Raw genomic sequence first — 55755 nt, 5'->3', positions numbered from 1 at the left:
ATCTGCATGGAACCTCGGAGATGAAAGTAAGGGAAAAAAGCCGTCTCAAATGGCCGACGTTCCCAACCTTACCATTTGTGATCCGTTGCCGATTAAGTGGCGCATCCGCCAACGTTGCATTCGAGACGCCTCATAGGGTTTGCACCGGCTGCCTCGGCTTCATATCATCGCTGCGGGTGCGGTGTCGCGTGTTGCGCATTGCAGGTTAAATTCAAGCGTTGGTCGGGCCGCCATCGGAGTGCACCCGTGCCTGAAAAAAAACCGCTATCGCCCACCATTCCCCGTCCGCAAGTCTTGGCCGAGCGTGCCCTGTCTGCTCTGGAGCGGTTTTCCCATATCGAAGCGGTCAGCGGTATCGCGCTACTGGTGGCGGCCCTTGTGGCCCTGACCTGGGCCAACAGTCCTTATGCCGCCAGCTATGAACACCTTTGGCATACCCAGATAACCCTGGGTTTTGGCGAGTGGAGTGTTTCCAGGTCGCTGCACTTTCTAGTGAACGACGGTCTGATGACGATTTTCTTCCTGGTGGTTGGGGCTGAGATACGCCAGGAAATCCACGAAGGTGCCTTGGCCAGTTTCAAGATGGCCGTCTTGCCGCTGGGTGCAGCCTTGGGGGGCGTGGTGGTACCGGCCCTCATTTACCTGGCGATCAACCACGGCACTGAGGCCAGCCATGGCTGGGCCGTGCCGACCGCGACGGACATCGCCTTTGCGGTGGGCGTGCTGGCGTTGTTGGGCAAGTCAATTCCCGGCGGCGTGCGCATTCTGTTGCTGGCCTTGGCGATTATCGATGACATCGTCGCCATCCTGATCATCGCGCTGTTCTACACCGCCAGCCTCGATTTGAGCGGCGTCGTGATTGCCTTGGGCGGGGTGCTGATGGTCCTGTTGTTCCAGCGCATGGGGATCAGCAAGATGGTGCTGTACATCCTGCCAGGTGCGATCGTCTGGTACGGTCTGCTCAAGACCGGCGTACATCCCACGCTGGCCGGCGTGCTGCTCGGCCTGATGAGCCCGGTGCGCTCGATGCCGATGCGCGAGCGACCACTGGAAAGCCTGCAGCGCAACTTCCACGAATTGGTCGACAAGTTTTCTGCAAAGGGCCAGGACCCGCAGGCGGTGCATCAACCCCTCAAGCAGATACGCCAGGCGCAGCGCGAAATGCTCTCGCCCGTGCAGCGTATCCAGACCGCGCTGCATCCCTGGGTCGCGTTCGGCATCATGCCGTTGTTTGCCCTGGCCAACGCCGGGGTGAACCTGGCCGGCGCAAACCTCGACGAGGTGATGTCCCAGCACGTCTTCATCGCGGTGATCCTGGCATTGGTGGTGGGCAAGCCGGTCGGTGTCATCCTGGCCTGCGGGCTGCTGGTCAAATCGCGGTTGTGCCAGTTGCCGCAGGGTGTGACGTGGTCCGGCGTGGTGCTGGTGGGTTTGCTCGCGGGTATCGGCTTTACCATGTCGATCTTTATCGCCTCATTGGCGTTCAACGATGCCAGCCTGCTCTCCGCCGCCAAACTGAGCGTGCTGTGCGCTTCCGGCCTGGCGGCCGTGCTGGGATTGAGTTGGGGTTGGGCCCAGCGCAAGCGCGCCTGACAATCTGCGCAGGGAGAGCCCGGTGGGTGGGCTCTCGGATTTTCCCAGCAGGATTTTGCGCTGTGCATGAACTTGTCGCGTGCTGTCAGCGCGCCGGCTCTTCGTACCCGTCATCGCAAAAAACGATGACACGGAATTACAAGTCCGACGGAACTGTTTAGGCGTACAAACGCCCAGCCAACCAACGGGCGTTTTTTGTGCTCGCTGCTTTATGGCGGCTGCGCGCAGGAGGTCTTCGGACCTGCTGGGTGTCGAGTTGGGGCAGTTGTTGGTGGATCGGGCGCTGGAGCAGATCAGCCCTTCACTGGGCTCGGCTTAGCGTTTGCTGATGCTCCATTACTCCAGCCGTAATGATCCGTCGCCCAGCTTGATTGATGGCCCCCTGAATCACTCCTAAGGTACAGCCCACGACAGCAAACCTCGTGGAGCGACCATGACAACAACAATAAACCCCGACTCGCGCTGGACGCGGCGGCGCGACGAGAAGCAGCGGCGGCTCGGGCGGGTCAAGCAGTACGCCGACGGGGCCGTGTTACCCAGCGACAGGATCGTCGAGGCACTTGAGGCGCTGATCCTTCCCGGCGACCGTGTGGTGCTGGAGGGCAACAACCAGAAGCAAGCCGACTTCCTCTCGCGCTCCCTGGCCAAGGCCGACCCGGCCAAGCTCCACGATTTGCACATGATCATGCCCAGCGTCGGGCGGTCCGAGCACTTGGACCTGTTTGAAAAGGGCATCGCGCGCAAGCTGGACTTTTCCTTCGCCGGCACGCAATCCCTGCGCATCAGCCAGTTGCTCGAAGACGGCCTGCTGGAAATCGGCGCGATCCATACCTACATCGAACTCTATGCACGGCTGGTGGTGGACCTGATCCCCAACGTCGTACTTTCCGCCGGTTTCATGGCCGACCGTGCCGGCAATATCTACACCGGTGCCAGCACCGAAGACACTCCCGCGCTGATCGAACCCGCCGCCTTCAGCGATGGCATCGTGATCGTGCAGGTCAATCAGTTGGTGGATGACGTCACCGACTTGCCGCGCGTCGACATCCCCGCCAGTTGGGTGGATTTTGTGGTGGTGGCCGACAAGCCGTTCTACATCGAGCCGCTGTTCACCCGCGACCCGCGCCATATCAAACCCGTGCATGTGTTGATGGCGATGATGGCGATCCGTGGCATCTACGAAAAACACAATGTGCAATCGCTCAACCACGGCATCGGGTTCAACACCGCCGCCATCGAATTGATCCTGCCCACCTACGGCGAATCCCTGGGCCTGAAGGGCAAGATCTGCCGCAACTGGACCCTCAACCCGCACCCCACGCTAATCCCCGCCATCGAAAGCGGTTGGGTGGAAAGCGTGCATTGCTTCGGCACCGAACTGGGCATGGAGAACTACATCGCCGCCCGCCCGGATGTGTTCTTCACCGGCCGCGACGGTTCGATGCGCTCCAACCGGATGTTCTGCCAATTGGCCGGCCAGTACGCGGTGGACCTGTTTATCGGCGCCACCCTGCAAGTCGACGGCGACGGCCATTCCAGCACCGTGACCCGTGGCCGCCTCGCCGGTTTCGGTGGGGCGCCGAACATGGGCCACGACCCGCGCGGTCGCCGCCATGGCACGCCGGCGTGGCTGGATATGCGTCACGACGATGCGCCGGTTGCGCTGCTGGAGCGCGGCAAAAAGCTCGTGGTGCAGATGGTCGAGACCTTCCAGGAAGGCGGCAAGCCCACCTTCGTCGACACCCTCGACGCCGTGGAAGTGGCGCGTAAAAGCGGCATGCCCCTGGCGCCGATCATGATCTATGGCGACGACGTCACCCACCTGCTCACCGAAGAAGGCATCGCCTACCTGTACAAGGCGCGGTCCCTGGAAGAGCGCCAGGCGATGATCGCCGCCGTCGCCGGGGTGACCGCCATCGGCATGCGCCATAACCCCAAGGACACCGCGCGCATGCGCCGCGAAGGCCTGATCGCCTTGCCCGAAGACTTGGGTATCCGCCGCACCGACGCCACCCGCGAGTTGTTGGCCGCCAAGAGCGTGGCCGACCTGGTGGAGTGGTCTGGTGGCCTGTACAACCCGCCCGCCAAATTCAGGAGCTGGTAAATGCGCGCCCTTAAACTGCACGAACTCAGCCTCGCGGATCGCCTGGCGGATATGGCCGTCGATGCGCTGATCGATGAAGCCGACCTGTCGCCCAAGCCTGCCCTGGTGGACCGTCGCGGCAACGGCGCCCACAGTGATTTGCACCTGGGGCTGATGCACGCGTCGGCGCTGTCGCTGTGGCCGATGTTCAAGGAAATGGCGGAGGCCGCGCTTGAGTTCGGCGAAGTCGGCTTGCCCCTGCGCGAAGCCCTCGGCCGTATCGGGCGCGAAGGTGAACAAGCGATGCTCGCCACCACCCATGGCGTGAACACCCATCGTGGCGCGATCTGGGCCCTTGGCCTACTGACCGCAGCGGCGGCGCTGGAACCCCGCGCCATACCGCTGAATGCCGCCAGACTCGCGCTGCTTAACGACCGCTACGCGCCGCAAACCGCGAGCCACGGCGCCCAGGTTGCCCAGCGCTACGGCGCACGTGGTGCTCGTGAAGAAGCGCAACTGGGCTTCCCGTCGGTGCTGCAGCGCGGCCTGCCGCAACTGCACAAAAGCCGCCAACAAAACGCTGGTGAACAGAACGCGCGCCTGGACGCTTTGCTCGCGATCATGACCGACCTGGCCGACACCTGCGTGCTCTATCGCGCCGGCCTGGAAGGCCTGCATGCCATGCAGCGCGGTGCCCAGGCCGTGCTCGACGCCGGCGGCAGTGCAAGCCTCGCCGGGCGCCGCCAATTGCATGAGCTGGACCACCAACTGCTGGCCCTGAATGCCTCCCCCGGCGGCGCCGCCGACCTGTTGGCCGCCTGCCTGTTTATCGACCGCCTCGACGGAGCGTTGTGATGGAAACCTTATCCTTTGAATTTCCCGCCGGGCAGCCGCCAAAAGGCCGTGCGCTGGTGGGTTGCGTCGGCTCGGGCGACCTGGAAGTGCTGCTGGAACCAGGCACGGCCGGCACGTTGACCATCCAGGTACAGACCTCGGTGAATGGCGCCGAACAACGCTGGCAACACCTGTTCGAACGCATCTTCCAAGAGCAGACACCGCCGGCCCTGAACATTGATATTCACGATTTCGGCGCCACCCCCGGCGTGGTGCGCCTGCGCCTGGAGCAGGGTTTCGAGGAGATCGGCCATGACTGACTTGCTCGCTAAACACAGCTTCGTGGAACTGGGTGCGCGGCAGCGGGCCAAGGCCTTGTTGGATGCCGGCACCTTTCGCGAACTGATCGACCCGTTCCAGCGCGTCATGTCGCCCTGGCTCAGCCGCCAAGGTGTGGTGCCCCAGGCCGATGACGGGGTGGTGATCGCCAAGGGCAGCATCGGCGACTTGCCTGTGGTGATTGCAGCCATTGAAGGCAACTTCCAGGGCGGCAGCCTCGGTGAAGTGGGCGGCGCGAAAATCGCCGGCGCCCTGGAACTGGCCGCCGAAGACAACCGCAAGGGCATCCCGACCCGCGCGGTGCTGCTGCTGGAAACCGGCGGCGTGCGCTTGCAGGAAGCCAACCTCGGCCTGGCCGCGATTGCCGATATACACGCGGCGATTGTCGACCTGCGCCAGTACCAGCCGGTGATCGGCGTGGTGGCGGGCAGCGTTGGCTGTTTCGGCGGCATGTCCATCGCGGCCGGGCTGTGCAGTTACCTCGTCGTGACCCGCGAAGCGCGTCTGGGGCTCAATGGTCCGCAGGTGATCGAACAGGAAGCCGGGTTGGAAGAATACGACTCCCGCGACCGTCCTTTTATCTGGAGCCTCACGGGCGGCGAACAGCGTTTCAACAGCGGCCTGGCCGACCGTTACGTGGCCGACGATGCGGCGCAGATCCAGCAGACTGTCAGCGCGTTGTTGCAGCAAGGCGTGCCCGCACAACAACGCAGTCGCCAGGCTGATTATTACCTCACACGCTTGGCCGAGTTGGACGCCGTACCGCAAATCGACCCGGCGACGGTGCGCGAGCTGTATCAAGGAGAACGCTCATGAGAGGCTTGCAGTGGTTCAACGCATTGAGCGCCGGCGCTCCACCTGTAGAAGGTTTGCCGGCGTCGCTGAGGGTTGCCGACGGTGTATTGGGTGAGCAAAAGGTGCGCTTTGTCGCCGTGGTTACCGACGCGCAAAACCGCTTCCCTCGGGCGCGCAATGGCGAAGTCGGCCTGCTCGAAGGCTGGGGCCTGGCCAAGGCCGTCGATGAGGCCATCGCACGCGGCGACAAGCGCCCGATCATCGCCATCGTCGATGTGCCCAGCCAAGCCTACGGCCGTCGCGAAGAGGCCCTCGGCATCCATCAGGCCCTGGCCGCTGCCGCCGACAGCTATGCCCGCGCTCGCCTCGCCGGCCACCCGGTGATTGCGCTGCTAGTGGGCAAGGCCATGTCCGGTGCGTTCCTGGCCCACGGTTATCAGGCCAACCGCCTGATCGCCCTGCGCGATCCCGGTGTGATGGTGCACGCCATGGGCAAGGCGTCGGCCGCGCGGGTGACCTTGCGCAGCGTCGAAGAGCTGGAAGCCCTGGCCGCCAGTGTGCCGCCCATGGCCTATGACATCGACAGCTATGCCAGCCTCGGTTTGCTGTGGGAGACCTTGTCGGTCAGCCAGATTGAACAGCCCACCGCGGATGATGTAGCGCGGGTCACTGATTGCCTGGTGCATGCGATCAAGGATGTCGGCAGCACCGATTTGGGCGGGCGCCTCGGCGCGACAAATCGCGCAGCCTCCAGCCACGTTCGCCAACTGCTGCGGGAACAATGGTGAACGCCCACGACTTGCTCTGGGGCATGACCCCGGCGCATGTGCCCGCCGATGCACCGGCCTGGGTGCTGGAGGCGCTTGGCGCCGGCCACCCGGTGGTAGTGCGCCGCGCCATTGCCGAACCGGGTTATGTGGCGGTCGGCGTGCGCGGGCGTTTGCGTGAGCAACGTTTTGCTGCGCGGATGCCGCTGGCGGCAGTGCAGCGGCGAGTGATACCGGAAGCGTTGCGCGGGGTGATCTCTCCGAGGGATTTACCCGCGTTGCGCGCGCTCGACCAACTGCGGCCGGTGCTGGCGCAGGAGACGTGGGGCGTCACAGGCAGCGCGGGTTTCGAGTTGGCCTGTGGGGTTGAAGCGCTGCATGCCCAGAGTGATCTGGATTTGATGCTGCGCACGCCCGAGCCTTTGGCCCGAGGTGATGCCGAAGATCTCCTAGCGATGCTTGATAGGGCTGAGTGCGCCGTCGACCTGCAACTGCAAACCCCGTTCGGCGCCGTCGCCTTGCGCGAATGGGCCAGCGGCTCACGCCGTGTGCTGCTGAAAACCGCCAGCGGGGCGCATCTTGTGCTCGACCCTTGGCAGGCCGTGGCATGAGCAGCCTTCTGGTGTTTCCGGGGCAGGGTGCCCAGCGACCAGGCATGCTCCAGTCGCTGCCCGAACCTGTGCTGGAAGAAGCCAGCGATGCCCTGGGCGAAGACGTGCGCCTGCTCGATTCCGCGCAAGCCCTGGCCAGTACCCGCGCCGTGCAACTGTGCCTGTTGATTGCCGGTGTGGCCCACGCCCGTCTGTTGGATCGCACCCCGGATTACGTGGCGGGCCTGTCCATCGGTGCCTACCCGGCTGCGGTCATCGCCGGTGCCCTGGCGTTTGCCGAGGCGGTAAAACTGGTGAGCCTGCGCGGCCAACTGATGCAAAACGCTTATCCACACGGCTACGGCATGACCGCGATCATCGGCGTGGAGTTATCCACCGTCGAAAAAATCCTCGCCGACATCCATAGCCCCGAAACCCCGGTGTACCTGGCCAATATCAACGCCGATAACCAGAGCGTGATCGCCGGCAGCGACGAGGCCATGAAGCGTGTTGCCGCGCGCATCAAGGGCAACGGCATTGCCAAACGCCTGGCCGTCAGTGTGCCGTCCCATTGCGCGCTGCTGGCGCAACCGGCCGAGGCCCTGGCCCAGGCATTTGTCCCGCTCAAGGCGCCGCGCATCACCTACCTGAGCAGCACCCGCGCGCGTCCGATCCACAACCCCGAACAACTTCGCGACGACCTGGCCTTCAACATGTGCCGCGTCGTTGACTGGCGCGGCACCGTGCAAAGCGCCTACGAGCGCGGTGTGCGCCTGCAAATCGAACTGCCCCCGGGCGCGGTGCTCACCGGCCTGTCACGCCGCGTGTTTGAACAAGGCACGGTGATCGCCTGCGAAGGCGCACGCCTGGATACCTTGCAGGCCCTGCTGGAAGAGGAGGAGCGCCGCCACCGATAAAGCACTACCCAAGGCTGTCGAAGCACAAAAACAACAATTTCGATCGAGCACTTCGAGGACAACAACAATGATTATTTACGGTGTGGCGTTTTTGGCGCTCTGCACGTTGGCCGGCCTGTTTGTCGGTGAGCTGCTGGGTAAATGGATGGGTATCCCGGCCAACGTAGGCGGGGTGGGTATCGCCATGCTGCTGTTGATCGGCCTGGGCAGTTATCTCAGCAAACGTGGCTGGTTTACCAGCAAATCGGAGCCGGGCGTGAGCTTTTGGGCGGCGATTTATATCCCGATCGTGGTGGCCATGGCTGCCCAGCAGAACGTGTATGGCGCCATCAGTGGCGGGCCCATGGCGATATTGGCCGGGACGGTTGCCGTGGTATTGGGATTTGCCCTGGTGCCCGTACTGACGCGTATCGGCAACCATGAGCCGAGCGCAGTTGTTCCCACCAAAGAAGCCGGGTGATCGCCATGTACGAATCCATGATGAAAGTGATCACCGGTTACGGACTGATCAGCGGTTTCGCGGTGATCGGCCTGACCATGTGGGTGTCCTACTGGATTTCCGACACGTTTACCAAAGGCCGCCTGCACGGCTCGGCCATCGCCATTTTGCTGGGGCTGGTGCTGTCGTATGTGGGCGGTGCCTTCACCGGTGGCTCCAAAGGGGTAGTGGATATTCCATTGTTGTCGGGCATCGGCCTGTTGGGTGGGGCGATGCTGCGCGACTTCGCCATCGTTGCCACCGCTTTTGGCGTGAGTGTCGATGAGTTGAAGCGCGCCGGATACGTCGGCGTGTTGGCGCTGTTTGTCGGCGTGGGGTCTTCATTCGTGGCGGGGGTCGGGGTGGCCATGGCGTTCGGCTATACCGATGCGGTGAGCCTTACCACCATTGGCGCGGGTGCCGTGACCTACATCGTCGGCCCGGTCACCGGCGCGGCGATTGGTGCCAGTTCCGAGGTGATGGCGTTATCCATTGCCGCAGGGTTGATCAAAGCCATTCTGGTGATGGTGATGACACCGTTTGTGGCGCCCCTGATCGGCTTGAACAACCCGCGCAGCGCGGTGATTTTTGGCGGGTTGATGGGCACCTCCAGCGGCGTGGCGGGCGGGTTGGCGGCGACTGATCCCAAGCTGGTGCCTTATGGCTGTCTGACGGCGGCATTCTATACGGCGCTGGGATGCTTGCTGGGGCCGTCGCTGTTGTTTTTGATGATGCGCGGATTGGTGGGCTGACCTGCCCCCAATCGCGGAGTGTCAGGCTGTCCCCTGCCGATTGGCATACATCCGACACTCCGCCAACAACGCCAGTAAGTTCGGATCACGCTCCTTGGCCTTCAGAAACACCACCCCGATATGCTGCTGCAACCGATACCGGGGTTGCAGCGGTATCAGCTTCACGCGGTTTTCATACACCGCCGCAATCCGCCCCGGCAGCAACGCATAACCCACCCCCGAACTGACCATGCTCAGCAGTGTGAAGATGTCATTCACCTGCATCGCCACCTTCGGCTCGAACCCCGCCTGCTTGAACACGCGGTTGCCGTCCTGGTGGGTGGCGAAGCCTTGGGTGAGGGTGATGAAGGTGGCATCGCGCACGTCGGCGAGGTCGATTTCCTGGTCGCGGTCGAAGGGCGAGTCGGCCGGGGTGGCGAGGAAAATGTCGTCGGAGAACAGCGCAATCTGTTCGCAGTCGGGGTCGTTGGCGTGTTCGTCGAGGGAGATGAGGATCGCGTCGACTTCCATGTTCTTGAGCTTGTACAGCAGGTCGAAATTGGAGCCGAGGATCAGGTCGATATTGAGTTCGCTGCGCCTGATTTTCAGGCCCATGATCAGTTGCGGCACGGTCTTGACCGTCAGCGAATACAGCGAGCCGAGCTTGAAGCGTTCGGCAGAGAAACCGGCGGCTTCGCGGGTCAGGCGTACGCTGTCGACCACATCGGCGATCAGTTTCTGCGCGCGTTCTTCTAACACGTAGGCGCTTTCCAGCGGGGTGAGGTTGCGGCCCTCGTGTTTGAACAGCGGGCAGCGCAGGGCATTTTCCAGGGAGTGGATGGCGCGGTGCACGCTGACATTGCTGGTTTGCAGTTCGGCGGCGGCGCGGGCCAGGTTGCCGGTGCGCATGAATGCCAGGAAGATTTCCAGCTTTTTGAGGGTGAATTCTTCGTCGATCAGCATGGCCGTGGGCTCTTGTTCGAATGCGTCCGATTGTGCCCGCAAAACCGTGCGGCGTCCTCGGAACGTCACAAGACGCTTGCACTCTTATGCGCAAGGCTGGACGCTTGCCAGCCAGTCCCAGCGGCTACAGGAGGTCAGTGACAGATGTATCACGGGGAACGATTCAACGCCTGGAGCCATTTGCTCGGTGCGGTCGCGGCGTGTATTGGTGCCGTGTGGATGTTGGTGGTGGCGAGCCTGGACGGCAGCCCCTGGAAGATCGTCAGCGTGGCGATTTATGGCTTTACGCTGATGGTGCTGTACAGCGCGTCGACCGTGTACCACAGCGTCCAGGGGCGGCGAAAAGAGATCATGCAGAAGGTCGATCACTTTTCGATCTACCTGTTGATCGCCGGCAGCTACACACCGTTTTGCCTGGTGACGCTGAGAGGCCCGTGGGGGTGGACGTTGTTCGGCATCGTGTGGGGGCTGGCGGTGATCGGCATCCTGCAAGAGATCAAGCCGCGCTCCGAGGCGCGCATCCTGTCCATCGTGATTTATGCGGTAATGGGCTGGATCGTGCTGGTGGCGGTCAAGCCGCTGATTGCCGCGCTGGGGACGGCGGGGTTTACCTGGCTGGCGGCGGGCGGGGTGCTGTACACCGTCGGCATCATCTTCTTCGCCCTGGAGGATCGCCTGCGGCATTCCCATGGGATCTGGCATTTGTTTGTGATCGGCGGGAGCCTGCTGCACTTTGTGGCGATCATGCATTACGTGCTTTGAATGCGGGAGGGGCGGTGTCCTTAGAGGCGCCCCAATAACTCGCCTGCGCGCTTGCTCAGGATCTCCAACAGGTTTGCCAGCATATGCGGCGGTGGTTCATCGGCGCGGGTCAGGGCGTAGAGGGTGATCGGCAGCGGCGGTGTGAGCGTGCGGATGCAGGTGGTGGCCGTTGAGGCGCCCAACGCCGTGAACGGATCGATGACCGTCAAGCCGGCGCCGGATTCCACCATCGCCCGGGCCAGGGAATAGGTTTGCACTGAAATCGTCACTCGAGGCGGTGGGTCGACATGTTCCAGGTAGCTGTCGAGTTTCGCCGCCAGCGGGTCGGCGCTGGACAGGCCAATCAACGGCGCACCCGCCAGCTCAGCCAGTGGCAGCGCCTGATGCAGTGCTGCGTCTGGCCAGTAGTTTTTCGACGCCAGGGCCACCAACACGCCATTGGCCAGCACCTGTGTGGTCAACCCAGGATGGCCGGAGAAGTTGAGGGTCAACGCCAGGTCGATTTCACGCATCAGCAGTTTTTGCACCAGCTCGCGGCTATGGTCGCTGGACAGCTCGCACGCGATGTCCGGGTAGTCGCGCTTCCATTCCAGAATCGCCGGTGGCAACAGCGACAGCGCCAACGCCGGGATTGCGCCAACCCGCACGCTTTGCCCTGGGGCGCGGCGCAAGCTCTTGGCCAGGCGTCGCACACCTTGCAGGCTCTCGGTGACTTTCTCGACCTCGCTTTCCAGCGCCAGGGCTTCCGGCGTGGGCTGCAATTTACCGCGCACCCGCAGGAACAGCGGAAAGCCTAGCTGCAACTCGGCATGCTGCAACACCTTGGTCACCGCCGGTTGCGACACATGCAGCAACTGCGCAGCCGCACTGACGGAGCCGGTCTGGCGGATGGCCTGGAAGATTTCGATATGACGCAAGCGCATGGCAAGTCCATAACCTTTGTTTATAGGTGGTCCATCTTTATTCATTGTCGCTGGCCTGTCACCTGCGCCTACGCTTGAGTCTACTTATTCAAGGGCTGGAGGTCGGGATGGCCAGGCAGGTTTGCATCATTGGCGGTGGGGTTATCGGCCTGGCGAGTGCTTATGCGCTGGTGCGTGCCGGCCATGAAGTGACGGTGATCGATGCGCGCGACACCTTGGGCAGCGAAACCAGTTTCGCCAATGGCGGGCAATTGTCCTACCGCTATGTCGCACCGCTGGCTGATGCGGGAGTGCCGCTGCAGGCGATTGGCTGGTTACTGCGCGGTGACTCGCCGCTGAAGCTGCGCCCCCGCCTGGACCCTCAGCAATGGCGCTGGATGGCCGCCTTTATCGGCGCCTGCCGGGGCTCGGTGAACAAGCGTAATGCCGCCCATTTGCTACGCCTGGCAAGCCTGAGTCAAAACACCCTGCAGCAATGGCGCGTCGACGATCGCTTGGACGCTTTCAACTGGCGGCGTAATGGCAAGCTGGTGACCTTTCGTAATGCCGACACCTTTGAGCGCGCGCGCAGCAAGGTCACCGATATCCTGCAACAACAGGTACTGTCGACGCTGGATTGTGCGCGCCTGGAGCCGGCGCTGGCGCAGGCGGCGGAGGAGTTTGTCGGGGGGATCTACACGCCGAATGAGGAAGTGGCGGACTGTCATGCCTTCTGCCAACAGCTGGCGGCACGCCTTGAAGCGTCGGGGCGCTGCACCTTTTTGCTGGGGCGCAAGGTCACCGGGATTCGCCATGCGGGTGGCGCGGTGCAGGCCATCGAGTTGGGTGGCGAAGTGATGCCAGTGGAACACCTGGTGCTCGCGGCCGGTCATCGCAGCGCCGAGTTGGCGTTGCCGGGGTTGTCATTGCCACTGTATCCGCTCAAGGGCTACAGCCTCAGCGTGCCGATTGGCGCGCAGCACCAAGCGCCGAATGTGAGCATTACCGACTACGACCGCAAGATTGTCTACGCGCGTATTGGCGAACAACTGCGGGTGGCGGCTATGGTGGATATCGTCGGCTTTGACGCCAGCCTTGAGCCCAAGCGCCTGGCGCTGATGAAACGTCAGGCGATCGAGACATTTCCTACAGCTGGCGACTATGCCCATGCCGTGGAATGGGCCGGTATGCGCCCGGCCACCCCGACCGGTGTGCCGCTGATTGGCCCCAGTGTCTATCGCAACCTGTGGCTGAACCTGGGCCACGGCGCCCTCGGCTTTACCCTGGCGTGTGGCAGCGGCCAATTACTGGCCGAACTGATCGACCACCACCTACCTTCCATTGATATGCAGGGCCTGGCGCCCCGCGCTGCATAAGGATGCTTCCATGACCATCAACCGAATCAGCAGCAACGACCGACTGTCCGGCGCCGTCACGTTCAAGGATCTGGTATTCCTTTCGGGCCAGGTGCCCGGCGAAGGCCAGGATGTGGCGACGCAAACCCGCGAAGTGCTGGCCAAGGTCGATGCGCTGCTGGCCCAGGCCGGCAGTGACAAGGATCATTTGCTGAACGCGACCATTTACTTGAAAGACATCGGCAGCGGTTTCGCGCCGATGAATGACGTATGGGCCGCCTGGCTATCGCCGGGGATGGCGCCGACGCGCACCACCTTGCAGGCGGAACTGGCACGGCCGAGTGTGCTGGTGGAAATCAGCGTGATAGCTGTACGTAAATAACGTTAAAGACCAACGGAGAATAACAATGAAAAAAATCCTGTTGACCGGCTGCACCCTGGGCCTTTTGCTGGGGGCACACGCCCATGCCAATCAGGCGCCGCTGGACGGTACGCTGGGCAAGATCGCCAACGCCAAGTCCATCACCCTGGGTTATCGCGACGCGTCGGTGCCGTTTTCCTACGTGGGCGATCACAGCGGCAAGCCGATGGGCTATTCGGTGGACCTGGCCAGCAAGATCGTCGAGCGTATCCAGCAGAAAACCGGGGTGGCCGACCTTAAGGTGAAGTACAACCTGGTGACCTCTCAGACGCGCATTCCGCTGGTGCAGAACGGCACTGTCGACCTGGAGTGCGGTTCCACCGGGGTGACCGCCGAGCGGCAGAAACAGGTGGCGTTTTCCTACGGGTTTATTTACGTGAAAGGCCAGTTGCTGACGGCTAAAGACAGCGGCATCAAGGGCTTCGCCGACCTGGGGGGCAAGAACGTGGTGACCACCGCCGGCACCACCAACGAGCGTTTTCTCAAGCGTTACAACGCCGAGCACAAGAGCAATATGTTCGTCATCAGCGCCAAGGACCACGGCGAGGCATTCAAGATGCTCGAGACGGGCCGCGCGGCCGCGTTCTATATGGACGATGCATTGCTCTACGGCGAACGCGCCAAAGCCCGCGACCCGCATAACTGGGTGGTGGTGGGCGAGGAACAGTCGCGGGAGATCTACAGCTGCATGGTGCGCAAGGATGACCCGCAGTTTCTCGCGGTGGTCAACGAGACCCTCGGCGACCTGTACCGCTCGGGGGAGATCAACGGGATTTACCAGCGCTGGTTTGAACAGCCGATTCCGCCCAAGGGCTTGAACCTGGAATTCCCGATGACCAGTGAGTTGAAGGCGATCATTGCCAAGCCGATCAGCGATCCGGTGGACTGATCACCTCCCACAGTTAGAAGTCGCCCCAGAGTTGTTGGGCGACGGTCAACGCGACGACGGGCGCAGTCTCGGTGCGCAACACGCGGGGGCCGAGGCGGGCGGCGTGGAAGCCGGCGCCTTGGGCGGTGTCGACTTCGTTGTCGGTCAGCCCACCCTCGGGCCCGATCAGAAACGCCAGGCTCGCAGGCTTGGCATGGCTGACCATTGGCTCGGCCACCGGGTGCAGCACCAGCTTCAGATCCGCCTCGACCTGCTTCAACCAGTCTGCCAGCAGCAACGGCGGATGAATCACCGGCACCGTCGAACGCCCGCATTGCTCACACGCGCTGATCGCTACCTGGCGCCAGTGCAGCAGGCGTTTGTCGGCGCGTTCGTCCTTGAGGCGCACTTCGCAGCGGTCGCTGAAGATCGGCGTGATGGCGTTGACGCCCAGCTCGGTGGCTTTCTGGATCGCCCAATCCATGCGCTCGCCCCGGGACAGGCCCTGGCCGAGGTGGATGTGCAGCGGCGATTCGGCCTGGCCGGCGAAGCTTTCCGTCAGTTGCACGGTGACGCGTTTTTTACCGACTTCCAGCAGACTGCCCAGGAACTCCTGGCCGGAACCGTCGAACAATTGCACGGCGTCACCTTCGCCCATGCGCAGTACGCGGCTGATGTAGTGCGCCTGGGCTTCGGGCAGTTCGTGATCGCCGAGGCTCAGCGGGGTGTCGGTGAAAAAGCGGGACAGTCTCATTTCTGTTCTCTGGAAAAAGGTGTAGGTGTGCCGGCAATCAACCCGGATCGCGGAAGCCGGGGTGGAAGTCCTTCGGCACCGCCACGCTGACTTTGCTGTTGGTGGCGATGTCGATGCCCTCGCTGGCAACTTCGGCGAGGAAGTCGATTTGCTCCGGCGTAATCACGTAGGGCGGCAGGAAATACACCACGCTGCCCAGCGGCCGCAACAGCGCGCCGCGTTCCAGGGCGTGTTCGAATACCTTCAGGCCACGGCGTTCCTGCCACGGGTAAGCGGTCTTGGTGGCCTTGTCCTGGACCATTTCGATGGCCAGCACCATGCCGGTCTGGCGTACTTCCGAGACATGCGGATGGTCGACCAGGTGCGCCGTTGCGGTGGCCATGCGCTGGGCCAGGGCCTTGTTGTTTTCGATGACGTTGTCTTCTTCGAAAATATCCAGGGTTGCCAGGGCCGCCGCGCACGCCAGCGGGTTGCCGGTGTAGCTGTGGGAGTGCAGGAAGGCGCGCAGGGTCGGGTAGTCGTCGTAGAACGCGTCGTAGACGTCATCGGTGGTGACCACGGCGGCCAACGGCAGGTAGCCGCCCGTCAGTGCCTTGGACAAACACAGGAAGTCCGGACGGATGCCGGCCTGTTCACAGGCGAACATGGTTCCGGTGCGGCCGAAGCCCACGGCGATTTCATCGTGGATCAGGTGCACGCCATAGCGGTCGCAGGCCTCGCGCAGCAGCTTGAGGTACACCGGGTGGTACATGCGCATGCCGCCAGCGCCCTGGATCAGCGGCTCGACGATCACGGCGGCGACGGTGTCGTGGTGCTCGGCCAGGGTCTGCTCCATGGCCATGAACAGGTTGCGCGAGTGTTCTTCCCAGCTCATGCCCTCGGGGCGCAGGTAGCAATCGGGGCTCGGCACCTTGATGGTGTCCAGCAGCAGCGCCTTGTAGGTCTCGGTAAACAGCGGCACGTCGCCCACCGACATCGCGGCGATGGTTTCGCCGTGGTAGCTGTTGGTGAGGGTGACGAAACGTTTTTTGTCCGGCAGGCCACGGTTGAGCCAATAGTGAAAGCTCATCTTCAGCGCGACTTCGATGCACGACGAACCGTTATCGGCGTAGAAGCAGCGGGTCAGGCCCTCGGGGGTCATCTTTACCAGGCGCTCGGACAACTCGATCACCGGCTGGTGGCTGAAACCGGCGAGGATCACGTGTTCCAGTTGGTCGACCTGGTCCTTGATGCGCTGGTTGATGCGCGGGTTGGCGTGGCCGAAGACGTTGACCCACCAGGAGCTGACGGCGTCGAGGTAGCGCTTGCCTTCGAAGTCTTCCAGCCAGACGCCTTCCCCGCGCTTGATCGGGATCAGCGGCAGTTGCTGGTGGTCTTTCATCTGGGTGCAGGGATGCCACAGCACCGCGAGGTCGCGTTGCATCCACTGGTTGTTCAAGCCCATCGGTGATCTCCTCGAAGCGGTCCTGCGAGCGGCGCAGGCGAAACAATCGCGCAAGCCTATGCAATGGTGGCCCGGGTCACAAGCCATTGTGGGGAATTCGGAGTAAACGTAGGACGGACTGTCACGTTTCTTAGGAATAGTCCTTAATCCTTGGTTAACTTACTGTGCATACGCTCCAGATCGTATTTCTCGATATTTCAAAGCAAAATTTTCCGCTTTAATTCGATAGGTAAATCGCTAGTCTTGGGCGCAGCTCTTACGGGATTAAGTACATGCAGCTACGTAACTCTCCGGCCCGTTATGGCTGGGTCAGTATGGTTTTGCACTGGGGCGTGGCCCTGGTGGTGTTCGGGCTGTTCGCCCTGGGCTTGTGGATGGTCGGTCTCGACTATTACAGCGCCTGGCGCAAAGAAGCACCGGACCTGCACAAGAGCATTGGCATCACGCTGTTCGCCATCATGCTGGTACGAATCGTCTGGCGCCTGATCAGCCCGCCGCCTCCGCCGCTGGCCAGTTACAGCCGCTTGACCCGCATCGGTGCCGCGTTCGGCCACGCGTTCCTTTATCTCGGGCTGTTTGCCGTGATGATCGCCGGTTACCTGATTTCCACCGCAGACGGTGTCGGTATCCCGGTGTTTGGCCTGTTTGAAATTCCTGCCGTGGTTTCCGGTCTACCGGACCAGGCAGACACCGCTGGCGTGGTGCACCTGTACCTCGCTTGGGTGTTGGTAGTCTTCGCCGGCTTGCACGGCGTGGCTGCGTTGAAACACCACTTTATCGATCGTGATGCGACCCTCACGCGAATGCTGGGGCGCAAAGCCTGATGTTCAACCTCGACTCACAAGGAATAGAAAGCATGTTGAAGAAGACCCTCGCCGCTCTGGCAATCGGTACAGCGCTGCTGTCTGCAGGTCAGGTGATGGCCGCTGACTACAAAATCGACAAGGAAGGCCAACACGCCTTCATCGACTGGAAAATCAGCCACCTGGGCTACAGCTACATCCACGGTACCTTCAAGGACTGGGATGGTACGTTCAGCTGGGATGCCGCCAAGCCTGAAGCCAGCAAAATCGCAGTCGACGTGAAAACCGCCAGCCTGTGGTCCAACCACGCTGAACGTGACAAGCACATCGCCAGCAAGGATTTCCTGGACGTTGCCAAGTTCGCGGACGCCAAGTTCGTGTCCACCGCGGTTAAATCCACCGGCGAAAAAACTGCTGACGTGACGGGCGACCTGACCTTCCACGGCGTGACCAAGCCTGTGACCTTCAAGGCTACGTTCAACGGTGAAGGCAAGGATCCATGGGGCGGCGAACGTGCTGGCTTCAACGCCAAGACCACGCTGGACCTGAACGACTTCGGCATCAAAGGCCCAGGCCCGACTTCCCAGACTGTCGACCTGGACATCTCGCTGGAAGGCGTGAAAGCGAAGTAATGCTTCGCAGGTAGGAGCGAGCAAGCTCGCTCCTACAGGCAAAAAAAACCCGTATCTCGCGATACGGGTTTTTTTTATGCCTCGCGGTTGCGGGTCAGCAATGCCGGTTTTTCACCACGAGGACGGCCTGGCAGTTGATCCAACTGCTCAGGTGTCGGGAAGCGATCAGCCTTCGACTCCTTGTGGATGATCTTTGGCGCCGGACCACCGCGCGGGTTCTGCACGGCTGGCTCGGACAGCCGCGGCTGGTCATCACGGGCCGGGCGGCGGTTGTTGCTGCGTGAGTCTTCGCGACGCGCCTGGCCATCACGCGGTGCACCGTTACGCGGGCCGCTGCGCTTGGCCGGCGGGGTGCCGGTCGTGCCGCCGCTGCTGTTGCGCGGGCCGTTCTGACGACCGCCCTGAGGCTGGCCGCCACGTGGAGCGCCAGTCCCGGCAGCTGCGCCCGGCGCCGGAGCACCTGGACGACGGCCACGGCCCTGGGCCGGTTTGGCCTGGGGTACGTAGTCAACGCGGTTACCAAAGTTATCCACGTCGTCGTCGAGGAACTCGTCGGGGGCGCGGTCGGCTGTGGCACGTGGCGGCTGGCTCGGCTGGCGCTGTTCGCGGGCCGGGGTGCCTTCACGGGGCTTCTGCTCGCGGGCTGGGCGTTCGCCACGGCCGTTGGTGGGCGCTTTTTCCTTGCCGCCTTTGTCTTTGCCCTTGTCGCGACGACCACCGCCACCACCGCCGCCATTCGGGCCATCGCCCTTTGGACCGCGTGGGTTACGTGGGTTGCGCACGTCCGGACGTTCACGCACTTCAGGCTTCTCGGCCTCAACGGCGCTGGCATCGAAGCCCATCAGGTCACCATCGGCGATTTTCTGCTTGGTCATGCGTTCGATGCTTTTCAGCAGTTTCTCTTCGTCCGGAGCAACCAGGGAAATGGCTTCACCCGAACGACCGGCACGGCCGGTACGGCCGATACGGTGCACGTAGTCTTCGTCGACGTTTGGCAGCTCGAAGTTGACCACGTGTGGCAACTGGTCGATGTCCAGGCCGCGTGCGGCGATATCGGTGGCGACCAGGATGCGCACTTCACCGGCCTTGAAGTCGGCCAGGGCTTTGGTGCGCGCGTTCTGGCTCTTGTTGCCGTGGATGGCAACGGCGGTGAGGCCGTGCTTGTCCAGGTACTCGGCCAGGCGGTTGGCGCCGTGCTTGGTGCGGGTGAACACCAGCACCTGTTCCCAGGCGCCGGCAGTGATCAGGTGCGCCAGCAATGAACGCTTGTGGCTGGCAGCCAGGCGGAATACGCGTTGCTCGATACGCTCGACCGTGGTGTTCGGCGGCGTGACTTCGATACGTTCCGGGTTGTGCAGCAGCTTGCCGGCCAGGGCAGTGATGTCTTGGGAGAACGTTGCCGAGAACAGCAGGTTCTGACGTTTGGCCGGCAGGCGGGCGAGGACCTTCTTCACGTCATGGACAAAGCCCATGTCGAGCATGCGGTCGGCTTCGTCCAGCACGAGGATTTCCACGTGGGACAAATCGACGCTGCCTTGGCCGCACAGGTCGAGCAAACGACCGGGGCACGCCACCAGCACGTCAACACCGCGGGACATGGCCTGAACCTGTGGGTTCATGCCGACGCCGCCGAAGATGCAGGCGCTGACGAACTTCAGGTCGCGGGCGTACAGCTTGAAGCTGTCGTGCACCTGGGCGGCGAGTTCGCGGGTAGGGGTCAGGACCAGTACGCGCGGTTGACGCGGGCCGTGACGCTGGGATTTGTCCGGGTGACCGTTGGGGAACAACCGCTCCAGAATCGGGAGGGCGAAGCCGCCGGTTTTACCAGTACCTGTCTGAGCCGCAACCATCAGGTCGCGACCTTGCAACACGGCGGGAATAGCCCGCTGTTGCACCGGAGTAGGCTCGGTATAGCCCGCTGCCTCGATGGCGCGGACTAAAGCCTCGGAGAGACCGAGGGAAGCAAAGGACATGAGTAATCCTGTTTTAGTTAGGGCTTGGCCCAAAGGGATAATCTTGCCGGGCGTGAATGGCGCTTAGGGGAGCGCAATCCCGTCCGGTCCTGCTGCGTCTGGCGGGCACTCCACCGGCTCGCGCGGGCTGAAAGCTGCGCAGTAGCGGGGTTGGGTGCCTTTTTCAGGACCTCAGCGGCCGGGCGTGAGCCTGGCGGAAAGGCCGGAGTATAACAGAGCAATCACGGCGCGCTGCTTTCCTGCTGCTCAACGGTGCCTCCGGGCGCTGTTTTGGCTTGGATTCCACCATATTTGGCGCTCAAGGCGGCATAGGCCGGCTCCTGTTTGAAACGCTTGAGTTCGGCGGCAAAGCGTTGCACCAGCAGGTCCATCCCCGCGCCACGGCGAACGGCAAGGTATTGCTGCTGGCGGCTGACCACAACGGGAGCCTGGCTGACCTTGTCCTCCAGGCCCAGCGTCTTGATCACATGCTGGCCGACCCTGCGGTCGGTGATCGCCAGGTCGATGCGCCCCAGCAGCAATTTGCCGAAGTTGGCCTCATGGCTGGGGGCCGGCTCGCGGTTGAACGCGGCAGAGTCGCTGAAGGGGGCGCTGTACAGGTAGCCTGGGGACGTGCCGACAGTCAGGCCGCCAAGGTCGTCAAGGCTTTGGACCGGGTAAGGGCGCTCGTTGGCGTAGAACATCACGAACTCCACTTCCGACAACGGTTCGCTGGGGTACAGCAGCAGCGCGTCGCGGTCGTGACTGTGGAAAATATCCAGTGCGCCATCGGCATTGCCCTGGTCAAGCATGGCCAGACAGCGCTTCCAGGGCAGGAACTGCCATTGCACATCGACCCCCAGGCGCTGGAACACGATCACCGTGGTTTCGTAGTCCAGCCCGCGCATGGCGCCGTGTTCTTCATACACGTAAGGCGCCCAGGGCTCGGTGACAATGCGCAATTTCTCGCCATAAGCGGCCAGGCTCAAGCAAGTAAAAAGCGCAGCGGTCAACAGCTTCAGAATGACGGGCATGCCCCGAGGTTACGACGCCCGCGCGCTAAAGAGAAGCTCTGGCACAAGCATCTGCGGGCAGCGCTATTTTGTCGGTGAAGTCATCAGGTGTGCGTAGATGGCTGCACGTCGCTCGCCCAGAATCAGGCGCACCACAGGGTTGGCGAACCAATGTTCGAGCTGGTGCGCGTCGACCGGGCATTTTTGCCGCTCTTCCTGATTCTGCAGGGCCTTGTCCCACCAGACCGGGCCACAGGCCTGGTCGAATTCATTTTCGTGCTCGTAGCAGCCGTAGAGGATTTCGCGGATGAACTGCTGCTTGCGTTTGGGCAAGGCCAAGGTGATCAGCTTGTACATCAAGCGCTGCAGGCGCGGCGGACGAGGCAGGTGGGCAGACACATTGCGGGTGTCGGCCAGGGCCTTGGCGCAGATGGGGTCTGCGGCGTGCTTGGTGATCCAAGCCTTTACCTTGGCGCGGAACAGCTGCTTGCGGCTCCAGTAATGGTGGATCAGGTCGGGACACTGGCGCACGTTGAGCGTGCGGTACACGGCCACTGACAGGCAGAATTCTTCCAGGGTGTAGGCGCCCCGGGCCATCGGGAACAGTTCGTCCATCAACTCGATCGAGCGATCAAGGATGTGCGCGTCTTGCCGGGCCAGGCCCATGACGCCGGAGTTGAGCAGCCACATGTCGTCGTCGGCCAGGCCTTTGTCTGCGAGGTGCTTGGCCATGGTTTCATACAGCACGCTTTCGCGGTTGTCGCCGTACTTGGCCTGGAAGGCATTGCACAGCACGGTACCGGGCGCGACGCGTTCGAACAGCGCCATGGGCGAGTCGTGGAAAAAAGTGTCGGTGTCGATCAACAGCGCGCGCTCCGCTGTTTCCAGCACCTGGCGCAACAGCACATGTTTGGTGCGGAAGTGGTAGCCGTGGGGCTCGCTCCAGCGTCTGCGCGTGGCGTCGTCCAGCGTGTGAACCTGTACCGGCAAGCCGCGATAGGGGGCCGGGTTGTCGCTGAACACCTGGATGTCCAATGGCATGTCCTGGGGGCCGCCCAGTTGGGCCAGGGCACTGGCGATGCTGAATACGGCTTCCTGATGATAGGTCTCGGCGCCGAATACCAAGTACACCAGTTGCGGGCGGAGAGTCGGGGACGCTGTATTCATGTACTGCAGGCTTCCTTTCCGGAGATATATAGACGAAAAAAACCCCCGTAATAACGAGGGCCGGGTACAGCGATTAAAACAGCCTAGCGTGGCAGTTTAAGGTTGTTCCAGATCGCGAGGCTTGGTTCAGCCTGGTTCAGGGTATAGAAGTGCAGGCCTGGCGCGCCACCTTGTAACAATTTTTCACACATATTGCTGATCACCTGCTCGCCGAACGCCTGGATGCTCTTAACGTCATCGCCATAGGCTTCCAGTTGCTTGCGCACCCAGCGTGGGATCTCTGCACCGCAGGCGTCAGAGAAGCGCGCCAGCTTGCTGTAGTTGGTGATCGGCATGATGCCCGGCACGATCGGGATGTTCACGCCCATGGCCTGTACACGCTCGACGAAGTAGAAATAGCTGTCGGCGTTGAAGAAGTACTGGGTGATCGCGCTGTCGGCGCCGGCGTTGGCCTTGCGTACGAAATTCTGCAGATCGTCTTCGAAATTGCGCGCCTGGGGGTGCATCTCCGGGTAAGCGGCCACTTCGATATGGAAGTGATCGCCGCTTTCTTCGCGAATGAAGCTCACCAGGTCATTGGCGTGGCGCAGCTCACCGCTGGCCATGCCCATGCCGGACGGCAAGTCGCCACGCAGGGCAACGATGCGCTTGATGCCGGCGGCCTTGTATTGGGTGAGTAGGCCGCGCAGATCGGCCTTGCTGTCGCCCACGCAGGACAAATGCGGAGCGGCGGGAATTTTGACTTCGCTTTCAAGTTGCAACACGGTGTTGATCGTACGATCACGCGTCGAACCGCCCGCGCCGTAGGTGCAGGAGAAGAAGTCGGGGTTGTAAGTGGCCAACTGCTTGGCAGTCGCCATCAGTTTTTCATGCCCAGCATCGGTCTTGGTGGGGAAGAACTCGAAGCTGTAGCGACGGTCTTGGGACATGGTCATACCCTTTGAAACTCAGAAGCCGACTGTGCAACCCATCTGCACTGTAGGCGCGAGCTTGCTCGCGAAGAACGTCAACGATAACGCGTAGAAACAGGATGTACGCGGTGTCCTTGAGTTTTTCGCGAGCAGGCTCGCTCCTACAGGTAGAGCAGGTTGGGCTGATTACTTAGTAGCGATAAGCGTGCGGCTTGAACGGACCTTCGACGGTCACGCCGATGTAGTCGGCCTGGGTCTTGGTCAGCTGAGTCACCACGCCGCCGAAGCCGCGGACCATTTCCAGGGCCACTTCTTCGTCGAGTTTCTTCGGTAGTACTTCCACGGTCAGGCGCTCGGCTTTCTGGGCTGGCGACAGGTCGGCGTATTTCTGGCCGAACAGGAAGATCTGGGCCAGTACCTGGTTGGCGAACGAGCCGTCCATGATGCGGCTTGGGTGGCCGGTGGCGTTGCCCAGGTTAACCAGGCGGCCTTCAGCCAGCAGGATCAGGTAGTCGTCGTTCTGCGGGTCGAAAGCGCCAGCGCCGGTACGGTGAACCTTGTGTACCTGCGGCTTCACTTCTTCCCATGCCCAGTTCTTGCGCATGAAAGCGGTGTCGATCTCGTTGTCGAAGTGACCGATGTTACACACCACGGCACGCTTTTTCAGGGCCTTGAGCATATTGGCATCGCAGACGTTGACGTTACCGGTGGTGGTCACGATCAGGTCGATCTTGCCCAGCAGGGCCTTGTCGATGCTTGCTTCGGTGCCGTCATTGACGCCATCGATGAACGGCGAAACCACTTCGAAACCGTCCATGCAGGCTTGCATGGCGCAGATCGGGTCGACTTCGGAGACTTTAACGATCATGCCTTCCTGGCGCAGGGACTGGGACGAACCCTTGCCCACGTCGCCGTAGCCGATCACCAGGGCTTGCTTGCCCGACAGCAGGTGGTCGGTGCCGCGCTTGATGGCATCGTTCAGGCTGTGACGGCAGCCGTACTTGTTGTCGTTCTTGCTCTTGGTCACGGAGTCGTTGACGTTGATGGCCGGGATTTTCAGCTCGCCCTTGGCCAGCATGTCCAGCAGGCGGTGCACGCCGGTGGTGGTCTCTTCGGTCACGCCGTGGACGCGGTCGAGGATCTGCGGGTACTTCTTGTGCAGCAGCTCGGTCAGGTCGCCGCCGTCGTCGAGGATCATGTTGGCATCCCAAGGCGCGCCATCTTTCAGGATGGTTTGCTCCAGGCACCACTCGTACTCTTCTTCGGTCTCGCCTTTCCAGGCGAATACCGGGATACCGGCAGCGGCGATGGCGGCAGCGGCCTGGTCTTGAGTCGAGAAGATGTTGCAGGACGACCAACGCACTTCGGCGCCCAGGGCCACCAGGGTTTCGATCAGTACGGCAGTCTGGATGGTCATGTGGATGCAGCCGAGGATCTTCGCGCCCTTGAGCGGTTGCTCGGCGGCGTACTTGCGACGCAGGCCCATCAAGGCTGGCATTTCGGATTCGGCGATAAAGGTTTCGCGACGGCCCCAGGCGGCGAGGGACATGTCGGCGACTTTGTAGTCGTTGAAATCTGCAGGCGTAATTACAGCGCTCATGAAGAGCCTCCATTCGTAGTGTGCGAATGGGCGCCGTTGTGCGTTTAGTATCAGGCCAGGGCAACCAGGCCGGACAACGCCCCATCCGAGCCTGACAGGTTGAACCTGCTGCAGCGCCCCTCGGACAGGTGGCGGGAGAAACGGTATCAACTGAAGATGACCGTTTTGAAGCGGTGGCGATTATAGCCGTGTACGCGATACTTCCCAAGCCTTTCTGTCGGCGGCATGCAGATCGCGCATGGGGTTGATAGGCATTGGCGCATAGAGCTTGGGGGCAGGCTCTGCCATGATGTTGCCCATCATTTGGCAAGACGCTTTGGAGTGACCATGAACTTCCACACCCGCAAATGGGTAAAACCTGAAGACCTCAACCCCAACGGCACCCTGTTCGGCGGCAGCCTGCTGCGCTGGATCGACGAAGAAGCGGCCATCTACGCCATCGTCCAACTGGGCAACCAGCGCGTGGTGACCAAATACATTTCCGAAATCAACTTTGTCAGCGCCTCGCGCCAGGGCGACATCATCGAACTCGGGATCACTGCCACCGAATTTGGCCGCACCTCCATCACCCTCACCTGTGAAGTGCGCAACAAGATCACCCGTAAAAGCATCCTGACTGTAGAGAAGATGGTCTTCGTCAACCTCGGCGAAGACGGCTTGCCCGCGCCCCACGGCCGTACCGAGATCAAGTATGTAAAGGACCAGTTCCAGGAAGATGACATTCGCGAATAATTACATGCCACCGGTTTGATTTCTGTTGCCAGGTTGTTCCGGGTGGATCTTTTCCAGGCTCTCTCGTCACTCAGGATTACACCCCCGCAGAGAGAGTCAGTGCATGAAAGTGCTCAATCCGGTCACTCCTGTTCAGTCTCATTTGCATGGAAATGCCGGAGTCAGCGCCGATCACACGGCGAAGACGTTGTTGGTGGACAGTGGCGGCGAGCGCAATCTGACCCTCCTTCGCGATCCTCAAGGGCGGGTGGAGGTGGTGTTATCGCCGCCGCCCGTCACGCATTTGGTGCTCAGTGGTGGTGGGGCCAAGGGCGTCGCTTTCTCGGGAGGCGTGCAGGCACTTGAAGACGCAGGGACACTGGAAGGCATTCGGGTGATCTCCGGTTCCTCCGCCGGCGCGATTTCCGCAGCTTTGGTTGCCAGTGGCATGGGGGCGGCAGCATTCGATGGGCTGTCGGACAACATCAATCTGCCCAGTCTGCTGAACAGCAAAGACCCTGTGACGGCCTGGTTGCAGGAAGCCAGTTCGACGCTTGGCAAGCATGTGGGGCGCTTGCCGGGCCTGGCCGGCAACATTTCCCAGTTGCTGATGACCCTGCTGCCACGTCTGAAAACCGCTGCCGTTCCGCTGGAGGAAATGATCCGCGACGAGTCGCGCAAGGCGCTTCTTGGTCATATTGCCGACACTCCCAGAGAAACCCGTCCCGCCGAAGTCATGTGCATTGCTGACAAGCTCAGTGCAGGTGGCGCGCCCACGTTTGCCGACCTTGAGGTGTTAAGTCGCAATATTCCAGCGGTCAAGCAACTCAATATCACGGGTACTGGCATGTTTGGTGGGCGCCCACAGTTGGTAGTGTTCAACAGCAGTTTGACTCCGGACATGGATATCGCCCGCGCCGCGCGTATTTCGGGTTCGTTGCCCGTACTGTTCAAAAGCCCTGTGGAACAAGGGCATGGCTTCCAGATGGCATCTGAAACCACGTCCTTTCAGGACGGTGGCCTGCTGCTCAATACACCAGCGTCAGGCGTGGTGGACCGTTTGTTTTCCGAGAGCCCCCTGAGCAAGTCTGAGTCGCTGATCATCAAGTTCGAGTCAGACCCCGTCGGGGCGCCAGCCCAACGTGGCGGTTTTTTCAGCAGCCTGGTCGACTGCATCACGGGAACACCCCACTCGGCCGCCGAGGCTTACCAGGATAAAAGGCTCGAAGCATTTGCCGACCAGACGCTGGCGTTGCCACTTAATACCGAAAAAGGCGATTTTCGCGGCCTGCTCAACGGTACGGTCAACTTCACCATGAAGGATGAGTACAAGCAGCACCTGCAGGAGAGGGCGCGTGAAGCGGTGGAGGGGCATCTGCAGCGTCGTGCCACGACGCGTGAGTCTCACTCGTTCGGTACGCTGGATGAAGCGGTGCTGGCGATGGATGATAAAACACTGGCCAGTGTGCAGCCGGCATTGCAGAAAGACACGGCCGCTACCAGTGTGCTGATGTTTCGAGAAGAAGCGAAGCAGGTGTTGCACGCCCTGGACCGTGCGATTGCTGCGGTCGAGAAGTCCCATGATGGCTTGCTGTTCACACCGAAGCTGTCGTCGGCAGTTCGTAATCTGGATGCACTTGCCCGCAGTCCCGAGAAGATCGAATGGTTGGGACGGCGCTTGAATGACCCTGACCAGCATAATTTCCAGGCGTTGCTGCAAGTGGCTGCCAAACGGGGGGCCGGCGAAGCTTCACCCTCTTCCAGGGTCATGACCTGCGCTGTCGCTGAAATGAAGCGGCGCGATATCGCGGTGAGTGCCGAGAGCTTTACGCGGGAGGTCATCTACCCATCGTTGTTCCGACCAGGCCAGCCGGCGTCGAATGTTGAACTGTTACAGCGCGCAGCCCGAGACTTGGCCGAGGCCACTTCGCCACTCGCGTTCAACCGTGTGCTCGATGACCTCAGCGAAAAATACCAGGCGCGCAACAAACCCTGGAGCACGCCTTCCAGTTCCACCACTGTGGAGATGGCCAAGGCTTGGCGCATGCCGGTTTAGTTGTCTGGTCACTGAACAGCTACCGCGCCAGCATGTCGTAGCTACAGGCACCCCTCGGACTCTGGAACATCATGGCTACCCACGAAGACGGCAAGACCCCCAACCTGTCGCAGGAAGAGCAACAGGACGTGGACAAGAACCAGCCACCCCGCGCCGCGGTGCTCCACGAAATCATCCGTACCCAGGGCGACCAGGAGTTGGAGCGCAGCGTCGCCGCCTTGTGGTGGTCGGCCCTGGCCGCAGGCTTGACCATGGGCCTGTCGTTGATGGCCATGGGGCTGCTCAATTCACGCCTGCCGGACGGCGAAGCGTTCAAGGTGATCGCCAGCTTCGGCTACTGCGCAGGCTTCCTCGCGGTGATCCTGGCGCGTCAGCAACTGTTCACCGAAAACACCCTGACCGCCGTGTTGCCGGTGATGAGCAAGCCTACACTGGCCAATGCCGGGCGGCTGATAAGGCTCTGGAGCGTGGTACTGGTGGGCAACCTGTGCGGCACGCTGTTGGTGGCGTATGTGATGCTGCACCTGCCGATCTTCGACACCAAGACCGACATGGCCTTCCTGGACATCGGGCGCAAGATCATGGAAAACGACGCCGGCCAGATGTTCGCCAAGGGCATCGTCTCCGGCTGGATGATCGCCACCATGGTGTGGATGATCCCTTCGATGGAAAGCGCCAAGATGTGGATCATCATTCTGATCACCTACCTGATGGCCCTGGGGGATTTCACCCATATCGTGGTGGGTTCGGCGGAAGTGTCATACCTGGTGTTTGCCGGTGAGCTGCCGTGGAAAGACTTCTGGCTCGTGTTTGCCGGCCCCACACTGGCCGGCAACATCATCGGTGGCAGCTTCATCTTTGCGCTGATCAGCCATGCGCAGATTCGTAGCGAAACCAAGGCACCTTCTGCAACTCACTCCGGCGCACGGGGGCAGCTTTCTCAGAGTAAGAAAAAGGCTTGATATTGCCCCGCAAAGACTCAAACGCGTTCTTTGCGGGGCACCTGGATCAGGACTTTCAGGCTTTGAGCGACGTGCTGGCAGAATCGGCGGCAATTGTGCGGTCAGGTGCCTTGAGTTGACCCTCCCACCGGGCAATCACCAATGGCGCCAGCGCGTTGCCCAGCACATTCAACGCTGTGACCGGCATATCCATCAGGCGATACACGCCTGCAATGATCGCCACTCCTTCCACGGGCAGACCCGCCGCAGTCAAGGTCGCGGTAAGGATGATAAACATGAAACCCGGCACGCCCGCCGCGCCCTTTGACGTCAACACCATGATCAATACCAGCATCCCCTGATCCGCCAGACTCAGGTCGATGCCATATGCCTGGGCGATGAACAACGTGCCCAACGCAGCAAAAAGCGATGCGCCATCCAGGTTGAACGAGTAGCCCAGCGGGATAACCATGCTGGTAATAGGGCGCGGAGCACCGTAGCGCTCCATTTTTTCGATCAATTGAGGCATTACTGTTGCTGACGCGGCGCTGCTGTAGGCCAGCAACAATTCACTGCGTATCTCCCGCACCAAGTGGAAAAAGCCGACCCCCGCCAATCGTGCAACTGCGCCCAATACGCACAATGCAAATAACAGCACTGCGACATAAGTTGTGCCGATCAGTTTGGCCAGCGGCAGCAAGGCACTGAGGCCAAAGCTGGCGACGGTAACTGCGATCAGCCCGAAAATGCCGATCGGCGAGTAATGCATGACCAGATGGGTGACTTTGAACATGGTGTCGGAGATGCCCTGCATCACACTGATCAGGGGGGCCTTGCGCTGCTCGGGCAGCATAGACAAGGCGCAGCCGAACAGGATGGCGAAAAACAGCACGGAGAGCAGCTTGCCCTGCGACATGGCCAAGACGATGTTATCCGGCACGATCGCCAATAGCGTTTGCCCCAGATTCTGCGTTTTGCCGTTGGCGGCCAGTTCTGTTACTGGCGTCTGCAACGTACTGCCAAATTCGGCACCTGAGCCGGGCTCGACGACGTTTCCAACGATCAGACCAAAGACGATTGCAATACTGGTGATCGTGAAGAAGTAAACGAAGGTCTTCACGCCAACGCGTCCCAAGGCGGCAGGATTTCCCATCCCGGCAATGCCGACGGTCATGCAAGCAAAGACCAAAGGTACGACGATCATCTTCATCAGCTTGATAAACAAGTCGCCTGCCGGTTGCAGCAGATTGTCAATGAACCACGTCTTGTGTTCGGGAAACTGGTTGAGAAGGATGCCGACGATTATCCCGGCGGCCAGACCGATCATGATGCGAGTCACAAGGCTGGTTGGTTTTTTGGTGGTCATGTAGGTGCCCCTTATTGTTGTAGATTTCAGGGATTTATTGAGCGAACAGCGCGGCGAAGTCCTTGAACCCTTTCACCTCGATGGGGTTGCCGCTGGGGTCAAGAAAAAACATCGTGCGTTGCTCGCCTGGCTCGCCAGCGAATCGGATCACTGGCGGAATCTCGAAACATGTACCCAGGTGGGTAAGGCGTTCGGCAAGCGTCAGCCATTCCTCAAGCGGTAACACCACGCCGAGATGCGGCATCAGGACACGATGCTCACCGACCAGCCCGGTACGTGTGGTGGGAAACGGCGTGCCCAAGTGCAGTGAAAGCTGGTTCCCGAAAAAATCGAAGTCGATCCAGGTCTCGCTGCTACGGCCTTCCGTGCAGCCCAAAACATCTCGATAAAAAATGCGCGCCTGATTTAGGTCATAAACATGATATGCAGCGTGGAAAGGTCTGTTCATGGGGGGCATCTCTGTGTGGGAGAACCCTCAAATTAAACAGGTCGTGTACCCGGGTAAAACGGGTTCGCCTTGGTCTGAGCGAAAGGAAAACTTATGGATGTTCGATTCCTGAGAAGTCTGGTCGCCGTCATTGAAACCGGCTCCATTGCTGCGGCCGCGCGACGTGAAAACCGTACCGCAGCGGCGATCAGCCAACGGGTCAAGACGCTTGAGCGAACACTGGGGTGCACGCTGCTTATGCGCACTGCGCATGCCGCATGGCCCTCAGACCAGTGCCTGCTGTTGCTGCCAAAAATTCATGCGGTCATTGAACAGGCGCGCGAGTTGCAGGAGGACCTGAGCCAAGATGGCTTATCGGGAGAGATCAAGATCGGTGCCATTTCGACGGCATTGACCGGGGTCTTGCCGGGGGCGATTGAGCGACTGGCGCTTTCGGCACCAGGGCTGAGACTGAAGATCACACCGGGTGACTCCAGAAGCCTCTATGAGAGATTGCTGGCCCAGGAGCTGGACGCGGCGATTCTTGTCAGGCCACCCTTTCAGCCACCCAAGGCTTTGGCGACGACCTTGTTGCGGGCTGAACCTCTGATACTGATTGCCCCCGCTGGGTTTGGCACGCAAACGTTAGAAGCATTGCTGCGCGAGCGGCCATTCATCCGCTATGACGCTCGTTCGTGGGGTGGGCAGATTGCCCAGCGTTTTCTCGATGAACAGTCCTTTGATCCGCAGGTGTTGTGTGAGCTGGATGCCTTGGAAACCATCGTCATACTGGTCGCCCAAGGCATGGGTGTATCACTGGTGCCGCAGTGGGCAGGGATGTCTCGCAATGGCCTGTGTGTCTTGCCGGTCGACGACGCGCCGCGCTATGCGCGGGATCTGGTCGTCATGCATAGCTCGACGCCGCGGCGCCCACTGGCGATGCGGCACTTGCTTGAACACCTGGGCAATCGCAGTGCGCCCTTAGGCAAACGTGTGATGTAGCGACGTAATTGCTCACAGCTTCACTGAGGCTCGGCTATGCGCTTTACGACTCGGCCAATGGTCAAGCCCTGCACCAGGATCGACGACAGCACCACGATGTAGGTGATGCTCAGCAGCAGATCGCGCTCCGGACCCAGTGGCAGGGCCAGCGCCAGTGCCACTGAAACCCCGCCGCGCAAACCGCCCCAGGTCAGGATACGGATGGTGCCGCGCGGCACCGTGCGCCAGCGGCGCAGCAACAGGATCGCCGGGGCCACGGTCAGCAGGCGAGACAGCAGGATCGCCACCGCCAGCAAACTGGCCGCGAACACGTGCAGCCAGTTGAACGGCAACAGCAGCAGCTCCATGCCGATCAGCGCAAAGAGCAGCGCGTTGAGCATGTCATCGAGCAGTTCCCAGAAGCCGTCCAGGTAGCGCCGGGTCATGTCGTTCATCGCCAGCTTGCGCCCCAGGTTGCCGATGATCAGCCCCGCCACCACCATCGCGATCGGTGCGGAGACGTGCAGTTCGGTGGCCATCGCCGAGCCGCCGATCACAAGGGCGAGGGTCAGCATCACTTCGATCTGGTGCTGTTCGATGCTCTTGATCATCAGGTACACCAAGTAGCCGATCAGCCCGCCGAAGACCACGCCGCCAATTGCCTCATGGGCGAACAGCATGGCCGTGGCGCCCACGGTCGGCGTCTCGCCCAACTGCGCGATACCCAGCAATACGGTAAACACCACCACCGCCGTGCCGTCGTTGAACAGGCTCTCGCCCACAATCGTGGTCTTCAGCGGTTTCGACGCATTGGCGGTTCGCAGCACGCCCAGCACCGCAATGGGGTCGGTGGGCGAGATCAGTGCGCCGAACAGCAGGCAGTAAAGGAAGCTCACGTGCCAGCCAAACAGGGCGAAGATGTAATAGGCCAGGCTGCCGATCACCACGGTGGCGATCAACACGCCGAAGGTTGCCAGCAGGCCGATGGGCCAGCGGTAGCTGCGCAGGTCGTTCAAGTTGACGTGCAAGGCGCCCGCGAACAGCAGGAATGACAGCATCCAGTTCATCAGCAGGTCGCCGAAGTCGATCTGGCCGATCAGTTGCTGGATGCGTTCCTCCAGGCCTGGGTAGCCGAGCAGGCTCAGGCCTTGCAGGATCAGGGAAAACAGCAGGGCCGTGACCATGACACCGATGGTGGGCGGCAAGCCGATAAAACGGAAGTTCACGTAGGTGAGCAGGGTGGTGAGGCAAATGAAGGCGGCGACAAGTTCAAGCATCCGGGGTCCTTGGACGGTGGGTGGTGGAGTGTTAGTGGGGGGATGGACCGCAGTGGCGGCTTGAGGTTGCAAGGTCTTGGGCGAAAGTGCGGTAGAACCTTTCGGTGTCGCGCGGCTCATAGCGGTTAGGTGCGATATTAGGTTTTTAGTGCTAGAACTCTAATCGCTTTATAAAACTACAAAAGGAATGAGTGATGACGGCTGCTTTCTGGTGTGTGTTGATCGCGATTTTTCTGCCTTACCTGTGTACGGGGGTGGCCAAGTTCAGTGGCGGCAAGTTCGGGCTACGACAGAACCACGACCCGCGTGCTTTCCTGGATACACTCGACGGGTTTGCCAAGCGGGCCCACAGTGCGCAGCTCAACAGCTTTGAAGTGACGCCAGCGTTTGCGGCGGCGGTGATTATCGCCCATTTGGCCGGCACGGCCGAACTGGTGACCATCAATGTGCTGGCCGTGCTGTTTATCACCAGCCGCCTGCTGTACATCATTTGCTACCTGGCCGACTGGGCGATCTTGCGCTCGCTGGTGTGGGCGGTGGGCATGGCGTTGATTGCGAGTTTCTTCTTCGTCTCGATCTGACCCGATTTATGTAGGAGCGAGCTTGCTCGCGAAGAATGAACAGACGACGCGGGCTGCCAGAAAGCGCTGCGTTATCGTTGACGTTTTTCGCGAGCAAGCTCGCTCCTACGGGGTGTTTTCGGCGAGTGTCAGGTTCCGGTAGGTGCATCCGGCACCTGCGGCAATGCCGCGCCCTTGGGCCACAGCATCCAGATCTGCCCTTGCTGCTTCATGTTTCCCGCCAACTCTCCGGCAGCATCACCCGTGCCCCAGAACAAATCCGCGCGCACTTCACCGGTGATTGCACCGCCGGTGTCCTGCGCGGCGACGGGGCGTGCCAATGGCGAGCCGTCGGGCTTGGTAGTCGACAGCCACAACAGGCTGCCCAGCGGAATCACCTTGCGATCCACCGCCACGCTGTAACCGGCCGTCAACGGCACATTCAGCGAACCGCGTGGACCTTCATTACTGTCGGGGCGTGCGCTGAAAAACACGTAGCTGGGGTTGCTCGCCAGCAGTTCCGGGATGCGCTCCGGGTGCGCCTTGGCCCAAGCGCTGATGGCGCCCATGGTCACGTCTTCTTTCTTCAACTCGCCTTGCTCCACCAGCCAACGGCCGATAGGGCGATAGGGGTAGCCGTTCTGGTCGCCGTAACCGACGCGCAGCTGGCGCCCGTCCTTGAGTTGAATGCGGCCCGAGCCCTGGATCTGCAGAAATTGCAGGTCCATCGGGTTGGTCAGCCAGGCAATCGGCTTGGCGGTGGAGCCTTGGCCGTTGATCGCGCTGGCATCGTCATAGGGCTTGAGCACGCGGCCTTCGAGGCGGCCGCGTAGGCGCTTGCCCTTGAGTTCCGGGTAGATGCTTTCCAGATTGACGATGATCAGGTCATCCGGCACGCCATACACGGGCACATGAGCGGCGGCGGTCTTGGTCAGGCTACCGGGGTATACCGGTTCGTAGTAGCCGGTGATCAAGCCGTTGGGGGTGTTATCAGCCGAACGCAGGCCGAACACATCCAGGCGCTCTTTGAGAAACCCGCGCACCGCTACGGCATCGCCGGGCACGCTGGCTGCTGCGGCACAGGTCGCGCCCCATACCGGGTCTGCCTTGAGGCGTTGACAGGCGCTGCGCCAGGATTCAAAACCGGCCAGCAAGTCGGAGTCGGACACGCTCGGCAAAGCCTCCCAAGGGGCATTCACGTAGGTGGCCACGGCGTGGGGTTTAACAGTTTCATCTTTGCCGGCGTCTTTACCCGCGTCACAGCCTGCCAGCAGTGCAATTATCGGCAGAGCCCACGCCAGGCGGCGGCTCCAGTGTTTCAATGTGAAATTCATGCAAACAGTTCCTGAAGCGATTGCCTGCGCCGCAGCGCCTGTGGGCAATCCTTATTATTAATAGGGCTATTGGTCTTTACGGGCGGGGCGAGGATACTGGCCGCCGTTTCCCGTGACCCTGAGCCACCATGACTTTTAAAAAAATTACACTTGTGCTGTTGGCCTGCCTGACGCTGTCCGCCTGCGGCGGTGTCGACCCGAATTCGCCCCTGGGCCAGCGTAAGGCGATCTTCAAGCAGATGCTCAAGACCGGCGAAGACCTGGGCGGCATGCTGCGTGGGCGCATCCCCTTCGATGGCGCGAAATTCGCCGAAGGCGCGGTCAAGCTCGATGCGCTGTCCCATGAACCGTGGAAACACTTTCCGAGCGTACGCGAAGAGGATCACACCAGTGCCAAGGACGACGTGTGGCAAAAGCAGGCGCAGTTTCAGCAACTGGCTCGCGACCTGGAAGCGGCCACCGGTGAGTTGGTGATCGCCAGCCAGGTGCAGCCCTACAAGGCCAGCAACCTTACGCCTGCCGTACAGAAAGTCGAAGATGCCTGCAGTGCCTGCCATAAACAATTTCGGGATCACTGACCGGTTTTACTGGTCGAGTTCTTCCACGGCGTCCTGCAGTTCCTTGCGTGACTCGGCGAGTTTGTCCTTACGCTTGTTGATCTTGTCCGCGTCGCCTTTTTTCATCGCCTTGTCGAGGTCGGCCTGACGGCGGCTGACCTCGTGCTTGGCGTCGAGTACCTTGTTTTCGCGCTCCTTCCTCAAGGAGGCATCCGTGCAGTTGGCGGTGACTTCGCTCAGGGCTTTTTCCAGGCCGGCTTGCTGGTCGCTGTTGCCGTGGGCCTTGGCCTGTTCGATCTGGGTGCTGATGGCCTGGCGTTTGGCGGCACAGCCGGTGAGTGGGGTGGCTTCTTCGGCGGCCAGCAGTGGCGTGGCCATGAAGCTTGCGACGGTCAACAGGGCGAAAGGGGCGAGGAATTTCATGTGGAGCTCCAGGTGCGCAAATAGCAGGGTGAATTCTGCTGTGATTCAAAGGTGGCTGGGTTGGGTTCAAAAACCGTCTATTCCGGCCACGCGTAATGTTTCAGCCAGGGTCTGTACGTGTGGGTCGCGAAAAAAAGCGCTCAGTTGCGCCGCGCGGCCCGGGCCGATGCCATCAATGGCCAGCCAGGCCTGGGTGTCTCTGGCGACCAGCGTCTGCCAGTCGCCTTCCAGGTTGTTACGTGCCGCAGGCGGTACACCCAAGGCCTTGAGCCATTGTGCAAAGGGGCGTTGCCGAGCGCTGTGAAGGCTGTGGAGCAGCCGCGTGCGGCTGCGCTCACCGAAGCCATCAATGTTAGCAAGCTCTGCCGCATCCAGGGTTAACCAATCGAGAAAGCCTGCGATTAGACCGGCCTGGATCAATATGTTCCACGTCTCGCGGCCTATGTGCGGCAATGCCAGGCCCTGGTTGCCGCTCAGCCAGGTAAGGCGTGCGAGCAGCTGTTCTTCGCAGCCGGGGTCCAGCTGCCAGCAACTCAACGCGTGAAAGTCCCGAGGATCGGGCACTGGCAGCTCGACCCTGGTGGTATTGCGCAGGATCACTTGGTCCAGCCGAGGGATCACTTGGCCCGCCAGGCTCACGGACACTTGGTCGCCCGGGCGAATATCCAAGGCCTGCCAGCGCTTCAAGGAGCCAGCGTTGACCCGGCTGATCCGGCGGTCGTCCAGGCGCACAGGCTCCAGTTCCAGAATGGGGGTGATGCGTCCGGTGCGGCCGATCTTGAACTGCACCTGGCGCACCAGAGCCAGGGCTTTGGAGGCGGGGTACTTCCAGGCGACCGCCCAATAAGGCGCGCTGACCTGCCAGCGCTCGGCAGGTGCGCGTAATGCCTGGTGCAGCACCACCCCGTCGCTGGCGAAGGGCAGTGGGTGGTTGTACCAATAAGTGCGCCAGTGCCCGGCTTCGGCGATGTTCTGGACTGGCTGGCTATAGCGCTGGCTGTCGGTGAACCCCCAGCGTGCCAGGGTGGCCAGGCGTTCGGCAAAGGCAGCGGGGCCGTTCGGCCAGGCCCAGACAAACAGGCCGATGCCGGCGGCGTCGGTGTCGCTCAACTGCCGGCGGTTCATCATTCCAGCCACCTTGCTGCGCGTGTTGAGCCCGCCACGAGCCGATTGCACATGCTCGTCAAGGCGCCAGTAGAGCTCGCCTTGCAGCACCAGATCGATGGGTTCCGGCAGTTGCTGGACAATGGCGGGGATTTTGCGCGCGGAGGCTGACCAGTCCTGGCCGAGTGCGCCATCGCCTCGGCTGATCAACTGCTTCAACTGGCCCTGGCGATACACCAGGGTCACCGCCACGCCGTCGACCTTGGGTTGAATCCACACGTCTTGTCGTGTGTTCAGCCAGGCGCCGACGGCTTGTTCATCCAGCAGTTTTTTCAGGCCTGTATGGGCGACCGGATGCGGCAAGGTGCCCCGGGCGCTGGCCAGTGGGTTGTCAGGTTGGGTGGTGGCTTGTGAGAAACACTGGCGCCAGTGGGCCAGACGCTGGCGGGCCTGGTCGTAGAGTTCATCGCTGACGGCGGATTGGCCGAGGCGGTGGTAACTGTCGTCCCACAGGCGGATTTGTTCGGCCAGGGTGTCGACCTGGGTCCGGGCCTCATCGGGGCAGTTTTCAGCCCAGGCCGAAAAGGGTAGGGCGCTGAGTAGAAGAGCAATCAATAAACGCATCATGAGCATCCTTGCTCGAAAGGGGCGCCCAGCCTAAATGATCCCTTCACCCACAAAAAAGCCCCGACGATGCGGGGCTTTTTACCAGGTGTTTCGGCTTACTTGAACAGACCGCCCAGTGCTTTCACGGCATCAGGCTTATCAGCCTTGGCTTCCTGGGTTTGCTGCTTGGCGTCGGCTTTGGCTTGGGCTTCAGAGAGTTTGTCACAACCTTTGTTGATCTGGTCTTGCGCCGCTTTGAAGGCCTTCACTTTCAAGCTGTCGTTGCTGGCTTCGGCCGCATCGATCTTGGTTTGCAGGTCTGCGGATTGCTTTTGGCAGTCGCCAGCGTTGCTGACACCCAACTGGGAGCCCAGGGCGCCGCTCAGTGCGCTCAGGTCGGCGGCGTGGGCCGACAGGGCGAACAGGCTGATCAAAAGGGCGGCAGGGGCGAGCGGGGAGATGCGCATGAAAAACCTCAATGTTCGATTGCCTGCGCACTTATGAATCCCGGGCTGGCGCAGGGCAATATCCAAATAAGGTAGAGGCCCGAGAGGGCGCGGATTCTAGAGGGCCATTATTTCGCCTGCAAGCATTGGATCCAAAAAATGTGAAGAGAGTCCCGCAATAAAAAAGCCCCGCCGGGCAAACCCGGCGAGGCTTTATGTACCGTGGGCGATTACAGGCCGGCGGCAGTGCGCAGGTCGTTGGCGCGGTCGGTTTTTTCCCAGGTGAAGGTGGTGAAGGTGTCGTCACCGACGGTCTTCTGCGCAGGGGTACGACCGAAGTGGCCGTAGGCTGCGGTTTCCTGGTACATCGGGTGCAGCAGGTCGAGCATGGTGGTGATCGCGTAAGGGCGCAGGTCGAAGATCTCGCGCACCAGCTTGACGATCTTGTCATCGCTGATCTTGCCGGTGCCGAAGGTATTCAGCGAGATCGACGTAGGCTGGGCCACGCCGATGGCGTAGGACACCTGAATCTCGCAACGCTCGGCGAGGCCGGCAGCTACGATGTTCTTGGCCACGTAGCGACCGGCATAAGCGGCCGAACGGTCAACCTTGGATGGGTCTTTACCGGAGAACGCGCCACCGCCGTGACGGGCCATGCCGCCGTAGCTGTCGACGATGATCTTGCGACCGGTCAGGCCGCAGTCACCTACCGGGCCGCCAATGATGAACTGGCCGGTGGGATTGATGTGGAACTGGGTGTCCTTGCTCAGCAGTTCGGCCGGCAGCACGTGCTTGACGATCAGCTCCATTACGCCTTCGCGCAGGTCGGCGTAGGAAACGTCCGGGTTGTGCTGGGTCGACAGTACAACGGCGTCGATACCGACCACTTTTCCGCCTTCGTAGCGGCAGGTCACCTGGGACTTGGCATCCGGGCGCAGCCAAGGCAGCAGGCCGGATTTACGCGCTTCGGCCTGACGCTGCACCAGCTGGTGCGAGAAGGTGATCGGTGCCGGCATCAGCACCTCGGTTTCGTTGCTGGCGTAGCCGAACATCAGGCCTTGGTCGCCGGCGCCCTGGTCTTCCGGCTTGGCACGGTCGACGCCCTGGTTGATGTCGGGCGACTGCTTGCCAATGATGTTCATCACGCCGCAGGTCGCACCGTCGAAACCGACGTCGGAGCTGTTGTAGCCGATGTCGGTGATCACGTCACGAACGATCTGCTCCAGGTCAACCCAAGCGGTAGTGGTCACTTCGCCAGCGATGATCGCTACACCGGTTTTCACCAGGGTCTCGCACGCCACACGGGCGAACTTGTCTTCAGCGATGATGGCGTCCAGCACCGCATCAGAAATCTGGTCGGCGATTTTGTCCGGATGCCCTTCAGACACGGACTCGGAGGTGAAAAGGGAGTATTCGCTCATCTCGATGTTTTCCTGATATTTACCGATGGTGAGTGTCGCCAGTCGGTCGCTGAAAGTGGCGGACCTGGATCTGGAAACCATTACGTAAACCTACATAGAGGCTTTCCCCGGGAACGAGTCCCGCAGCGGTGGCCCAACGGGCCAGATCGTCCTGTTCAAAACCCAACCAGAGATCACCGCAGGCCTCCCTGGCCCAATTCTGGTTGTGGCTGCATAAATCCGTAACCAACAGGCTACCGCCGGGTTGCAGCAACCCGGCCATTTGCTTTAAAGCGTCGGCGGGGGCTGCGAAATGGTGCAAGACCATGTTCAGCACCACGCAATCGGCCTTGATCGTTGTGCTGCTCAGAGCATCAGCCAACTGCAGGCTGACATTGCCCAACGCCTCGCGCTCACAGAGCTGGCGCGCCAGTTCGAGCATCGCCGGGCTGTTGTCCAGCGCCGTGACTTGCTGAAAGCGGCGCGCCAGTTCCGGCAGGAAGCCGCCATCCCCAGGCCCAACTTCCAGTGCCGTGGCCCCTTCACTGAAGCTCAGCTTGTCCAGCAGCGCCAGTACGCTGTCGCGGTATTGGGTCAGGCCTGCGATCAGGTCCTGTTGGGCGCGAAATTTGTCGGCAACCCGTGCGAAAAAGTCCTGGCTCGCGGCGGCCCGTTGCCCGTGGACCTGGCCGATGCGTGACTGCACGTCATTTGGCAGGCTCAGGCTGTCCACTTCCTCAAGTAAGGCGGCGTGCAGCTTGCCGCCGAGCAGGTCGGTGTGGGGCAGGGCGCGGCGGTAGAAAATCGCATTGCCTTCGCGGCGGGTGGCGACCAGGTCGGCCTGGGACAGCACCTTCAGATGGTGGCTCATGCCGGACTGGCCGATGGCGAAGATCTGTGCCAGTTCCAGCACGCCGAATGAATCGTTGGTCAGTGCGCGCAGTACGTTCAGACGCAATGGGTCGCCAGCGGCCTTGCACAAGGCTGCCAGGTCTTCGCCGTCGTCAGGACGCAGGGTGGGCACGGGTAGGTTCATAAGACCAGCAGTCTAGTGACGGGTGGGTATCCTCGCAAGGCCAATATCAAAAAGTTTTGATATTGGTCGATAAGTGGCGGTTATAAGCAGCCGCTATAACCTTTAGACGAAGCGGTTAAAGGTTTCTGCAAGCGATTGCCGCCCAAAGCACAGGAAAAACACCTGCAAGTGACTATCTGTCATTGCCCGCAGGCGGTGGCTGAGGGAAAATGCCGGTCCTTTTTTCCGTTTCTTTTAATCATTCACTCTTCAAAATCCTCAGGAGAACAGCGATGCCCAGCCGTCGTGAGCGTGCCAACGCCATTCGTGCCCTCAGCATGGATGCCGTGCAAAAAGCCAACAGCGGCCATCCCGGTGCCCCGATGGGCATGGCGGATATCGCCGAGGTACTTTGGCGTGATTACCTGAAACACAACCCGAGCAACCCGTCGTTCGCCGATCGTGACCGCTTCGTGCTGTCCAACGGCCACGGCTCGATGCTGATCTACTCGCTGCTGCACCTGACCGGCTACGACGTCACCATTGATGACCTCAAGAGCTTCCGCCAGCTGCACAGCCGCACTCCGGGTCACCCTGAATTCGGCTACACCCCAGGCGTGGAGACCACCACCGGCCCCCTGGGCCAAGGCCTGGCCAACGCCGTAGGTTTCGCGCTGGCAGAAAAAGTCCTGGGCGCGCAATTCAACCGCCCTGGCCACGACATCGTCGATCACCACACCTACGTGTTCCTGGGTGATGGCTGCATGATGGAAGGCATTTCCCACGAAGTTGCTTCCCTGGCCGGCACCCTGGGCCTGGGCAAGCTGATCGCCTTCTACGATGACAACGGTATCTCCATCGACGGCGAAGTCGAAGGCTGGTTCACCGACGACACCCCTAAGCGTTTCGAAGCCTACAACTGGCAGGTAATCCGCAATGTCGACGGCCACGATCCGGAAGAAATCAAGACCGCCATCGACACCGCCCGCAAGAGCGCGCAGCCGACCCTGATCTGCTGCAAGACCACCATCGGCTTCGGCTCGCCGAACAAGCAAGGTAAAGAAGACTGCCACGGCGCCCCACTGGGTGACGCGGAAATCGCCCTGACCCGCGAAGCGCTGAAGTGGAACCACGGCCCGTTCGAAATCCCGGCCGACATCTACGCCGAATGGGATGCCAAGGAAAAAGGCCTGGCCACCGAAGCCGAGTGGGACCAGCGCTTCGCTGCCTACTCCGCTGAGTTCCCTGAATTGGCCAATGAGCTGGTGCGCCGCCTGGCCGGTGATCTGCCTGCCGACTTCTCGGAAAAAGCCTCGGCCTACATCGCCGAAGTCGCGGCCAAGGGCGAGACCATCGCCAGCCGTAAAGCCAGCCAGAACACCCTGAACGCCTTTGGCCCGCTGCTGCCTGAGTTCCTCGGCGGTTCGGCTGACCTGGCCGGTTCCAACCTGACCCTGTGGAAGGGCTGCAAAGGTGTCTCGGCCGAAGACGCCAGCGGCAACTACATGTACTACGGCGTGCGCGAATTCGGCATGAGCGCCATCATGAACGGCGTGTCCCTGCACGGCGGCCTGGTGCCTTACGGCGCGACGTTCCTGATGTTCATGGAGTACGCACGTAATGCCGTGCGTATGGCCGCGCTGATGAAGAAGCGTGTGATCCATGTGTACACCCACGACTCCATCGGCCTCGGCGAAGACGGCCCGACGCACCAGCCGGTCGAGCAACTGACCAGCCTGCGTACCACGCCGAACCTGGATTGCTGGCGCCCAGCCGACGCGGTGGAATCCGCGGTGGCCTGGAAGCATGCGATCGAGCGCAAGGACGGTCCTTCGGCGCTGATCTTCTCCCGTCAGAACCTGCAACACCAGGTGCGTACCGACGCGCAGATCGCCGACATCAGCCGTGGCGGCTACGTGCTCAAGGACTGCATCGGCGAGCCGGAGCTGATCCTGATCTCCACCGGTTCCGAAGTGGGCCTGACCGTTCAGGCGTACGACAAGCTGACTGCCCAAGGCCGTAACGTGCGCGTTGTGTCCATGCCGTGCACCAGCGTGTTCGAAGTCCAGGACGCCGGCTACAAGCAATCGGTGCTGCCGTTGCAGGTCAGCGCGCGTATCGCCATCGAAGCGGCTCACGCCGACTACTGGTACAAGTACGTGGGCCTGGAAGGCCGCGTGATCGGCATGACCACCTACGGTGAGTCGGCGCCGGCGCCAGCGTTGTTCGAAGAGTTCGGTTTCACCCTGGAAAACATCCTGGGTCAGGCTGAAGAGCTGCTGGAAGACTAAGTCAGTCTGCGTTGTCTGTACTGGCGCTATCGCGGGCAAGCCCGCTCCCACATTTGGATCTCGGTCTACTGTGGGAGCGGGCTTGCCCGCGATGGCGATACTGCATTCAACACCGAACTAACCTTGATCGAGAACCCCATGCCCCAACCGCGTCCCTACAAAGTTGCACTCAACGGCTACGGCCGCATTGGTCGTTGCGTCTTGCGTGCTCTGTTCGAGCGAGGGGCGGCAGCCGGGTTTGAAATTGTCGCGATCAACGATCTGGCCGACATGGCCAGCATCGAATACCTGACACGCTTTGACTCCACCCACGGCCGTTTCCCCGGCGAAGTGCGGGTCGAAGGCGATTGTCTGCATATCAACGGCGACTGCGTGAAAGTATTGCGCAGTGCCACCCCCGAGGGCATCGACTGGGCGGCGCTCGGCGTCGACCTGGTGTTGGAATGCTCCGGTGCCTACAACACCCGTGCCGATGGCCAGCGTTTCCTCGACGCCGGCGCTCCGCGTGTGCTGTTTTCCCAGCCGATGGCCAGCGAGGCGGATGTCGACGCCACCATCGTCTTCGGCATCAACCAGGATTGCCTGACCGGCAATGAGCTGCTGGTGTCCAACGCCTCCTGCACCACCAATTGCAGCGTGCCGCTGTTGCGCCTGCTGGATCAGGCGATCGGCCTGGACTACGTGTCGATCACCACCATCCACTCGGCAATGAATGACCAACCGGTGATCGACGCCTATCACCATGAAGACCTGCGCCGCACACGCTCGGCGTTCCAGTCGGTGATTCCGGTGTCCACAGGCCTCGCCCGCGGCATTGAACGCCTGCTGCCGGAACTTGCCGGGCGAATCCAGGCCAAAGCCGTACGGGTGCCGACGGTGAACGTGTCCTGCCTGGACATCACCATGCAAACCGTCAGCGACACCGATGCCGTGGAGGTCAACCGGATCCTGCGCGACGCCGCCACCAGCGGCCCGCTCAAAGGCTTGCTGGCCTACACCGAGTTGCCCCACGCCAGCTGTGATTTCAACCATGACCCGCATTCGGCAATTGTCGATGCCAGCCAGACCCGCGTTTCCGGCCCGAGGCTGGTGAACATCCTGGCCTGGTTCGACAACGAATGGGGCTTTGCCAACCGAATGCTCGACGTTGCGGAACATTATCTGCATATCGCCTCTAAACAACCTCAACAGTAATTCAGGAACTGCCACCCATGACCGTGTTGAAGATGACCGACCTCGATCTGCAAGGTAAGCGCGTACTGATCCGCGAAGACCTCAACGTCCCCGTCAAGGACGGTGTTGTCACCAGCGATGCGCGAATCCTGGCCTCGCTGCCGACCATCAAGCTGGCCCTGGAAAAAGGCGCGGCCGTGATGGTCTGCTCCCACCTGGGTCGCCCGACCGAAGGTGAGTTCTCCGCCGAAAACAGCCTCAAGCCGGTAGCCGACTACCTGAGCAAGGCCCTGGGCCGTGACGTGCCGTTGGTGGCTGACTACCTGGACGGCGTTGACGTTAAGCCTGGCGACATCGTGCTGTTTGAAAACGTGCGCTTCAACAAAGGCGAGAAAAAGAACAGCGACGAACTGGCCCAGCAATACGCCGCCCTGTGCGACGTGTTTGTGATGGACGCTTTCGGCACTGCCCACCGCGCCGAGGGTTCGACCCACGGCGTGGCCAAGTTCGCCAAGGTGGCGGCTGCCGGCCCATTGCTGGCGGCTGAACTGGATGCACTGGGCAAAGCCCTGGGCGCTCCGGCCCAACCGATGGCTGCCATCGTTGCCGGCTCCAAGGTGTCCACCAAGTTGGACGTGCTCAACAGCCTGAGCCAGATCTGCAACCAGTTGATCGTCGGCGGCGGCATTGCCAACACCTTCCTGGCTGCAGCAGGCCACCCGGTGGGCAAGTCCCTGTACGAGCCGGACCTGCTCGATACCGCCCGCGCCATTGCCGCCAAGGTCAGCGTGCCGCTGCCGGTGGACGTGGTGGTGGCCAAGGAATTCGCTGAAACAGCCGAGGCCACCGTCAAGCTCATCGCCGACGTGGCCGCCGACGACATGATCCTCGACATCGGCCCGCAAACCGCAGCCAACTTCGCAGAACTACTGAAAGCCTCCCAGACCATCCTGTGGAATGGCCCGGTCGGCGTGTTCGAGTTCGACCAGTTCGGCAACGGCACCAAAGTGTTGGCGAAGGCCATCGCAGAAAGCTCGGCATTCTCCATCGCCGGTGGCGGCGACACCCTGGCGGCCATCGATAAATATGGCGTCGCTGACCAGATCTCCTACATTTCCACCGGTGGCGGCGCATTCCTCGAATTCGTCGAAGGCAAAGTCCTGCCGGCCGTTGAAGTGCTGGAAACCCGAGCCAAAGGCTAAGGCTCGTGATCCGGAAAAGGAGCATTCCCATGATCAAGTCGTTGGCAATGGTGATCGCAGCGGGCCTGTTGGCCGGCTGCGGCAGCACGCCAAGCGCAGCCCCGCCGGCAGGGAAACCTGCCTCGGAGCAGAAAAAAGCCTGCTACCAGGCTGACTGGCAAGCCGAAACCATGCCGGTGATTAACAAGCGTATCGGCAACGAACGGCTGGAGAGATATGACTCTGCGCCCAACGGTCAGGAACAGGGTTGCCCTTGACGGGTCAGATCAACTAACCGACGGCATCGGCGGCCTTTGGCCCCGCTGCGAGGATTGGCTATGAAAGGCGTTTTCGCCCTGGCAGCCCTGGCCCTATTGGCCGGTTGCAGCAGCATGAACATGTTCAACAAGGCAGAGCCGGAAGGTAAGTGGACCACCTGGACCTGCGACAGCAAGGCCGAGGTCAACTGGCGCTTCGCCAACCAGGCCCGCAGTGAGGTGGATGTACGCCTCGGCGGTTCCGACCAGGTTTATCGTCTCAAACAGGATGTGGCGGCTTCGGGCGTGCTGTACAGCAACGACCAGTTGGCGTTTCACACAAAAGGTGAGGAAGGCCTGGTTTACTGGGTTGCCACCGACGATTTGATCGGGCGCGGCTGCAAGGCCCAGTAAATAGAACGCGGCCTCACCATCGATGAGACCAAAATGTGTGGGAGGGGGCTTGCCCCCGATAGCGGTGGATCAGCCAACAGAGTCATCACTGACAGGCTGTCATCGGGGGCAAGCCCCCCTCCCACATCAGCAATAACGATTCAGCACGCCAGGCATGCAAAGCCTGACCTGCAATAACTTGAATAGCAGCCGCCGCTACGGCAGGCTTGCACGATTAACGACCCTCGACCGGGAGAGACAACACAATGGCACTTATCAGCATGCGTCAAATGCTGGACCACGCAGCCGAGTTCGGCTACGGCGTCCCAGCCTTTAACGTCAACAACCTTGAGCAGATGCGCGCCATCATGGAAGCCGCTGACAAGACCGACTCCCCAGTGATCGTCCAGGCTTCGGCCGGTGCGCGCAAATACGCCGGTGCTCCTTTCCTGCGTCACCTGATCCTCGCTGCGATCGAAGAATTCCCACATATCCCGGTGTGCATGCACCAGGACCACGGCACCAGCCCTGACGTGTGCCAGCGCTCCATTCAACTGGGTTTCAGCTCGGTAATGATGGACGGCTCCCTCGGTGAAGACGGCAAGACCCCGACCGACTACGAGTACAACGTGCGCGTAACCCAACAAACCGTGGCCATGGCCCATGCCTGCGGCGTTTCGGTTGAAGGCGAACTGGGTTGCCTGGGTTCCCTGGAAACCGGCATGGCCGGTGAAGAAGACGGCATCGGCGCCGAAGGCGTGCTGGATCACAGTCAGATGCTGACCGACCCGGAAGAAGCTGCCGACTTCGTCAAGAAGACCCAAGTGGACGCCCTGGCAATCGCCATCGGCACCAGCCACGGCGCCTACAAGTTCACCAAGCCACCGACCGGCGACGTACTGGCTATCGACCGCATCAAGGAAATCCACAAGCGCATCCCTAACACCCACCTGGTGATGCACGGCTCTTCCTCGGTACCGCAAGAATGGCTGGCGATCATCAACCAGTACGGCGGCGACATCAAAGAAACCTACGGCGTACCGGTTGAAGAAATCGTCGAAGGCATCAAGTACGGCGTGCGCAAGGTCAACATCGACACCGACCTGCGCCTGGCGTCCACCGGCGCGATGCGTCGCCTGATGGCCACCAACCCGAGCGAGTTCGACCCACGTAAATTCTTCGGCGCAACCGTGACCGCGATGCGTGACGTATGTATCGCACGTTATGAAGCCTTCGGTACTGCGGGCAATGCTTCGAAGATCAAGCCGGTTTCGTTGGAAGCGATGTACCAGCGGTATTTGAAGGGTGAGTTGAACGCTAAGGTCAACTAAGCCTAACGCGTTAATTGAGAAGCCCGCAGCGATGCGGGCTTTTTTGTGGGCAGGATTTTTATTGAGTTAATTTAAATGTTATACCCAACTAGCTGTGGGTCTGCTTGTGAGGCTCAAGGGGCGTAGACAGGTTTTCGGTAGTAAAGGAAATAAACCGCAGTTGAAATTGAAGCGGTGAAAAAAGCAGCGCAGGCTGCCATAACAAAAGGTGTTGCTCGATCACCAGCAGTTATTAACGCCGTTCCTAAAATCGGTCCGATGATAACGCAGAGGATTTGGACACTTCTAAAGGATGTAGATACCCTTCCAATATTTTCAGAAGGGCACAATTGTTGAAGAATTATGCTTGAAGAAATTATTAATAGCTCATAGCCAAATCCGTTGATAAACCAAACTACGGGATAAAGAAATTGCCTGCCGGGTATTTGTAAATGTGTGAGTGTTGCAGTTACCAATAATGCAATCGAAAAAATAATTAAGGCGTATGTTCGGATTACCACCTCATCGACAGTCTTAAGTTTAAATTTTACCAACAGTGCCGCCCCTACGGCGCCCGCAGCGGTTGCAGAAATGATCATTGAAAAAACAACGGGCGGCAAACCTTCATGCGCTAAAAAGGAAGCGAGATGCGGGTCGTAAACTCCCAGGGCTAATGAGGTCAGTAAAGAATATAAAAAGCCAACGCGGAGTTGGAAGGGAAGTAGTTTAAATATAGAAAAACCTCTTAATATATCCCGATATAACGAAATAACCTTCGAAGGTGCGCATTCAAGTTTCGGTTGGATTGCTGCGCAGAGAGACACCAGAATTGGAAGGCTAAAAAATACCGAGGCCGCCGATAGGAAGAAAATATTATTAGGTAACAATATCACGGTTAGCAAACCTGCCAGTAAAGGAGCAAGAATTTTCGAAGATTGATCTAACAAGCTCACAGAACTAAAGAAAGACTTGCGTTCGTCGGTGCTGATCAACTGCTGTACCGCAACGGTGATTGAGGGAAAGTAAATAAGGTTTGAAATGCTCTTTAAAACAAGCAGCCCTAAAAACACATTAAAGTTTGGCGAAAATGCGAGGCCAATAGTGGAAGCTATACGGAGCATCGCCCCCACAAGCAATGTTTTTCTAACGTCCTGTCGATCTATGAGCGTTCCTACTACGGGACCAAGAAATAGCATAGGCGCGCCTAAACAAAAGGCCAGCATCGCTATTGATGAGGGCGAGGCCTGCCACCTATAGACGGGTACAGTAAATACTAGAAAGATATCCAGCCATAATGACAGACTGGATAGTGCTTGCACGCAAATGAGTTTATGTGGGTTTTTCATTATTGTGGCCTACACTCTTTAAAAAAAGACTATTCTCAAACACGAATCCATCAAGTCTGTGCTCATTCGCAAAACGGTGGAGGTCACTTAGTTTATTTATAAAGCCACGGCCATTAAAATTCAGTGAGGTGTTGCAGAGTACACCTACTCCTGACACGTCCCGACACGCGTTTAGTAACTCATGCATTCTAGGATTCTGAAAGTTATTAACTGACTGAGGACGAGCGGAGTTATCAATATGCGTCACAGCCGGTATGGCGTTTGATACCACAGTGCGGAATTCCAGCATATAGGGCGACGGGTGAACGGGGTAAAAATAATCGGCAAGGCATTCTTCCAAGCATACCGGTGCGATAGGTCGAAACCCTTCTCTATTTTTAATAGCGTTTAATTTCGCAAGATTTTCTCTAGGATACGGTGCCGCTAATATCGAACGGTTGCCGAGTGCTCTCGGGCCCATCTCATACCGGCCTTGTACCCAGCCCAATATGTAACCAGCATTAAGCAATTCTGCTACGCGCCGTGGATAATAGGGCTCTTTAACAAAGTAATCAGTGCCTTCGAGGTCGTCATGTGAGAGCTCCCCCGCATAGGGCGACCACGTGACCTTGGCAAGCCCTCTGGTGTATAACATCGCATCAATGGCTGTGCCTATAGCGGAACCGCTGTCGTTTGTGCACGGGGGAATAAACACATCAGAGAAAAGCCGTGTTTCTATCCACTTTGAATTCCAGTCGCAATTTAATCCACACCCTCCGACAATTAATAAGGGGGCATCATCAACAACTATAGTTTTTGCAAAATCGTGAAAAATTTTAAATATCGCGTTTGAAAAATGGTAGGCAAGTGATGCGAAACGGGGCGCGTCAAGTCCCATGTTGAAATAAGCGCTACTTTGAAACTGGTGTTTATTTATTTTTCTGAAGTCTGAGTTTTTATTGAGCAACGTAGCGATAATGGCTTTGCCTTCTTCATCGAGTTGGCCATTTTTTCCATAGGCAGCCAGCGCCATGAGCTTCCCCGCATCGCTCAAGCGAATTTGGCCCGCTCCTAAATTAAACGTTGGGTCAGCCAGCCCATATAAAAATGCAAATCTATCCCCGGGGTCGTCAATTACTCGACCTAAGTGTGTGATATTTACATCTTTATCAATTCGATAAAATGCGCCGAAGTGGCCTTCCCGTGTAGGTAGGAACAGTAACCATCTTGATGGTGAAATGAGGGTTGGTGTAGGCGTCATTCGATTGATTTTTGAGGGTCGGCTCTATAAATACGCGTTTCATATATAGTTCCTTTTAGTGTCGCTCCGCACAATTGCGATGCCATTGAACCGTAAGGAGGTAATTTTGCTTGTCAATAATTTTTATGTGCTCTCGTGGCGTTATGCGCGTGATTAATCGCTTATGATTGTCGGATATTTCTTAGTTAATTTTCCTACTCTGTGCTTGCTATTTGATCTGTAGAGTAGTTCATTCATGAAACATATTGTTTAGTTGCATGGCATAAAAAATTGTAAGAAGCCAGTATCTATCCAGCCCTCTCAGACGAATGCGTGAGGAAACTGTTTTCAATTGAATACTTGATGGTCTTGAAATGTCCGTTCAATACAGCATTTCAATACCTTTGTTTGCAACAAGTCTTGTATGAGTGACATTCAAGGTTATTTTTTGCGGCCGTAAAGGGATCAGCTCTGAGGTGGTGTATCAAAACCCCGGTGCTCAATCACCCGGAACAAATCACTGACGTCCTGCACCAGAATACGTGCGGGGTTAGCCAGGTTGTTCAGGTCGCGCTCGGCGAAGTCCGGCAGGCTGGAGCAGGCGATCAGGTTGAGGTGCTCGAGGGCCGCGTTCAGGCGTTCGCGCAGGCAGGCGTGGAGGTCGAGCAGCGGGGCGTCGCTGTCGATCAGGAGTACGGGGTAATCGGTGGCGGTTTTGGTGCAGGGGGTGAAGCGACGGGGTGGTAGTGGGGCGTTCATGGCAAATCCTTAACTCAAGAAAAGAATGACCACCGTTTGCTGCGAAACAAATTGGGTGGCAGCGGTGCGCGGGTTCGCAGACCGAGGAGTTAAGACCCGGCAGACCCGAAGGTCTCCCACACACAGCCACCATAAAATATACGCTGGGCGCAAAAGCGCTCGTCGTTTAGCGGTATGGCGGAGTGTCAGTCGCGGGAAATAGTGGCTGACACTCCGCCATCGCGGGTAAGCCAGGCTCCTACAGGGTTCGTGGCTGTTCAAGAGGGGGGAATAGTCTCTGACGCCATCAGACAATCCCTGCTCGAAATGAGGCCAGTCCCTTCACTCGTGATCAATATCCAACTTCGCAAACGTCACCTTTGCGCCTTCCTTGCTGTCCCCGCTGTTGTCCTGCACATAAGCGCCCGCCTTGAAGTACAGCGGCTTGGCCGCCCACGCTGCACCGATGCGTTCGTTCCACTCACTGTCGGCGGCGTACACGCTGAGCAGCCCGGCTTTGTTGAGGTTGATCACGTAGGTAAAGCTTTTCTCCAGCGGCACATTGGACGCGACGATGATCACGCGGCTTTCATTTTCATCCGGGCGCATGCGCACCTTGGCGACGATGTTGCCGGTCTGGGTCTTTTCCTTGAACTGGTATTCGAGCTTGATCAGCGGCTTCTGGCTGTCATAGGCATGGATCTGGCCGATGACGATCTTGCCGCTGGAGGGCACCTGGTTGACCGCGAGGGTGGCGCGCAGGAAGTTATCGGCTTCGGGGTAGGTCCAGTTGCGCAGGCGGCCGTCGGCGTAGGTTTCGCGCAGTTCGCTGCGTGGGTACACGGCGTTTTCGGTGCGGGTGCCGGTGACCGGTGTCCAGAATTGCACGTTGCTGCCTTCGGCCTGGAAGTATTGGTCGTTGAAACCGCTCATCAGTTTTGGGGTATCGATGGTGGCGGGCGGGGAGCCGACCGGAATGCTCAGGTTCCAGGTGGAGAGGTCGATCATGGCGTTGGCCTTTTACAGGGGGTGAAGGCTTTGGCCCGGGGGCCTGACAGGTTCTTTATAGGCGGTGGTCGGCCAGTTGTTAAACATTTACTGGCAATTTATTGGCGCCAAAGGAATGCCAAAAAGCCATGTTTCCCGTGAAACGTGGGCTGTAGAGGTTGACCGTTAGTCGGCTGACTGAACTTTGGCGCAATGATGGCATCCACGTCACTTCTGATTTTCAGGAACCGGGGCTAGAGTGAGGCCTCAATGTTTGTCCGGGTTTTCTCTCAGAAGTGACCGGAGTAGACCTAAGGAAGAGACCTAGCATGGAATGCGCTCCACCTCATGGCGATGGCAGTTCGGTTCTTCTGGTGGTCGATGACTACCCTGAAAATCTGATCAGCATGTGTGCGCTTCTACAACGCGATGATTGGCTGGTGGTGACCGCTGCGTCCGGGGTGGAAGCCCTGGAGTTGCTGCTGCAGCATGATGTCGACCTGGTGCTGCTGGATGTGATGATGCCCGGCATGGACGGCTTCGAAGTTGCCCGCTTGATGCGCGGCAGTCACCGCACGCGCATGACCCCGATCATCTTTCTAAGCGCCAACGCCCAATCGCCCGCCGCCGTGCTGGAAGGCTACGCCAGCGGCGCCATCGACTACCTGTTCAAACCCTTCGACCCGCACATTCTCAAGCCTAAGGTCCAGGCGTTGCTGGAGCACCAGCGCAACCGTCGGGCCTTGCAGCGCCTGAGCCATGACCTGGAGTCCGCCCGGGCGTTCAATGCGTCGGTGTTGGATAACGCCGCCGAGGGCATCCTGGTGGTGAGTGAAGAGGGCGTGATCGAATACGCCAACCCGGCGATTTCGCGCCTGCTCAATGCCACGATCCAGGAACTGCAAGGCCAGGACTTCCTGAGGTTCCTGCAAAAACCCCATGTGCCCGTCTGGCTGGAGTCGCAGATGTTCGCCGGCTATCGCCGGGGTGAAACCTGGCGCCTGCACGATGCGCTCCTGCGTACCGGCCGTGGCCAGCAAGTGCCGGTGGCGTTGTCCTGCGCGCCGCTGCCGGCTGAGCAGAAGGCCATGGTGGTGACGGTGCTGGATATGTCCGAAGTGCGCCACCTGCACCAGCAGCTGGAGTTCCAGGCCGTGACCGACCCGCTGACGGGGCTGCTGAACCGGCGCGGTTTTTACCAGGCGGTGGAAAACACGTTATTGCGCAGCGAGCGGACAGAGCAGGCCCTGGTGCTGCTGTACCTGGACCTTGACGGCTTCAAACGGGTCAACGATTCCCTGGGCCATGATGCCGGCGACCGGGTTCTGCGCTGGGTCTCGGAGCAATTGCAGGGCTGTCTGCGTTCCTACGACATTCTCGGCCGCATGGGCGGCGACGAATTCACTGCGTTGCTGGAGCTTGAGTTCCCGGAGCAGGCGGCAAAAATTTCGGAAAAACTGATCGAGCGAGTTTCTGCGTGCCAGCAGGTCGATGGTTTGGATGTCATGCTCGGCGTCAGTATCGGCATCGCCACCTTCCCGGACTGTGGCTCGGATTTGAATGGGTTGTTGCGTGCGGCCGACATCGCCATGTACGAAGCCAAACGCGCAGGCCGTCAGCAGTATCGCTATTACGACCAGGAAATGAACGGGCGCGCCCGCTCGCGGCTGATGCTCGAAGACAGCGTGCGCACGGCGATTCAGAACAAGGATTTCACCTTGGTCTATCAACCTCAGGTCTCGCTGGTGGATGGCCGCCTGCGCGGCGTTGAGGTGTTGTTGCGCTGGCAACACCCCAGCGTCGGCGATGTGCCGCCGGGGCTTTTTTTGCCGTTGCTGGAAGAGGCGCGGCTGATCAGCCAACTGAGCGCCTGGATTTACCAGCAGGTTGCGGCCCAGCGCCAGGCCTGGCAGGCGACGTTCGACGATGAATTGGTGCTGAGCGTGAGCCTGAGCAGCAGCCAATTCAATACGCCTAACCTGGCCAATCAGTTGCAGCAGGTGTTGGAGCGACATGGGCTGCAGGGGCGTCAGCTGGAGGTGGAAATCAGCGAGGACTGCCTGATGAGTAACCTGGAAGAGGCCGCCAAGCAGCTCAAGTTGCTGCGCCGTATCGGGGTGCGTATCGCCCTGGATGACTTCGGTTCGGGGCAGTGTTCCCTGGCGCATTTGCGCGACCTGGCGTTCGACACGCTCAAGCTTGATCCGCAATTGGTTGCGCGGCTGCCGGGCTCGGTGCGGGATGCGGCGATGGCGCGCAGCATTATCGAGCTGTGCGGGCATTTTGAGGTGGTCGTGGTGGCCGAGGGTGTAGAAACCCAGGAGCAGGCCCAGTGGCTCAAGGCCCAGGGTTGCCCGTTTATCCAGGGGCCGTGGGCGGCGCAGCCGTTGATAGCCGAAGAAGTGCTCGACTGGTCGCGCGCTCGCGTGCGCTGAATTCGCTACACTGGCGCCATTCGAATCCTGTTGCAGACCCCAATGACCGCGCTGAAATACCTCCAGGCCTACCCCGCAGCCCTCCAGGAGCAAGTACGCCAACTGATCGCCAAGGACCAGTTGGGCGCCTATCTGGAGCAGCGTTACCCCGACCGCCATGGGGTGCAGAGCGACAAAGCCCTGTACGCCTATGCCCAGGCCTTGAAGCAGGAACACCTGCGCAACGCGCCGGCCATCGACAAAGTGCTGTTCGATAACCGCCTGGACCTGACCCACCGCGCCCTGGGCCTGCACACCACAATTTCACGGGTGCAGGGCGGCAACCTCAAATCCAAGAAAGAGATCCGCATTGCCTCGCTGTTCAAAGAGGCCGCACCGCAATTCCTGCGCATGATCGTGGTTCACGAGCTGGCGCACTTCAAGGAATCGGACCACAACAAAGCGTTCTACAAACTCTGCGACTACATGATGCCCGGCTACCACCAGGTGGAATTTGACCTGCGGGTGTACCTCACGTATCGCGACCTGCAGGGCAAACCCTGACCGCACAAGGCGACTGACCATGGATGTGAGCAAGACCAAAAGCAGCTTCTACCGCCGCCTGTACGTGGCGTACCTGATCGACAGTGGGCTGGCCAGCAGCGTCCCGGCATTGACCGACGTCACCGGCATGCCCCGGCGCACCGCGCAGGACACGATTGCGGCGCTGGCCGACTTGGATATCGTGTGTGAGTTCGAGCAGGAAGAGGGGGCCCGCAACCATGCCGGGCACTATCGGATTCGCGACTGGGGCGCGATTGATCGGGGGTGGATCGAGGGGAATCTCAGTCAGATCAAGCGGGTTCTGGATTACCCCTGAGTTCAGCGGTGGCTGGGCCGACGCTATCGGGAGCAAGCCCCCTCCCACAGTTTGAACGGTGAATACATTCAAAATGTGGGAGGGGGCTTACCCCCGATGGCAGCCTCAAGCGCGCCGCATCCCGATATGTGGAATGTCATCCTCCAGGTATTCCTCACCCGCCACCACAAACCCATACCGCCCGTAATACCCCTGCAAATGTGCCTGGGCTGACAGGAAGATCGGCGTCTCGGGCCAGATATCCTCAATCTGCCTGAGGGTTTCTTCCATCATCTGGTGCCCCAGCCCGGTGCCCCGTGCAACCGGCGCAACGATCACCCGGCCGATCACCACGTCGCCGCCCTGGGACTCCGGGTCCAGCAGGCGCAGGTAGGCCACCAGTTCGTCGTCTTTCCAAGCCATCAGGTGGTGGGTATCGCCCGCCAGGTCTTGCCCGTCGATGTCCTGGTAGACGCACTTCTGTTCGACAACGAAGACCTCGCCGCGCAAACGCAAAATGGCGTACAGCTGCTCCTTGCCCAGGTCAGTGTGATGCTTGCAGACCCAATCGACTGTCATGGTGTGTTCTCACGTAAATGTCTGTTCTGGATAGTAAGCGCGACGGGCAGCGGTGTCTAAATCAACTATTTTTGTGAATGAAATCAATTTGCCATCATTGAGTGCTCTCGACGTCCGTTTCTTTGTGTAATCTGAGCTAATGTTAGAACCTCAGGCACTGCCTGAGCTAAGGCCACCGCCTGCCCCCCAAGGACGTTGAGCATGCCGCGATTGTCTCGTGCCGTTGCTTTGATTGGAGTGTTTTTGCTGGCGATGCCTGTGTACGCACAGCGTTTGCGCCTGGTCGCGGATGCCTGGCCACCCTTTACCGATTCCACCTTGATCAATGGTGGGTTGGCGACCGACATTGTCACCACGGCCTTGGCCCGCGCGGGTTACGCCAGTGACTTCGAACAGGTGCCCTGGGCGCGGGCGCTGATGGGCGTGGGCGACGGGCGTTATGACGTGCTGGTCAACGCCTGGTACGACGAGGCGCGTACGCATTTGGGGCAGTTCTCCGGTGAATACCTGCTCAATCGCGTGCGTTTCATCAAGCGCCGTGACGATCCCATTGAATTTCAGAACCTGGAACAGTTGCACGACTATCCCATTGCCGTGGTGCGCGGTTATGCCTATTCGGCGGCGTTCGATGGGGATGTGCAGTTGCAGAAAGTGCCGGTGCATAACTTCGCCATGGCGGTGCGCATGCTGGCGGCGCAGCGGGTGCGGCTGACGGTGGAGGATGAGTATGTGGCGCGCTATTACCTGTCGCGGGAATCGGCGCGGGTGCGCAATTCGGTGGAATTCTTACCCACGCCGCTGAGCGAAAACAGCCTGCATATTCTGGTCAGCCTGAAGCACCCTGAGCATGCGCAGATCGTTGCCGGTTTTGACCGCGAGATTGCCAGGATGAAGGCCGATGGCAGTTATGCGCGGTTGATGAAGGCCCATGGCATGTAATGCCTGTGGGCCTCATCGGGAGCAAGCCCCCTCCCACAGTTTTGATTTGTGAACACAGTCAACATGTGGGAGGGGGCTTGCCCCGGTACAAACCGGGGACATCGTTTACATTTCTAACCGGGGACATGGTTTACAGGCTAATACGCATGATCAGGAGGTAACTGATCATGCCCTGGAACCAAGAGTCCCCC

General features: G+C 60.2%; 56 protein-coding genes and 1 riboswitch (1 of these 57 only partly in view). Of the genes, 32 read left to right on the top strand and 24 right to left on the bottom strand.

Going from position 1 to position 55755, the window contains the following annotated elements; translation table 11 throughout:
- Positions 1–8 carry the beginning of a DUF294 nucleotidyltransferase-like domain-containing protein gene (locus tag HCF10_RS27175; RefSeq protein WP_131697492.1) on the bottom strand. Its footprint begins 1873 nt before the window's first position, so only the first 8 of its 1881 coding nucleotides appear in the window; it begins with the start codon at positions 6–8; its stop codon lies off the left edge, out of view.
- A 238-nt stretch (positions 9–246) separates the two neighbouring features.
- Here HCF10_RS27175 and nhaA point away from each other — a divergent pair, with 238 nt between their 5' ends.
- From nhaA to madM, 10 genes are all read left to right on the top strand, one after another.
- Positions 247–1593 (top strand): Na+/H+ antiporter NhaA, encoded by a 1347-nt coding sequence (gene nhaA / locus HCF10_RS27170; protein WP_145336896.1) that lies wholly within the window; start codon positions 247–249, stop codon positions 1591–1593.
- Between the two features lie 433 nt (positions 1594–2026).
- A complete protein-coding gene (gene mdcA, locus HCF10_RS27165) occupies positions 2027–3697 on the top strand; it encodes a malonate decarboxylase subunit alpha (RefSeq protein ID WP_131697490.1) in 1671 nt (556 codons plus the stop codon).
- Positions 3698–4531: a triphosphoribosyl-dephospho-CoA synthase gene (locus tag HCF10_RS27160; protein ID WP_131697489.1), complete on the top strand. Its 834-nt coding sequence runs from the start codon at positions 3698–3700 to the stop codon at positions 4529–4531. It begins immediately after the preceding gene.
- On the top strand, positions 4531–4830 hold the full coding sequence (locus HCF10_RS27155) for a malonate decarboxylase subunit delta (protein ID WP_032884109.1): 300 nt from the start codon (positions 4531–4533) through the stop codon (positions 4828–4830). Before HCF10_RS27160 ends, HCF10_RS27155 begins: the two co-directional genes overlap by 1 nt.
- Entirely contained in the window at positions 4823–5665 is an 843-nt protein-coding gene (locus HCF10_RS27150) for a biotin-independent malonate decarboxylase subunit beta (RefSeq protein WP_131697488.1), read from the top strand. The genes HCF10_RS27155 and HCF10_RS27150 overlap by 8 nt, the downstream gene beginning before the upstream one ends.
- Complete coding sequence (mdcE, locus tag HCF10_RS27145) at positions 5662–6432, top strand: biotin-independent malonate decarboxylase subunit gamma (protein ID WP_167656783.1); 771 nt, start codon at positions 5662–5664, stop codon at positions 6430–6432. The genes HCF10_RS27150 and mdcE overlap by 4 nt, the downstream gene beginning before the upstream one ends.
- Positions 6426–7022, top strand: coding sequence for a malonate decarboxylase holo-ACP synthase (locus HCF10_RS27140; protein WP_167656782.1), 597 nt, complete (start codon positions 6426–6428; stop codon positions 7020–7022). The genes mdcE and HCF10_RS27140 overlap by 7 nt, the downstream gene beginning before the upstream one ends.
- Positions 7019–7918: a malonate decarboxylase subunit epsilon gene (mdcH, locus tag HCF10_RS27135; RefSeq protein ID WP_131697485.1), complete on the top strand. Its 900-nt coding sequence runs from the start codon at positions 7019–7021 to the stop codon at positions 7916–7918. Before HCF10_RS27140 ends, mdcH begins: the two co-directional genes overlap by 4 nt.
- A 67-nt stretch (positions 7919–7985) precedes the next feature.
- The gene (gene madL, locus HCF10_RS27130) at positions 7986–8378 is read left to right on the top strand and encodes a malonate transporter subunit MadL (protein WP_145336891.1); all 393 of its coding nucleotides are present in this window, start codon (positions 7986–7988) and stop codon (positions 8376–8378) included.
- A gap of 5 nt (positions 8379–8383) precedes the next feature.
- The gene (gene madM / locus HCF10_RS27125; RefSeq protein ID WP_131697483.1) at positions 8384–9148 is read left to right on the top strand and encodes a malonate transporter subunit MadM; all 765 of its coding nucleotides are present in this window, start codon (positions 8384–8386) and stop codon (positions 9146–9148) included.
- Positions 9149–9169: 21 nt separating this feature from the next.
- Here madM and HCF10_RS27120 read toward each other — a convergent pair whose 3' ends face one another.
- Complete coding sequence (locus tag HCF10_RS27120; protein ID WP_131697482.1) at positions 9170–10090, bottom strand: LysR family transcriptional regulator; 921 nt, start codon at positions 10088–10090, stop codon at positions 9170–9172.
- A 144-nt stretch (positions 10091–10234) separates the two neighbouring features.
- On the opposite strand from HCF10_RS27120, the gene trhA reads away from it, so the two are divergent.
- Complete coding sequence (gene trhA, locus HCF10_RS27115) at positions 10235–10852, top strand: PAQR family membrane homeostasis protein TrhA (RefSeq protein WP_032884097.1); 618 nt, start codon at positions 10235–10237, stop codon at positions 10850–10852.
- A 20-nt stretch (positions 10853–10872) separates the two neighbouring features.
- On the opposite strand, the gene HCF10_RS27110 is transcribed toward trhA, so the two are convergent.
- The gene (locus HCF10_RS27110; RefSeq protein ID WP_131697480.1) at positions 10873–11775 is read right to left on the bottom strand and encodes a LysR family transcriptional regulator; all 903 of its coding nucleotides are present in this window, start codon (positions 11773–11775) and stop codon (positions 10873–10875) included.
- A 107-nt stretch (positions 11776–11882) separates the two neighbouring features.
- Between HCF10_RS27110 and HCF10_RS27105 the strand changes: the two genes are divergently transcribed.
- The 3 genes from HCF10_RS27105 to HCF10_RS27095 are packed head-to-tail and all read left to right on the top strand — an operon-like array spanning position 11883 to position 14419.
- On the top strand, positions 11883–13130 hold the full coding sequence (locus HCF10_RS27105) for a D-amino acid dehydrogenase (RefSeq protein WP_167656781.1): 1248 nt from the start codon (positions 11883–11885) through the stop codon (positions 13128–13130).
- Between the two features lie 10 nt (positions 13131–13140).
- Complete coding sequence (locus HCF10_RS27100) at positions 13141–13491, top strand: RidA family protein (protein WP_167656780.1); 351 nt, start codon at positions 13141–13143, stop codon at positions 13489–13491.
- A 25-nt stretch (positions 13492–13516) separates the two neighbouring features.
- Complete coding sequence (locus HCF10_RS27095; RefSeq protein WP_131697477.1) at positions 13517–14419, top strand: transporter substrate-binding domain-containing protein; 903 nt, start codon at positions 13517–13519, stop codon at positions 14417–14419.
- Between the two features lie 13 nt (positions 14420–14432).
- On the opposite strand, the gene HCF10_RS27090 is transcribed toward HCF10_RS27095, so the two are convergent.
- Positions 14433–15152, bottom strand: coding sequence for a 16S rRNA (uracil(1498)-N(3))-methyltransferase (locus tag HCF10_RS27090; protein WP_167656779.1), 720 nt, complete (start codon positions 15150–15152; stop codon positions 14433–14435).
- Between the two features lie 37 nt (positions 15153–15189).
- Positions 15190–16596 carry an adenosylmethionine--8-amino-7-oxononanoate transaminase gene (locus HCF10_RS27085; RefSeq protein ID WP_145336889.1) on the bottom strand — a complete coding sequence of 469 codons (1407 nt, stop codon included), beginning with the start codon at positions 16594–16596 and terminating at the stop codon, positions 15190–15192.
- A 272-nt stretch (positions 16597–16868) separates the two neighbouring features.
- On the opposite strand from HCF10_RS27085, the gene HCF10_RS27080 reads away from it, so the two are divergent.
- Both HCF10_RS27080 and HCF10_RS27075 read left to right on the top strand, forming a co-directional pair.
- Positions 16869–17420, top strand: a complete 552-nt coding sequence (locus tag HCF10_RS27080; protein WP_141607511.1) for a cytochrome b — start codon at positions 16869–16871, stop codon at positions 17418–17420.
- Between the two features lie 32 nt (positions 17421–17452).
- A complete protein-coding gene (locus HCF10_RS27075) occupies positions 17453–18031 on the top strand; it encodes a YceI family protein (protein WP_131697473.1) in 579 nt (192 codons plus the stop codon).
- Positions 18032–18105: 74 nt separating this feature from the next.
- On the opposite strand, the gene HCF10_RS27070 is transcribed toward HCF10_RS27075, so the two are convergent.
- The 5 genes from HCF10_RS27070 to ahcY form a co-directional block, all read right to left on the bottom strand.
- Positions 18106–20004, bottom strand: a complete 1899-nt coding sequence (locus tag HCF10_RS27070) for a DEAD/DEAH box helicase (RefSeq protein ID WP_131697472.1) — start codon at positions 20002–20004, stop codon at positions 18106–18108.
- A gap of 221 nt (positions 20005–20225) precedes the next feature.
- Positions 20226–21017 (bottom strand): substrate-binding periplasmic protein, encoded by a 792-nt coding sequence (locus tag HCF10_RS27065; RefSeq protein ID WP_145336888.1) that lies wholly within the window; start codon positions 21015–21017, stop codon positions 20226–20228.
- 63 nt (positions 21018–21080) lie between these two features.
- Positions 21081–22163 carry a hypothetical protein gene (locus HCF10_RS27060; RefSeq protein ID WP_145336887.1) on the bottom strand — a complete coding sequence of 361 codons (1083 nt, stop codon included), beginning with the start codon at positions 22161–22163 and terminating at the stop codon, positions 21081–21083.
- An 83-nt stretch (positions 22164–22246) separates the two neighbouring features.
- The gene (gene metF / locus HCF10_RS27055; RefSeq protein ID WP_131697470.1) at positions 22247–23092 is read right to left on the bottom strand and encodes a methylenetetrahydrofolate reductase [NAD(P)H]; all 846 of its coding nucleotides are present in this window, start codon (positions 23090–23092) and stop codon (positions 22247–22249) included.
- Positions 23093–23264: 172 nt separating this feature from the next.
- On the bottom strand, positions 23265–24674 hold the full coding sequence (ahcY, locus tag HCF10_RS27050; RefSeq protein WP_053128057.1) for an adenosylhomocysteinase: 1410 nt from the start codon (positions 24672–24674) through the stop codon (positions 23265–23267).
- A gap of 21 nt (positions 24675–24695) precedes the next feature.
- A riboswitch (S-adenosyl-L-homocysteine riboswitch) is annotated at positions 24696–24802 on the bottom strand.
- A 199-nt stretch (positions 24803–25001) separates the two neighbouring features.
- Here ahcY and HCF10_RS27045 point away from each other — a divergent pair.
- The 3 genes from HCF10_RS27045 to HCF10_RS27035 all read left to right on the top strand — a co-directional run bounded on the left by HCF10_RS27045 (position 25002) and on the right by HCF10_RS27035 (position 28403).
- On the top strand, positions 25002–25406 hold the full coding sequence (locus tag HCF10_RS27045) for an acyl-CoA thioesterase (RefSeq protein ID WP_167656778.1): 405 nt from the start codon (positions 25002–25004) through the stop codon (positions 25404–25406).
- A 103-nt stretch (positions 25407–25509) separates the two neighbouring features.
- Entirely contained in the window at positions 25510–27441 is a 1932-nt protein-coding gene (locus tag HCF10_RS27040; protein ID WP_167656777.1) for a patatin-like phospholipase family protein, read from the top strand.
- Positions 27442–27512: 71 nt separating this feature from the next.
- A complete protein-coding gene (locus tag HCF10_RS27035; RefSeq protein ID WP_131697467.1) occupies positions 27513–28403 on the top strand; it encodes a formate/nitrite transporter family protein in 891 nt (296 codons plus the stop codon).
- 55 nt (positions 28404–28458) lie between these two features.
- Here the strand turns inward: HCF10_RS27035 and HCF10_RS27030 are convergent, their stop codons facing one another.
- Complete coding sequence (locus tag HCF10_RS27030; RefSeq protein WP_237683191.1) at positions 28459–29748, bottom strand: cation:dicarboxylate symporter family transporter; 1290 nt, start codon at positions 29746–29748, stop codon at positions 28459–28461.
- Between the two features lie 34 nt (positions 29749–29782).
- Complete coding sequence (locus tag HCF10_RS27025; RefSeq protein WP_131697466.1) at positions 29783–30196, bottom strand: VOC family protein; 414 nt, start codon at positions 30194–30196, stop codon at positions 29783–29785.
- 93 nt (positions 30197–30289) lie between these two features.
- Between HCF10_RS27025 and HCF10_RS27020 the strand changes: the two genes are divergently transcribed.
- Positions 30290–31177, top strand: coding sequence for a LysR family transcriptional regulator (locus HCF10_RS27020; protein WP_131697465.1), 888 nt, complete (start codon positions 30290–30292; stop codon positions 31175–31177).
- A gap of 20 nt (positions 31178–31197) precedes the next feature.
- On the opposite strand, the gene HCF10_RS27015 is transcribed toward HCF10_RS27020, so the two are convergent.
- Entirely contained in the window at positions 31198–32433 is a 1236-nt protein-coding gene (locus HCF10_RS27015) for a cation:proton antiporter (protein WP_131697464.1), read from the bottom strand.
- 194 nt (positions 32434–32627) lie between these two features.
- Here HCF10_RS27015 and HCF10_RS27010 point away from each other — a divergent pair, with 194 nt between their 5' ends.
- Complete coding sequence (locus HCF10_RS27010; RefSeq protein ID WP_167656776.1) at positions 32628–33014, top strand: MAPEG family protein; 387 nt, start codon at positions 32628–32630, stop codon at positions 33012–33014.
- A 128-nt stretch (positions 33015–33142) separates the two neighbouring features.
- Here the strand turns inward: HCF10_RS27010 and mltA are convergent, their stop codons facing one another.
- Positions 33143–34327, bottom strand: coding sequence for a murein transglycosylase A (gene mltA, locus HCF10_RS27005; protein ID WP_145336883.1), 1185 nt, complete (start codon positions 34325–34327; stop codon positions 33143–33145).
- Between the two features lie 128 nt (positions 34328–34455).
- On the opposite strand from mltA, the gene HCF10_RS27000 reads away from it, so the two are divergent.
- A complete protein-coding gene (locus HCF10_RS27000) occupies positions 34456–34905 on the top strand; it encodes a c-type cytochrome (protein ID WP_131697461.1) in 450 nt (149 codons plus the stop codon).
- 6 nt (positions 34906–34911) lie between these two features.
- On the opposite strand, the gene HCF10_RS26995 is transcribed toward HCF10_RS27000, so the two are convergent.
- The 5 genes from HCF10_RS26995 to HCF10_RS26975 all read right to left on the bottom strand — a co-directional run bounded on the left by HCF10_RS26995 (position 34912) and on the right by HCF10_RS26975 (position 39899).
- Complete coding sequence (locus tag HCF10_RS26995; RefSeq protein ID WP_131697460.1) at positions 34912–35307, bottom strand: DUF1090 domain-containing protein; 396 nt, start codon at positions 35305–35307, stop codon at positions 34912–34914.
- Positions 35308–35373: 66 nt separating this feature from the next.
- Positions 35374–37038 (bottom strand): NAD-dependent DNA ligase LigB, encoded by a 1665-nt coding sequence (ligB, locus tag HCF10_RS26990; RefSeq protein ID WP_167656775.1) that lies wholly within the window; start codon positions 37036–37038, stop codon positions 35374–35376.
- 95 nt (positions 37039–37133) lie between these two features.
- On the bottom strand, positions 37134–37484 hold the full coding sequence (locus HCF10_RS26985) for a DUF1090 family protein (protein ID WP_131697458.1): 351 nt from the start codon (positions 37482–37484) through the stop codon (positions 37134–37136).
- Between the two features lie 209 nt (positions 37485–37693).
- Positions 37694–38884: a methionine adenosyltransferase gene (metK, locus tag HCF10_RS26980; RefSeq protein WP_053128075.1), complete on the bottom strand. Its 1191-nt coding sequence runs from the start codon at positions 38882–38884 to the stop codon at positions 37694–37696.
- A 19-nt stretch (positions 38885–38903) separates the two neighbouring features.
- Positions 38904–39899, bottom strand: a complete 996-nt coding sequence (locus HCF10_RS26975) for an ArsR/SmtB family transcription factor (RefSeq protein ID WP_131697456.1) — start codon at positions 39897–39899, stop codon at positions 38904–38906.
- Positions 39900–40171: 272 nt separating this feature from the next.
- Between HCF10_RS26975 and tkt the strand changes: the two genes are divergently transcribed.
- The 6 genes from tkt (at position 40172) to fba (ending at position 46504) form a co-directional block, all read left to right on the top strand.
- A complete protein-coding gene (tkt, locus tag HCF10_RS26970) occupies positions 40172–42169 on the top strand; it encodes a transketolase (protein WP_167656774.1) in 1998 nt (665 codons plus the stop codon).
- A gap of 138 nt (positions 42170–42307) precedes the next feature.
- On the top strand, positions 42308–43363 hold the full coding sequence (gene epd / locus HCF10_RS26965) for an erythrose-4-phosphate dehydrogenase (protein WP_131697455.1): 1056 nt from the start codon (positions 42308–42310) through the stop codon (positions 43361–43363).
- Between the two features lie 17 nt (positions 43364–43380).
- Positions 43381–44544, top strand: a complete 1164-nt coding sequence (locus HCF10_RS26960; RefSeq protein ID WP_053128082.1) for a phosphoglycerate kinase — start codon at positions 43381–43383, stop codon at positions 44542–44544.
- Between the two features lie 29 nt (positions 44545–44573).
- On the top strand, positions 44574–44801 hold the full coding sequence (locus HCF10_RS26955) for a hypothetical protein (RefSeq protein WP_167656773.1): 228 nt from the start codon (positions 44574–44576) through the stop codon (positions 44799–44801).
- 60 nt (positions 44802–44861) lie between these two features.
- Positions 44862–45194 carry an MliC family protein gene (locus HCF10_RS26950; protein WP_027606036.1) on the top strand — a complete coding sequence of 111 codons (333 nt, stop codon included), beginning with the start codon at positions 44862–44864 and terminating at the stop codon, positions 45192–45194.
- Positions 45195–45439: 245 nt separating this feature from the next.
- Positions 45440–46504: a class II fructose-bisphosphate aldolase gene (gene fba / locus HCF10_RS26945; protein ID WP_053128086.1), complete on the top strand. Its 1065-nt coding sequence runs from the start codon at positions 45440–45442 to the stop codon at positions 46502–46504.
- Positions 46505–46617: 113 nt separating this feature from the next.
- Here fba and HCF10_RS26940 read toward each other — a convergent pair whose 3' ends face one another.
- The 4 genes from HCF10_RS26940 to HCF10_RS26925 all read right to left on the bottom strand — a co-directional run bounded on the left by HCF10_RS26940 (position 46618) and on the right by HCF10_RS26925 (position 50794).
- Entirely contained in the window at positions 46618–47829 is a 1212-nt protein-coding gene (locus HCF10_RS26940) for an MFS transporter (protein ID WP_167656772.1), read from the bottom strand.
- Positions 47813–49069, bottom strand: coding sequence for a carbamoyltransferase C-terminal domain-containing protein (locus HCF10_RS26935; protein WP_167656771.1), 1257 nt, complete (start codon positions 49067–49069; stop codon positions 47813–47815). Before HCF10_RS26935 ends, HCF10_RS26940 begins: the two co-directional genes overlap by 17 nt.
- A 444-nt stretch (positions 49070–49513) precedes the next feature.
- Positions 49514–49807 carry a fructose-bisphosphate aldolase gene (locus tag HCF10_RS26930; protein WP_145336878.1) on the bottom strand — a complete coding sequence of 98 codons (294 nt, stop codon included), beginning with the start codon at positions 49805–49807 and terminating at the stop codon, positions 49514–49516.
- 321 nt (positions 49808–50128) lie between these two features.
- Entirely contained in the window at positions 50129–50794 is a 666-nt protein-coding gene (locus HCF10_RS26925) for a polysaccharide lyase family 7 protein (RefSeq protein WP_131699044.1), read from the bottom strand.
- Positions 50795–51102: 308 nt separating this feature from the next.
- Here HCF10_RS26925 and HCF10_RS26920 point away from each other — a divergent pair, with 308 nt between their 5' ends.
- Genes HCF10_RS26920 through HCF10_RS26910 form a run of 3 tightly spaced genes read left to right on the top strand, consistent with a single transcriptional unit; the run spans position 51103 to position 54067 of the window.
- Positions 51103–53208 (top strand): putative bifunctional diguanylate cyclase/phosphodiesterase, encoded by a 2106-nt coding sequence (locus tag HCF10_RS26920; RefSeq protein WP_131699045.1) that lies wholly within the window; start codon positions 51103–51105, stop codon positions 53206–53208.
- Between the two features lie 42 nt (positions 53209–53250).
- A complete protein-coding gene (locus HCF10_RS26915; protein WP_027606033.1) occupies positions 53251–53751 on the top strand; it encodes a M48 metallopeptidase family protein in 501 nt (166 codons plus the stop codon).
- Positions 53752–53770: 19 nt separating this feature from the next.
- Positions 53771–54067, top strand: a complete 297-nt coding sequence (locus HCF10_RS26910; RefSeq protein ID WP_167656770.1) for a winged helix-turn-helix domain-containing protein — start codon at positions 53771–53773, stop codon at positions 54065–54067.
- Between the two features lie 105 nt (positions 54068–54172).
- Here HCF10_RS26910 and HCF10_RS26905 read toward each other — a convergent pair whose 3' ends face one another.
- Positions 54173–54625 (bottom strand): GNAT family N-acetyltransferase, encoded by a 453-nt coding sequence (locus tag HCF10_RS26905; protein WP_167656769.1) that lies wholly within the window; start codon positions 54623–54625, stop codon positions 54173–54175.
- A 201-nt stretch (positions 54626–54826) separates the two neighbouring features.
- On the opposite strand from HCF10_RS26905, the gene HCF10_RS26900 reads away from it, so the two are divergent.
- Positions 54827–55564: a substrate-binding periplasmic protein gene (locus tag HCF10_RS26900; protein WP_131699048.1), complete on the top strand. Its 738-nt coding sequence runs from the start codon at positions 54827–54829 to the stop codon at positions 55562–55564.
- The last annotated feature ends 191 nt before the right edge of the window (positions 55565–55755 follow it).

It is taken from the genome of Pseudomonas sp. B14(2022) (assembly GCF_012030485.1).
In the GTDB taxonomy this organism is placed as follows: Bacteria; Pseudomonadota; Gammaproteobacteria; order Pseudomonadales; family Pseudomonadaceae; genus Aquipseudomonas.
The sequence above is the reverse complement of the archived record's forward strand: the minus strand, read 5'-3'. Positions and strand labels throughout refer to the sequence as shown.

Coding starts and splice junctions, on each gene's coding strand:
- mltA (WP_145336883.1), bottom strand. CDS start 34,327: ATGAATTTCACATTGAAACACTGGAGCCGCCGCCTGGCGTGGGCTCTG.
- HCF10_RS27150 (WP_131697488.1), top strand. CDS start 4,823: ATGACTGACTTGCTCGCTAAACACAGCTTCGTGGAACTGGGTGCGCGG.
- HCF10_RS27095 (WP_131697477.1), top strand. CDS start 13,517: ATGAAAAAAATCCTGTTGACCGGCTGCACCCTGGGCCTTTTGCTGGGG.
- metF (WP_131697470.1), bottom strand. CDS start 23,092: ATGTCCCAAGACCGTCGCTACAGCTTCGAGTTCTTCCCCACCAAGACC.
- HCF10_RS26920 (WP_131699045.1), top strand. CDS start 51,103: ATGGAATGCGCTCCACCTCATGGCGATGGCAGTTCGGTTCTTCTGGTG.
- HCF10_RS27045 (WP_167656778.1), top strand. CDS start 25,002: ATGAACTTCCACACCCGCAAATGGGTAAAACCTGAAGACCTCAACCCC.
- HCF10_RS27015 (WP_131697464.1), bottom strand. CDS start 32,433: ATGCTTGAACTTGTCGCCGCCTTCATTTGCCTCACCACCCTGCTCACC.
- HCF10_RS27110 (WP_131697480.1), bottom strand. CDS start 11,775: ATGCGCTTGCGTCATATCGAAATCTTCCAGGCCATCCGCCAGACCGGC.
- HCF10_RS26905 (WP_167656769.1), bottom strand. CDS start 54,625: ATGACAGTCGATTGGGTCTGCAAGCATCACACTGACCTGGGCAAGGAG.
- HCF10_RS26985 (WP_131697458.1), bottom strand. CDS start 37,484: ATGCGCATCTCCCCGCTCGCCCCTGCCGCCCTTTTGATCAGCCTGTTC.
- fba (WP_053128086.1), top strand. CDS start 45,440: ATGGCACTTATCAGCATGCGTCAAATGCTGGACCACGCAGCCGAGTTC.
- HCF10_RS27030 (WP_237683191.1), bottom strand. CDS start 29,748: ATGACCACCAAAAAACCAACCAGCCTTGTGACTCGCATCATGATCGGT.
- HCF10_RS26910 (WP_167656770.1), top strand. CDS start 53,771: ATGGATGTGAGCAAGACCAAAAGCAGCTTCTACCGCCGCCTGTACGTG.
- HCF10_RS27140 (WP_167656782.1), top strand. CDS start 6,426: ATGGTGAACGCCCACGACTTGCTCTGGGGCATGACCCCGGCGCATGTG.
- HCF10_RS26935 (WP_167656771.1), bottom strand. CDS start 49,069: ATGACGCCTACACCAACCCTCATTTCACCATCAAGATGGTTACTGTTC.
- HCF10_RS27060 (WP_145336887.1), bottom strand. CDS start 22,163: ATGAATACAGCGTCCCCGACTCTCCGCCCGCAACTGGTGTACTTGGTA.
- mdcE (WP_167656783.1), top strand. CDS start 5,662: ATGAGAGGCTTGCAGTGGTTCAACGCATTGAGCGCCGGCGCTCCACCT.
- HCF10_RS27065 (WP_145336888.1), bottom strand. CDS start 21,017: ATGCCCGTCATTCTGAAGCTGTTGACCGCTGCGCTTTTTACTTGCTTG.
- HCF10_RS26925 (WP_131699044.1), bottom strand. CDS start 50,794: ATGATCGACCTCTCCACCTGGAACCTGAGCATTCCGGTCGGCTCCCCG.
- HCF10_RS27070 (WP_131697472.1), bottom strand. CDS start 20,004: ATGTCCTTTGCTTCCCTCGGTCTCTCCGAGGCTTTAGTCCGCGCCATC.
- HCF10_RS26960 (WP_053128082.1), top strand. CDS start 43,381: ATGACCGTGTTGAAGATGACCGACCTCGATCTGCAAGGTAAGCGCGTA.
- HCF10_RS26930 (WP_145336878.1), bottom strand. CDS start 49,807: ATGAACGCCCCACTACCACCCCGTCGCTTCACCCCCTGCACCAAAACC.
- HCF10_RS26955 (WP_167656773.1), top strand. CDS start 44,574: ATGATCAAGTCGTTGGCAATGGTGATCGCAGCGGGCCTGTTGGCCGGC.
- HCF10_RS26975 (WP_131697456.1), bottom strand. CDS start 39,899: ATGAACCTACCCGTGCCCACCCTGCGTCCTGACGACGGCGAAGACCTG.
- HCF10_RS26940 (WP_167656772.1), bottom strand. CDS start 47,829: ATGAAAAACCCACATAAACTCATTTGCGTGCAAGCACTATCCAGTCTG.
- HCF10_RS26900 (WP_131699048.1), top strand. CDS start 54,827: ATGCCGCGATTGTCTCGTGCCGTTGCTTTGATTGGAGTGTTTTTGCTG.
- ligB (WP_167656775.1), bottom strand. CDS start 37,038: ATGATGCGTTTATTGATTGCTCTTCTACTCAGCGCCCTACCCTTTTCG.
- HCF10_RS27105 (WP_167656781.1), top strand. CDS start 11,883: ATGGCCAGGCAGGTTTGCATCATTGGCGGTGGGGTTATCGGCCTGGCG.
- HCF10_RS27000 (WP_131697461.1), top strand. CDS start 34,456: ATGACTTTTAAAAAAATTACACTTGTGCTGTTGGCCTGCCTGACGCTG.
- HCF10_RS27155 (WP_032884109.1), top strand. CDS start 4,531: ATGGAAACCTTATCCTTTGAATTTCCCGCCGGGCAGCCGCCAAAAGGC.
- HCF10_RS27085 (WP_145336889.1), bottom strand. CDS start 16,596: ATGGGCTTGAACAACCAGTGGATGCAACGCGACCTCGCGGTGCTGTGG.
- HCF10_RS27035 (WP_131697467.1), top strand. CDS start 27,513: ATGGCTACCCACGAAGACGGCAAGACCCCCAACCTGTCGCAGGAAGAG.
- madL (WP_145336891.1), top strand. CDS start 7,986: ATGATTATTTACGGTGTGGCGTTTTTGGCGCTCTGCACGTTGGCCGGC.
- HCF10_RS26915 (WP_027606033.1), top strand. CDS start 53,251: ATGACCGCGCTGAAATACCTCCAGGCCTACCCCGCAGCCCTCCAGGAG.
- tkt (WP_167656774.1), top strand. CDS start 40,172: ATGCCCAGCCGTCGTGAGCGTGCCAACGCCATTCGTGCCCTCAGCATG.
- HCF10_RS26950 (WP_027606036.1), top strand. CDS start 44,862: ATGAAAGGCGTTTTCGCCCTGGCAGCCCTGGCCCTATTGGCCGGTTGC.
- HCF10_RS27090 (WP_167656779.1), bottom strand. CDS start 15,152: ATGAGACTGTCCCGCTTTTTCACCGACACCCCGCTGAGCCTCGGCGAT.
- HCF10_RS27120 (WP_131697482.1), bottom strand. CDS start 10,090: ATGCTGATCGACGAAGAATTCACCCTCAAAAAGCTGGAAATCTTCCTG.
- HCF10_RS27080 (WP_141607511.1), top strand. CDS start 16,869: ATGCAGCTACGTAACTCTCCGGCCCGTTATGGCTGGGTCAGTATGGTT.
- HCF10_RS27020 (WP_131697465.1), top strand. CDS start 30,290: ATGGATGTTCGATTCCTGAGAAGTCTGGTCGCCGTCATTGAAACCGGC.
- HCF10_RS27100 (WP_167656780.1), top strand. CDS start 13,141: ATGACCATCAACCGAATCAGCAGCAACGACCGACTGTCCGGCGCCGTC.
- madM (WP_131697483.1), top strand. CDS start 8,384: ATGTACGAATCCATGATGAAAGTGATCACCGGTTACGGACTGATCAGC.
- HCF10_RS27010 (WP_167656776.1), top strand. CDS start 32,628: ATGACGGCTGCTTTCTGGTGTGTGTTGATCGCGATTTTTCTGCCTTAC.
- HCF10_RS27040 (WP_167656777.1), top strand. CDS start 25,510: ATGAAAGTGCTCAATCCGGTCACTCCTGTTCAGTCTCATTTGCATGGA.
- trhA (WP_032884097.1), top strand. CDS start 10,235: ATGTATCACGGGGAACGATTCAACGCCTGGAGCCATTTGCTCGGTGCG.
- HCF10_RS26995 (WP_131697460.1), bottom strand. CDS start 35,307: ATGAAATTCCTCGCCCCTTTCGCCCTGTTGACCGTCGCAAGCTTCATG.
- HCF10_RS27025 (WP_131697466.1), bottom strand. CDS start 30,196: ATGAACAGACCTTTCCACGCTGCATATCATGTTTATGACCTAAATCAG.
- mdcA (WP_131697490.1), top strand. CDS start 2,027: ATGACAACAACAATAAACCCCGACTCGCGCTGGACGCGGCGGCGCGAC.
- ahcY (WP_053128057.1), bottom strand. CDS start 24,674: ATGAGCGCTGTAATTACGCCTGCAGATTTCAACGACTACAAAGTCGCC.
- mdcH (WP_131697485.1), top strand. CDS start 7,019: ATGAGCAGCCTTCTGGTGTTTCCGGGGCAGGGTGCCCAGCGACCAGGC.
- metK (WP_053128075.1), bottom strand. CDS start 38,884: ATGAGCGAATACTCCCTTTTCACCTCCGAGTCCGTGTCTGAAGGGCAT.
- HCF10_RS27075 (WP_131697473.1), top strand. CDS start 17,453: ATGTTGAAGAAGACCCTCGCCGCTCTGGCAATCGGTACAGCGCTGCTG.
- HCF10_RS27160 (WP_131697489.1), top strand. CDS start 3,698: ATGCGCGCCCTTAAACTGCACGAACTCAGCCTCGCGGATCGCCTGGCG.
- epd (WP_131697455.1), top strand. CDS start 42,308: ATGCCCCAACCGCGTCCCTACAAAGTTGCACTCAACGGCTACGGCCGC.